This is a genomic window from Bacillus sp. 7894-2 (assembly GCF_002272225.1).
GTDB lineage: Bacteria > Bacillota > Bacilli > Bacillales > Cytobacillaceae > Cytobacillus.
The window spans coordinates 1-47824 of record NZ_NPDG01000158.1; the positions used below are offsets into that span (position 1 = coordinate 1).

Annotated in this window: 44 protein-coding genes; 9 read left to right on the forward strand and 35 right to left on the reverse strand. The window is 43.0% G+C overall.

Features of this window, described 5'->3' with window-relative positions; genetic code table 11:
• The 10 genes from CHI10_RS21480 to CHI10_RS21525 form a co-directional block, all read right to left on the reverse strand.
• Positions 1 to 473: hemerythrin domain-containing protein (locus CHI10_RS21480; RefSeq protein WP_142301791.1), on the reverse strand; the 473-nt coding region annotated here is incomplete at its 3' end.
• Between the two features lie 70 nt (positions 474 to 543).
• Entirely contained in the window at positions 544 to 1254 is a 711-nt protein-coding gene (gene narI, locus CHI10_RS21485; protein ID WP_095246180.1) for a respiratory nitrate reductase subunit gamma, read from the reverse strand.
• Complete coding sequence (narJ, locus tag CHI10_RS21490) at positions 1251 to 1808, reverse strand: nitrate reductase molybdenum cofactor assembly chaperone (RefSeq protein WP_179289100.1); 558 nt, start codon at positions 1806 to 1808, stop codon at positions 1251 to 1253. The genes narI and narJ overlap by 4 nt, the downstream gene beginning before the upstream one ends.
• Positions 1783 to 3330 (reverse strand): nitrate reductase subunit beta, encoded by a 1548-nt coding sequence (gene narH, locus CHI10_RS21495; RefSeq protein WP_095246182.1) that lies wholly within the window; start codon positions 3328 to 3330, stop codon positions 1783 to 1785. The genes narJ and narH overlap by 26 nt, the downstream gene beginning before the upstream one ends.
• On the reverse strand, positions 3320 to 7003 hold the full coding sequence (locus CHI10_RS21500) for a nitrate reductase subunit alpha (RefSeq protein ID WP_095246183.1): 3684 nt from the start codon (positions 7001 to 7003) through the stop codon (positions 3320 to 3322). The genes narH and CHI10_RS21500 overlap by 11 nt, the downstream gene beginning before the upstream one ends.
• A 210-nt stretch (positions 7004 to 7213) precedes the next feature.
• Positions 7214 to 7714 (reverse strand): RNA polymerase sigma factor, encoded by a 501-nt coding sequence (locus CHI10_RS21505; RefSeq protein WP_095246184.1) that lies wholly within the window; start codon positions 7712 to 7714, stop codon positions 7214 to 7216.
• A gap of 15 nt (positions 7715 to 7729) precedes the next feature.
• On the reverse strand, positions 7730 to 9949 hold the full coding sequence (locus CHI10_RS21510) for a sensor histidine kinase (protein ID WP_286137544.1): 2220 nt from the start codon (positions 9947 to 9949) through the stop codon (positions 7730 to 7732).
• Positions 9927 to 10619, reverse strand: a complete 693-nt coding sequence (locus CHI10_RS21515; protein ID WP_095246185.1) for a response regulator transcription factor — start codon at positions 10617 to 10619, stop codon at positions 9927 to 9929. Before CHI10_RS21515 ends, CHI10_RS21510 begins: the two co-directional genes overlap by 23 nt.
• Before the next feature lie 421 nt (positions 10620 to 11040).
• Complete coding sequence (gene dnaN, locus CHI10_RS21520; protein WP_095246186.1) at positions 11041 to 12165, reverse strand: DNA polymerase III subunit beta; 1125 nt, start codon at positions 12163 to 12165, stop codon at positions 11041 to 11043.
• Between the two features lie 68 nt (positions 12166 to 12233).
• The gene (locus CHI10_RS21525) at positions 12234 to 12689 is read right to left on the reverse strand and encodes an NUDIX hydrolase (protein ID WP_095246187.1); all 456 of its coding nucleotides are present in this window, start codon (positions 12687 to 12689) and stop codon (positions 12234 to 12236) included.
• A 106-nt stretch (positions 12690 to 12795) separates the two neighbouring features.
• On the opposite strand from CHI10_RS21525, the gene CHI10_RS21530 reads away from it, so the two are divergent.
• Positions 12796 to 13137, forward strand: coding sequence for a hypothetical protein (locus CHI10_RS21530; protein ID WP_095246188.1), 342 nt, complete (start codon positions 12796 to 12798; stop codon positions 13135 to 13137).
• Positions 13138 to 13174: 37 nt separating this feature from the next.
• Here the strand turns inward: CHI10_RS21530 and CHI10_RS21535 are convergent, their stop codons facing one another.
• Positions 13175 to 13963: an aminoglycoside adenylyltransferase domain-containing protein gene (locus tag CHI10_RS21535; protein ID WP_095246189.1), complete on the reverse strand. Its 789-nt coding sequence runs from the start codon at positions 13961 to 13963 to the stop codon at positions 13175 to 13177.
• A gap of 179 nt (positions 13964 to 14142) precedes the next feature.
• On the opposite strand from CHI10_RS21535, the gene CHI10_RS21540 reads away from it, so the two are divergent.
• Positions 14143 to 15072, forward strand: coding sequence for an ABC transporter ATP-binding protein (locus CHI10_RS21540; protein ID WP_095246190.1), 930 nt, complete (start codon positions 14143 to 14145; stop codon positions 15070 to 15072).
• Positions 15032 to 16192: an ABC transporter permease gene (locus tag CHI10_RS21545; RefSeq protein ID WP_286137546.1), complete on the forward strand. Its 1161-nt coding sequence runs from the start codon at positions 15032 to 15034 to the stop codon at positions 16190 to 16192. The genes CHI10_RS21540 and CHI10_RS21545 overlap by 41 nt, the downstream gene beginning before the upstream one ends.
• Before the next feature lie 56 nt (positions 16193 to 16248).
• On the opposite strand, the gene CHI10_RS21550 is transcribed toward CHI10_RS21545, so the two are convergent.
• A complete protein-coding gene (locus CHI10_RS21550) occupies positions 16249 to 17259 on the reverse strand; it encodes a DUF3231 family protein (protein WP_095246191.1) in 1011 nt (336 codons plus the stop codon).
• 139 nt (positions 17260 to 17398) lie between these two features.
• Positions 17399 to 18565 (reverse strand): TraB/GumN family protein, encoded by a 1167-nt coding sequence (locus tag CHI10_RS21555; RefSeq protein WP_095246192.1) that lies wholly within the window; start codon positions 18563 to 18565, stop codon positions 17399 to 17401.
• A gap of 171 nt (positions 18566 to 18736) precedes the next feature.
• Here CHI10_RS21555 and CHI10_RS21560 point away from each other — a divergent pair, with 171 nt between their 5' ends.
• Positions 18737 to 19363, forward strand: coding sequence for a metal-dependent hydrolase (locus tag CHI10_RS21560; protein ID WP_095246193.1), 627 nt, complete (start codon positions 18737 to 18739; stop codon positions 19361 to 19363).
• Between the two features lie 29 nt (positions 19364 to 19392).
• On the opposite strand, the gene CHI10_RS21565 is transcribed toward CHI10_RS21560, so the two are convergent.
• The 7 genes from CHI10_RS21565 to CHI10_RS21600 form a co-directional block, all read right to left on the reverse strand.
• Positions 19393 to 19836, reverse strand: coding sequence for a GyrI-like domain-containing protein (locus CHI10_RS21565; protein WP_095246194.1), 444 nt, complete (start codon positions 19834 to 19836; stop codon positions 19393 to 19395).
• Between the two features lie 443 nt (positions 19837 to 20279).
• Positions 20280 to 23492: a DEAD/DEAH box helicase gene (locus tag CHI10_RS21575; RefSeq protein WP_095246196.1), complete on the reverse strand. Its 3213-nt coding sequence runs from the start codon at positions 23490 to 23492 to the stop codon at positions 20280 to 20282.
• A gap of 111 nt (positions 23493 to 23603) precedes the next feature.
• Positions 23604 to 24068 (reverse strand): hypothetical protein, encoded by a 465-nt coding sequence (locus CHI10_RS21580; RefSeq protein ID WP_095246197.1) that lies wholly within the window; start codon positions 24066 to 24068, stop codon positions 23604 to 23606.
• Between the two features lie 166 nt (positions 24069 to 24234).
• On the reverse strand, positions 24235 to 24855 hold the full coding sequence (locus CHI10_RS21585) for a LysE family translocator (protein WP_095246198.1): 621 nt from the start codon (positions 24853 to 24855) through the stop codon (positions 24235 to 24237).
• A gap of 119 nt (positions 24856 to 24974) precedes the next feature.
• Positions 24975 to 25925, reverse strand: coding sequence for an oxygen-dependent tRNA uridine(34) hydroxylase TrhO (gene trhO, locus CHI10_RS21590; RefSeq protein ID WP_095246199.1), 951 nt, complete (start codon positions 25923 to 25925; stop codon positions 24975 to 24977).
• Between the two features lie 134 nt (positions 25926 to 26059).
• A complete protein-coding gene (locus CHI10_RS21595; protein WP_095246200.1) occupies positions 26060 to 27085 on the reverse strand; it encodes a DUF2332 domain-containing protein in 1026 nt (341 codons plus the stop codon).
• Positions 27086 to 27100: 15 nt separating this feature from the next.
• Positions 27101 to 27577 (reverse strand): histidine phosphatase family protein, encoded by a 477-nt coding sequence (locus CHI10_RS21600; protein WP_286137549.1) that lies wholly within the window; start codon positions 27575 to 27577, stop codon positions 27101 to 27103.
• A 155-nt stretch (positions 27578 to 27732) separates the two neighbouring features.
• Between CHI10_RS21600 and CHI10_RS22520 the strand changes: the two genes are divergently transcribed.
• Positions 27733 to 27873 (forward strand): hypothetical protein, encoded by a 141-nt coding sequence (locus tag CHI10_RS22520; RefSeq protein ID WP_175609156.1) that lies wholly within the window; start codon positions 27733 to 27735, stop codon positions 27871 to 27873.
• 44 nt (positions 27874 to 27917) lie between these two features.
• Here CHI10_RS22520 and CHI10_RS21605 read toward each other — a convergent pair whose 3' ends face one another.
• The 10 genes from CHI10_RS21605 to CHI10_RS21645 all read right to left on the reverse strand — a co-directional run bounded on the left by CHI10_RS21605 (position 27918) and on the right by CHI10_RS21645 (position 37193).
• Positions 27918 to 28664, reverse strand: coding sequence for a class I SAM-dependent methyltransferase (locus tag CHI10_RS21605; RefSeq protein ID WP_095246202.1), 747 nt, complete (start codon positions 28662 to 28664; stop codon positions 27918 to 27920).
• A complete protein-coding gene (locus tag CHI10_RS21610; RefSeq protein WP_095246203.1) occupies positions 28654 to 29133 on the reverse strand; it encodes a GNAT family N-acetyltransferase in 480 nt (159 codons plus the stop codon). Before CHI10_RS21610 ends, CHI10_RS21605 begins: the two co-directional genes overlap by 11 nt.
• A gap of 13 nt (positions 29134 to 29146) precedes the next feature.
• Positions 29147 to 29806, reverse strand: coding sequence for a hypothetical protein (locus tag CHI10_RS21615; protein WP_095246204.1), 660 nt, complete (start codon positions 29804 to 29806; stop codon positions 29147 to 29149).
• A gap of 14 nt (positions 29807 to 29820) precedes the next feature.
• Entirely contained in the window at positions 29821 to 29976 is a 156-nt protein-coding gene (locus tag CHI10_RS22525) for a glycine zipper domain-containing protein (RefSeq protein WP_179289099.1), read from the reverse strand.
• Positions 29977 to 30063: 87 nt separating this feature from the next.
• Positions 30064 to 30585: a DinB family protein gene (locus CHI10_RS21620; protein WP_095246205.1), complete on the reverse strand. Its 522-nt coding sequence runs from the start codon at positions 30583 to 30585 to the stop codon at positions 30064 to 30066.
• 61 nt (positions 30586 to 30646) lie between these two features.
• A complete protein-coding gene (locus tag CHI10_RS21625) occupies positions 30647 to 31120 on the reverse strand; it encodes a GyrI-like domain-containing protein (RefSeq protein ID WP_095246206.1) in 474 nt (157 codons plus the stop codon).
• Between the two features lie 14 nt (positions 31121 to 31134).
• Entirely contained in the window at positions 31135 to 32295 is a 1161-nt protein-coding gene (locus CHI10_RS21630; RefSeq protein WP_095246207.1) for a pyridoxal-phosphate-dependent aminotransferase family protein, read from the reverse strand.
• A gap of 49 nt (positions 32296 to 32344) precedes the next feature.
• On the reverse strand, positions 32345 to 33247 hold the full coding sequence (locus CHI10_RS21635) for a nuclease-related domain-containing protein (protein WP_286137553.1): 903 nt from the start codon (positions 33245 to 33247) through the stop codon (positions 32345 to 32347).
• A gap of 390 nt (positions 33248 to 33637) precedes the next feature.
• Positions 33638 to 35359, reverse strand: coding sequence for an assimilatory sulfite reductase (NADPH) hemoprotein subunit (cysI, locus tag CHI10_RS21640; RefSeq protein WP_095246209.1), 1722 nt, complete (start codon positions 35357 to 35359; stop codon positions 33638 to 33640).
• A 25-nt stretch (positions 35360 to 35384) separates the two neighbouring features.
• A complete protein-coding gene (locus CHI10_RS21645; protein ID WP_095246210.1) occupies positions 35385 to 37193 on the reverse strand; it encodes an assimilatory sulfite reductase (NADPH) flavoprotein subunit in 1809 nt (602 codons plus the stop codon).
• A gap of 195 nt (positions 37194 to 37388) precedes the next feature.
• On the opposite strand from CHI10_RS21645, the gene CHI10_RS21650 reads away from it, so the two are divergent.
• Both CHI10_RS21650 and CHI10_RS21655 read left to right on the forward strand, forming a co-directional pair.
• Entirely contained in the window at positions 37389 to 38279 is an 891-nt protein-coding gene (locus CHI10_RS21650) for a LysR family transcriptional regulator (RefSeq protein WP_095246211.1), read from the forward strand.
• Between the two features lie 262 nt (positions 38280 to 38541).
• The gene (locus tag CHI10_RS21655) at positions 38542 to 38751 is read left to right on the forward strand and encodes a hypothetical protein (protein ID WP_035329519.1); all 210 of its coding nucleotides are present in this window, start codon (positions 38542 to 38544) and stop codon (positions 38749 to 38751) included.
• A 45-nt stretch (positions 38752 to 38796) separates the two neighbouring features.
• Here the strand turns inward: CHI10_RS21655 and CHI10_RS21660 are convergent, their stop codons facing one another.
• Complete coding sequence (locus CHI10_RS21660) at positions 38797 to 39975, reverse strand: M20 family metallopeptidase (protein WP_095246212.1); 1179 nt, start codon at positions 39973 to 39975, stop codon at positions 38797 to 38799.
• A gap of 85 nt (positions 39976 to 40060) precedes the next feature.
• Positions 40061 to 40576: a YbaK/EbsC family protein gene (locus tag CHI10_RS21665; RefSeq protein ID WP_095246213.1), complete on the reverse strand. Its 516-nt coding sequence runs from the start codon at positions 40574 to 40576 to the stop codon at positions 40061 to 40063.
• 195 nt (positions 40577 to 40771) lie between these two features.
• On the opposite strand from CHI10_RS21665, the gene CHI10_RS21670 reads away from it, so the two are divergent.
• Positions 40772 to 41884 carry an aromatic acid exporter family protein gene (locus CHI10_RS21670; RefSeq protein WP_095246214.1) on the forward strand — a complete coding sequence of 371 codons (1113 nt, stop codon included), beginning with the start codon at positions 40772 to 40774 and terminating at the stop codon, positions 41882 to 41884.
• A 38-nt stretch (positions 41885 to 41922) separates the two neighbouring features.
• Here the strand turns inward: CHI10_RS21670 and CHI10_RS21675 are convergent, their stop codons facing one another.
• From CHI10_RS21675 to CHI10_RS21685, 3 genes are all read right to left on the reverse strand, one after another.
• Entirely contained in the window at positions 41923 to 42984 is a 1062-nt protein-coding gene (locus CHI10_RS21675; protein ID WP_095246220.1) for an SDR family oxidoreductase, read from the reverse strand.
• A gap of 152 nt (positions 42985 to 43136) precedes the next feature.
• Positions 43137 to 44633: an AcpB/EbpR/MafR family transcriptional regulator gene (locus CHI10_RS21680; RefSeq protein WP_095246215.1), complete on the reverse strand. Its 1497-nt coding sequence runs from the start codon at positions 44631 to 44633 to the stop codon at positions 43137 to 43139.
• 139 nt (positions 44634 to 44772) lie between these two features.
• Positions 44773 to 45453, reverse strand: coding sequence for a response regulator transcription factor (locus tag CHI10_RS21685; protein ID WP_095246216.1), 681 nt, complete (start codon positions 45451 to 45453; stop codon positions 44773 to 44775).
• Positions 45454 to 45650: 197 nt separating this feature from the next.
• Between CHI10_RS21685 and CHI10_RS21690 the strand changes: the two genes are divergently transcribed.
• On the forward strand, positions 45651 to 47726 hold the full coding sequence (locus CHI10_RS21690) for a molybdopterin-containing oxidoreductase family protein (protein ID WP_095246217.1): 2076 nt from the start codon (positions 45651 to 45653) through the stop codon (positions 47724 to 47726).
• The last annotated feature ends 98 nt before the right edge of the window (positions 47727 to 47824 follow it).

Consider the following 47824-nt stretch of genomic DNA (forward strand, 5'->3'; position numbering starts at 1 on the left):
AAGCCAGAAGCAGTTCCTTCATCGCTTTCACGCAGCTCTTGCAAATGGTCTTTATGGTTCCTTCCGAATAACACTCTCTCTTCTGCATGATTGTGGATATCCACCAGCAGGAGAATGGTTTTAAAACGGTCAATCACTTCTTCCGTTACTCCATCGCGCGGAATTCTTTCCTTCAGATCAGAAACAAGCATTCTTAAGAGATCATGATCTCTGATCAGCTTAATGACTTCCTCCTTCAGGTCCGGTTTATCCTTCATAACCTCCTGATAAAACCCTTCCTCTTCGGAATCCGCATGGGCAATGGTTCTGGTCTCCCAATGCTCCACCAGAGCCTCTGCAGCAATCCCGCACTCCTTCTCTCTGCCTTCACGATCCAGTTTAACGAGCACTTCAGTGAGATCGCGGCCTTCCGTATAATACCCGTCATGAATGGATTGGTGTGAATAATGGTTTTTTAACGCTGGGCCAGCCAACAATCATTCCTCCTTGTAAAGGAAAAAGAAAGGCTGTATCACGATGAAGCCTTTCTGCTCCTTATTTCTTTTAGCGCTTCGTTACATCCTGATTTTTAGCAGGCGACATTTTCCGATACACAAGATATCTCCTTTTCAGATAAGCCAAAGGGAGGCTCCACACATGAACCAGCCTTGTAAAGGGCCAGATGGCAAATAGGACAAATGCCAGCAATACATGTGCCTGGAAGCCAATCGGCGCTCCAATCATATAGGCAGGATCCGGGTTAAAGGTTAAAAGCCCTCTAAACCACGGCCCAATGGTCACCCTGTAATCGAAATCCCCTCCGGATGCCGTGTATCCGACTGTGTTGGTAAAACCGACGATGACCACAATGCCAAGCATGACGAGTGATAGCCAGTCTTTGAATTGGCTGTTCACTTTAATCCGTTTTACGGAGGCACGTCTTGCAAATAGCAATGCACCGCCGATTACGCAAATGACTCCTGCCGCTCCGCCAAACCAGACGGCGCCAAAATGATACATATGCTCCGTAACCCCCACAGTATCGTAGAATACTTTAGGTATCAATACGCCTGCTACATGGCCGAAGAACACGAAGACAATGCCCCAATGGAATAGAATGCTGCCCCATTTAAGCTTTTTCTTTTCCAGGAATTCACTTGATTTGGCCGACCAGCCAAACTGGTCTGTATTGTAACGGTAAATATGCCCGAGCACGAATATCGTCAGACAAATATAAGGGAAAATTACCCATAAAAACAGATCAAGACTGCTCATATGATTCTCCTTTCATCCGAGCTTCCAATTGTATCAGATGTGCGAAGCTTTTTGATGCAGTCGACACATGCTGCCAGCAGGAAGTGATAAGGACTGTTCAGGGCTTCAAGTTCCAAAGACAGGCGCTCAATTGACCGGAAGTGCAGCTTCAGCAGCTTAGCTGATTTCTCAGGTTCCGTAATAGCCGCAAATTCCAAAATAAGCGGCAGATAGTCGGGAAGTTCGTCGCTCTCGAGCTCTGCCCCCGCCTCCTTGAATTCCTGCCTCAATTTAACCAGCGCCGGCCCTCTCTCCCGATTATCTTTAAACACGGAATATGTCAGGTACAAGGTGCAGCGTTCATTAAAATCAAAGGTCAGGACATAATTTTGGCACAGATTCTCATAAGCAGTACTGTCCAGGTAGTCCAAAAATTTCTTCAGGCTGGCGGCGATTTGCTTATCATCCAGGGAGTCCGCTTCACTATGCAGGTCAGGCAAATAGTCTTTCCATTCACTGGATGGGTACTGAAGCAGGACAGATGCTAAATTATAGACCGCTTGGCTTTGATTCATCCAAATCACTCCAATATTCTTCGCCATAATAGTAAAGCGGATCTCTCTCGGAACCGACACTGCAGGAATTACAGTCTGTGGCCAAATCATCAAAGCCGGCATTTCCTTGCATTTTGTGCATATCACCGGCTCTTTCTTTATGGGAAGCAGGGATCACATATCGGTCGGAATACTTGGCAATAGCTGAGAGTTCATACATCTCGCGAGCTGTCTCTTCTGTCATTCCCGCTGCCTGCAGTACGCTTGTGTCCGGTTCTTTTCCCAGGTTAATCTGGCGCATATAGGTCCGCATCGCAACAAGCTTTTTAAGCACAGATTTAATCACTTCTGTATCACCTGCTGTGAACAAATTGGCTAAATACTCGATTGGGATTCTGAACTGATTAATCGTTGGGAAAATGATATTTGGATCTAAATCATCAATTTGTCCTCCGAACGCATTCACAAATGGGCTTAGAGGCGGAACATACCAAACCATCGGCAGCGTGCGATATTCAGGATGAAGAGGAAGAGCGATCCGCTGTTCCACAGCCATTTTATAAACCGGCGATCTTTGCGCGGCTTCAATCCAATCATCCGGAATGCCTTCTTTTTTCGCTTCCTTAATCACTTCCGGATCATGTGGATCCAGGAACATATCCAGCTGGGCTTCGTATAAATCTTTGTCATCAGGAACGGATGCCGCTTCCTTCACTTTATCGGCATCATATAGAACAATCCCGATATAGCGAAGCCTGCCGACACAGGTTTCCGAACATACAGTTGGCAGCCCCGCTTCAATTCTCGGGTAGCAGAATGTACATTTTTCAGCTTTATGGGTCTTCCAGTTAAAATAAACTTTTTTATACGGGCATCCCGTCATACAGAACCGCCAGCTGCGGCATGCTTCCTGGTCCACAAGCACAATCCCGTCTTCCTCCCGTTTGTACATGGCTCCTGATGGGCAGGAAGACACACAGGAAGGATTCATGCAGTGCTCGCAAATCCGCGGAAGATACATCATAAATGCCTGTTCAAATTCAAATTTAATCTGGTCATCCAGCCCGGCCATGTTCGGATCCTTCTTTCCGGTTACATGAACCCCTGCGAGGTCATCCTCCCAGTTCGGACCCCATTGGATGTCCATATACTCGCCTGTCAGCTGGGATTTTGGCCTTGCTACCGGCTGGTGTTTTTTCTCAGGGCTCTGGATCAGATTTTCATAGTCATATGTCCAGGGCTCATAATAATCATCAATATCGGCAAGGTCAGGGTTATAAAAGATATTAAGCAGTTTATTGACGCGGCCGCCTGCCTTCAGCTCCAGCTTCCCATTTTTCAGTGCCCATCCGCCTTTTCTCAGTTCCTGGTTTTCCCATTCCTTTGGATAGCCGATGCCCGGCTTGGTCTCCACGTTGTTCCACCATTGGTATTCAACACCCGGACGGTTCGTCCAGGTGTTTTTACAGGTGACACTGCAGGTATGGCAGCCGATACATTTATCAAGATTCATGACCATTCCGAACTGCGCTTTAATCTTCAAGCCAATCCACCTCATCCCTGTTCATTTTCCGGATAACCACCTTTTCATCTCTCTGGTTCCCAGTTGGTCCATAGTAATTAAATCCGTAGCTAAACTGGGCATAGCCGCCAATCATTTGAGTCGGCTTCACATGGATTCTTGTCGGGCTGTTAAAGGTGCCTCCGCGCTGTTTGGTGATTGGGGAACCAGGCACATTAATGTGGCGTTCCTGAACGTGATACATGAACACGATTCCCTGTGGCATTCTGTGGCTGACCACAGCTCTGGCCACGACGACACCGTTCCGGTTATACATCTCAATCCAGTCATTATCCTCTATGCCGACAGACGCAGCATCTTCATTATTGAGCCAGACATGCGGCCCGCCGCGGAAAAGGGTCAGCATTGGGAGCGTATCTCCGTATGTGCTGTGATATGACCACTTAAAATGCGGTGTTAAATAGCTAAGGGTGATTTCATTTCCTTTACCTGCAGGCTCATGATCACCTTTGTAGAAAGCAAGCTTATGGAGCGGCGCCTTAAAGTTCGGAAGCTCTTCGCCAAACTCCAGCATTAGATCATGATCCATGTAAATATGCTGTCTGCCCGTCAGGGTCCTCCATGGCACCAGGCGCTCCACATTTGTGGTAAAAGGATTGTAACGCCGGTTTCCGGTTTCTGTTCCGCTGAATACCGGAGATGAAATAACCTTCCTTGGCTGAGCTGTAATTTCTGCAAAGGACACATGCTCTTCTGCCCTTTCCTCCGCCAAATCCTTCAGCTGCAATCCTGTTTTCTTTTCTAATGCCCCCCAGGCTTTCATCGCAAGCGAACCATTGGTTGTGCTGGACAATGTCAGAATCGTCTCAGCTGCATTCCGGTCCGTATACAGGCTTGGCAGGTCTTTGTAATCCTTTGTCTGTGAAGCTGTGCCAATCATGGCCTTCAGCTTTTCATATTCTTTGGCAGCATCCCACCCGATCCCTTTTGATCCGATTGATTCTTTTACATTCGAACCGAGTGCAATGAACTTGTCATACACCTTCGAAAGATCTCTTTCCACCAGATGAAGCCTAGGCATATTAACCCCCGGCTGCGGCTCTGCATCCCCATTTTTCCAGTCCGGTATTTTCCCGTATGCCTGGGAGATTTCGTCCCTGGAATCATGCAAGAGCGGTGTTGCCACAAGATCGGTAACCGGCTCTTTAAAATACTTTCCTGCCATTTCAGAAAAACGCTTCGCCAGATTTTTAAATGCGTCCCAGTCCGACTTGGCTTCCCATGGAGGAGTAATCGCCGGATTGAACGGATGGATAAAGGGGTGCATATCCGTGCTCGAAACATCATATTTTTCATACCAGGTCGCAGACGGCATGATAATATCAGAGTATAAGCCGGTTCCGCACATTCTAAAGTCATAGTCGATCATCAGATCAAGCTTGCCCTCAGGCACCTCCTGCACCCAGCTGATTTCATTGGTCAAATCTTCCTCATTCTGCTCGCTCAAGTTTCCATGATGTGTACCCAGAAGATGCTTCAGGAAATATTCATGTCCCTTGGCAGAGCTTCCGATCAGGTTGGCCCGCCACACAAACAGGACCTTCGGAAAGTTTTTCGGATCCTCCGGATTTTCGATGGCAAACTTCAGCGTTCCTTCCTTCAGCTGCCTGACGACCGATTGAATGATTTCATCTTTGTCTGTCAGTCCTGTCTTTTCGGCAATTTTAATGGAATTTTCATTAAACTGCGGATAGGACGGCAGCCACCCGAGTCTTGCAGAAAGGACATTATAATCACCTGGATGCTTATAAGTCGGCTTGTCGACGAGCGGTGAAATTAATTCATCTGACATTTGATTGTCATAGCGCCATTGCTCAGTTGCAAAATAGAAAAAGGAAGTCCCGTTCTGGAGCCTTGGCGGGCCGCCCCAGTCCCTCGCCATGGCAACGGTCTGCCAGCCTTCAAGCGGCCGGACTTTTTCCTGGCCTACGTAATGCGCCCATCCTCCTCCATTTACACCCTGGCAGCCAGTGAGGAGAACCATGTTCAAAATGGCGCGGTAAATCATATCCGAATGGTACCAATGATTAATTCCCGATCCCATGATGATCATGGACCTTCCTTTTGAATCGATGGCATTTTGAGCGAACTCTCTTGCAATCTGTGCACAATCCTTCCTGTTCACCCCTGTGATGCCTTCTTGCCATGAAGGTGTATAAGGCTTCGGATCATCGTAATCTTTCGGGTAATCTCCAGGCAAATCCCGATTCACACCGCAATTGGCCAGAAGCATATCAAAAACGGTTGTCACCACATAGGTTTCCCCGTCCTTTTTAAACTTTTTAACAGGAATCCCACGCTTTAACACTTCTTTTTTCTCTGTCCCGAAGAACGGAAAGCCGGCCATTACGACTTCATCTTCCATACCCTTAAGGGTAAGAACCGGGTCTATGCCATCCAGTTCATTATCACTGTCTTTTAAATGAAGATTCCAGCTCTGGTTATTTTCCCAGCGGTGTCCTATGCTGCCATTAGGAACGGCAAACTCTTTTGTGTTCTTATCGAGCACAACGGTTTTCCATTCCCCGTTCTCTGTTTTTCTGCCAATATCTGATGCTCTTAAAAACTTATCCCCCTGATAAAAGTCACCATTTTTCTTTAACACAAGAAGATAAGGCAGATCTGTATATTGCTTAACATAGTTATTAAAATAGTCCACCTGCTGGTCAACATAGAACTCTTTCAAAATAACATGAGTCATCGCCATGGCGATGGCTCCGTCCATGCCCGCCTGTACAGGCAGCCATTTATCGGCAAACTTAACGAATTCAGCATAGTCAGGGCTTACAGCCACCACTTTAGTTCCGCGGTAGCGGGCTTCCACCATGAAGTGCGAGTCCGGAGTCCGTGTCTGCGGCAGATTGGAGCCCCAAACCATTAAATAGCTGGAATTATACCAATCCGAGCTCTCCGGCACATCGGTCTGTTCCCCCCAGATCTGCGGAGAAGCAGGAGGCAAATCTGCATACCAATCATAAAAACTTAAGAGAGAGGCCCCAATCAGATTCAAAAATCTAGCACCGCCCGCATAACTGACCATTGACATGGCTGGAATCGGCGAGAAGCCAAAAATCCGATCAGGCCCAAACTCCTCGATTGTATGAATCAGTGAGGCCGAAATCAGCGTGTTCAATTCGTCCCAGCTTGAGCGGACAAAACCGCCTTTTCCCCTCGCTGTTTTATATCTGGCAGACTTATCAGGATCATTTACAATGCTTTTCCAGGCTTCAACCGGATCTTTATGCTCTTTATAAGCCTCTCTCCACAGCTCAATCAACGCGCTCCGCACATATGGATAACGAATCCGAATAGGACTGTATGTATACCATGAAAACGTTGCACCTCTTGGACATCCCCTCGGTTCATACTCCGGCATATCAGGCCCAGTGGTAGGATAATCTGTCTGCTGGGTCTCCCATGTGATAATTCCGTCCTTGACATGAACCTTCCAGCTGCAGGACCCCGTGCAGTTAACACCATGGGTTGTTCTCACTACCTTATCGTGCTGCCATCGCCTCCTGTAAATTTTCTCAGTTTCCCGGTCATAAGGTGAAACGGTGGCATGATCTGTAATGTCCTCCGATTTTCCAAAGTAACGCAATTTCCTCAAAAACGGCGGTATCTTTTTAGTCAATTTGAATCATCCCTTCCTTTCAAAACGTTACTATTGTTTACAAAATTAGGGGAAGTTATCCTCTTTGGTGTAATTCTGGAAAATAATAGACTCTGGTTGGCGAATACCCTGTTATACATAGTTTAAACATTATTTTCCTAATTATTCGAATAGTTAAAATAAAAAAAGAGAGCAGACCCGTAAAATAACTTGGTCAACTCTCTCTTTCAATTAAGCTCCTAATCCCGTTAAAGCTCTCATCTGTTTTCTTGCTCTGAAAATTCTCGTTTTCACAGTTGAAGGATTTAAATTCAGAACGGCGGCAATTTCCTGCTCTTTTAACCCCCCATCAACCTTGAGCAAAAGTACTTCCTGGTAGTTCAATGCAAGCTGTCTGATGGCTGTCTTGATTTCCTTAAGCGCAAAACCTGATTCCACTTCCTGTTCGACATCTTGCTTTGTAATGAGGCAGAAGCTTTCAAGAGTGTCCTGCTCCATCGGCACTGCAGCCTTCCGCTTTTCCCGCCGAATCATATCCAGTGCGGTTCTTCTGGCAATGACAGACAGCCATGCCCCTGCTTTTTCTTCATCTATAATTGTTCCTGCCTTCTTCATAGCTTTAATAAACGTTTCCTGAACGATATCTTCTGCAAGATATGCGTCTCTTGTCATCGAAAAGCATATATGATAAAGCCGTTTATAATGGCAGATATACAGCTCTGCAATATCCATAATTCCCCTCTTCCCTTACTCCTCTAATTTCAGTGAAATGCTCACCTTGAACAAATCACCATCTGTATCTATATCGAGATTCCCTTCATGAAGGTCAATGATCGACTTGGCAATGGCGAGCCCCAGGCCTGAACCATCTGTATGCCTTGATTTATCTCCCCGCTTAAATCGCTCATACAATTCTTCACTCTGGTCATCCAGTTCGTATTTAGAAACATTTTTAAATGTAATGACTGCCTGGCCATTGACTTTCGCAAGGGCAATATAAACCCGTGAATGTTCCAATGAATATTTAAGGATATTGCCTATTAAATTATCAAACACACGCCAGAGCTTTTGGCCATCCACATTCGCGATAGCCGGAGGATCAGGCTTCGTGACGCGGAATTGCAGATTAGATTCCCTGATGGCATTATCATGCTCTGCAAGCGCCTGCTGCAGCAGCTGAACCAGGTCCACTCTTTCTTTTCGAAGCTCAATATTGCCGGTTGCCATCTTTGAGACCTCGAATAAATCATCAATCAAAACTTTTAACCGTTTAGATTTCCGGTCAATGATTTCAAGGTAGGCTGAGCGATCGTCTTCTGATACCTCGCCTGACTTCAGCAGCTCTGTGTACGTAATAATAGACGTTAAAGGTGTCCTTAAATCATGGCTGACATTTGTAATCAGTTCCGTTTTCAGCCTTTCGCTTTTAGCCTGCTCGCTAAGGGACGTTTTTACACCGTGCTTCAATACATTCATGTTTCCTGCGAGTGAAGCCAAAACGCCTTTTCCTTTAACCGGCAAGTCCTGTCCCATGTGGCCGGAAGCCAATTCATCTGCAGTCTTAACAATCCGGTTAAAATAGCCAACGCGTCTGATTAATGCCATAACAAGAGGAATACCCGCAAAAGCTAAAACTAGTATATAAAACAGGACAAACAGCGGGTGGAAGAACATGATAATGGAACCCATGCCCATTCCAAAGATGATTAATAGAACAACAAACAGCTGCGTTCCTGTGCTCCGGTTTAAAAAAGCTTCCTGGAGGCTGGTTTTCAAACCGCTGGCCGCCCTATACATCAGACTCTTTTTCAAAACTGACTTTGCACTTTCCAAGTCCTTAAATTCACCTGCAATATATTTGAGCTGAACAATTGTCAGGCCGCAAACAACTGATGCTCCAAGGAGAACAATGATTAATTCCATCACACGTGAAAGGAAGTTGTAGCTGTCTATAAGAAAATCGTTTACCAGAAAAAGCGCCAAAATGCTTCCTATTGCGGTTAACCCTAAAAAGGTGATCCGTAAATCAATAGGCATCTTATTGTATAATGGCTCCCACCTTTTGATTTCAGCTGACAGGGCCTTTGACTTTCTGGCAGCAATCAATGCAGCGATAACAGCTAAAATCGCTGAGCCGCCATAAATTAATAATACAGTCTGTTTTTGCTTAAAATGATTATTCCGGTCAATGAACATATTTGAATCAGGAAGATTTTTAGCCAGGCCTATCTGTCCCTTAAAGTAGCCTGATTGAGATTCGACCAGTGCCTGATTGAACTCGTCATATCCCCCTATAATAAAATTAAGGAAATAATCTTTATCCATCGTATAATCTATATGATAGAGCATTTCTTTATCCATTACTTCATCCGGAGATTCATTCTTGGCCAGGGTTAAATTAGTGTATACCTCACCTGTCGCAGTGTCTTTGAAATAATAGGTAAATGAATCCTTATAGTAATCGTAATGATCCCTGAGCTGTTCTTTCTCTTTATAAAATTCTTCCAATTTCTCTTCTTTTTCTTTAATTACTTTGGTGCGTACATGTTCGTCACTTTCAAAGTTTTTCGTGACATCTTCAATTTTTTTATACATTTGATCTTTTAAAGATTGTGCTATTTCACTGCTGTTCACCGCTTTTGCTTCTTCAATCCTTGGCTCATATTGGCTCTTAATACTATCAATTTGTTCAGGAAGTGTTCCATAACGATAGCGATGTTCATTAATTTCCTCTTCCGTCAGCTCAATCGCTTCTTTCGCTTTTTCAATAGTCACGTTATTCAGTTCATACAATTCCAGATAGCCGGCATATTGATCCATTTCACTTCTGAACTCTGCTGTGTGAAAGTAATCCGGGTTTGCATATTCCCTCGCATTAATCAGAACTGCCAAAACACCGCTTGCTCCGAAAGCAAATAAAACCATTATCATCACAATGATGAATCTATTTTTCCATCTTGTATCCAATTCCCCATACCACCTTTAAATATCTCGGATTTTTCGGATCGATTTCAATCTTTTCACGGATTTTCCGAATATGCACTGCCACCGTATTTTCCGCGTTATAGCATGGTTCGTTCCATACTCTTTCATAAATTTCATCTATGGAGAAAACACGTCCGGCGTTTGTCATTAAAAGCTCCACAATTTTATACTCGATTGGAGTCAATTTCACCGGCTCTCCATTAACAGTCACTGCTTTTGCTTCCTTATCGAGCATAAGTCCGTTCAGATCAATGACCTTTTTAACTCCTTCAAACGTTCCGAATGTCACATATCTTCTCAGCTGCGATTTCACGCGGGCAACCAATTCCATCGGATTAAAGGGCTTGGTTACATAATCATCAGCCCCAACCTGCAGCCCGAGGATTTTATCGGTATCCTCTGTTTTAGCACTCAGGATGATGATCGGGATGTTTTTCTTCTCGCGAATTTTATATGTAGCCGAAATGCCATCCAGCCTTGGCATCATGACATCTAAAATGATCAGATGCACCTGTTGCTCATTCAAAATCTCCAGAGCTTCGATTCCATCCTTTGCTTTTAAAACGGTAATGCCTTCATTTTTAAGATAAATTTCAATGGCGTCCCTTATCTCTTTTTCATCATCTACTACAAGTACATTATAGTTATCCATAATTCCCCTGCTTTCAAGGTGCTCGTTTTCATATTTTTATACTAAACGTAAAATCTTAACATTAATGTAATAGAAATCTTAAGAATTTCTTAAGATTGGATTTGTGTTTCTTGTATTTTGCCCGTTGATTTCCGCTCCAGGCACTTGCTTTCCGCGGGAAGTGAGGGAAGTGCGAGCCTCCTCGGCTCCGCCTGCGGGGTCTCACACTTCCCTCACTTCCCGCAGGAGTCAAGCGCCCTCCGCTCCAATCAACTCAGAGGTCAAATGTAGTTAGTTGCTTTTACGAGGATTCCATTAATCTTATCTCTTCTATTTTATATAGGGTGGAAATGGAAATATAGACTTGTAATTGCAAGACACAAAAAAGCACCCTCCGCCAGCTGATTTTGCTGATGGAGGGTGCTTAAAGAACAAAATTCAACTATGAGCGGACAGGTGATACAAGCTGAATATAAGACTCGCTGCTGACAGACTTGATTATGACTGGTCTCATGGAACCGCTGAAGCTAAAAAGAACCTGCTCTTCCTGTAAAGCTTTTAGGGCATCCATTAAAAAGTTCCCATCGAGTGAAATGGATAGTTCCCGCTCGCCAGCGATTTCTAAAAGAGGCTGGGTTTCTTCAATTTTTCCGATGGCAGAGGAAACAGAGGATATTTTCAATGCGCCTTCTTTTATCTCCAAAAGGACATTATTGTTTTTCCACTCATGGGCAAACAGGCAGGCGCGGTCAATACCCTGCAATAGTTTCTTTGCATCCATTTTTATGACTGTTTTCGCTTCCTTCGGGATGAGTCCGGATATATCCGGATAATTGCCACTAATAAGCCGCGAACAAAGCATGGTTGATTTTGTTTTGAAAACTAAATAACTCTCTGATGAAAAGATTTGCACTTTACTTTCCTCCTGATGAGCCAATAGCTTTGAAAGTTCCTTAAGGCTGGAGCCCGGAACAATGAAAGAGCCGTTAGATGGATAATGGATCCTAGTTTCCAGAAAAGCTAATCGATGTGAGTCAGTTGCAGCACAAGAAAAGCTGTTTCCGTTAAAATTCATATGCACACCAGTGAGAGCCGGCCTCGTATCATTCTTTGAAACAGCAAACACGGTCTTCTTTATCATTTCTATTAGTTTTACAGAAGAAAATTCAATTCCATGAGAATCTTCAATTTCTGGAAGTGCTGGATACTCTTCAGCAGGAAACCCGTTTAATGAAGTAAGGGTTTCGTCTGACTGTACTGTCATGCTATTCTTTTCATCCACTTTGATATGTATGTCACCAGGCAGCTTTTTAATGAGTTCTGTCAGGTATCTGGATGTCACTACAACACTTCCAGTCTCTGCGATTTCAAGTCTGGCACCTTCATCAGATGCATGAATAACCTTTTCAATTATAATATCAGAGCTGCTTCCCGTGAGTATTATATGATCATCACATGCAGTCAGCTTTATCCCGGTTAAAATAGGAAAAGGAGTATTAGCTGATACTACACTGTTTACTTCCCCAATTGCTTTATAAAAATATTCATTCTTAATTATAAACTCCATTCATACCCCGCCTATTCTTTCGATTGGGTATTCTTTCGACAAAATTCCTGAAAATTCCTTTCAGCCTGTCAGCTTAATTTTGTTTGAAACAGTTCAAGGGGATAAAGCTGATTAGCTTTTACGGCATCAAAGATTTGCCTAATGACTTTGGCATCACGGAGTTCCTCGTCCTTAAAGTTTTCTAAGTTTGATAGATTCACCCACCTGCAATCGGCTATTTCTTCTTCCTGAAGGCTCAAAAAGCCCCCTGTTATTTGACCAATAAAATGAAACAAGATGACCTGATGGTCCGTACTGCTGATAAAGTTATAGATCCCGGTTGTATGAGTCAGATTGACATCCAGGGCTGTTTCTTCTTTAACTTCCCTGCAGGCAGCCTCAAGGATATCTTCTCCTTTCTCAACATGGCCGGACGGGAAATTCCATTTATTCTTTACTGTGGCTTTATTCTCTTTGATCATCAGCACTTTGCCTTCTTGTATAATGGATGTACTGGCAACAAGCACGATTTCGTTCTGTGTCATTTTTTCACTACTTTCTTATTTGTCATATTGACTTTCCTTACTGGAATGTTTATTCTTTCTGCAAATGGAAATTATTCTTAATATCCCATTATGAAGGAGTGACTTCATGTCAAGAAATAAATATAAAGAAAAGGCAATGAGTGCTGTAAACAAGCTAAAATCAAACCTTAAAGGGAAGCTTTATGAAATGGCAGACATTCCTTCCGTGTCTGTTAAGCAGCTGTCAGAATTCATCCAGCAGCATCCCGATACGCAAATAACAAAGAAAGAGCTCCTTGGAAACACCTACACTTTCTACCGTCTAAATGCGAATGATGACTTTCTGTATATGGAGACAATTAATGAACGAATTCTTCAATTGGATGGATCCTCACACGGAAAAAGATTTGTCTCTTACCGGTCCTACCGGGATTCCCAAAATTTGAATACTCCAATGAGGTTAACATAATCTCCTTCAGCCAAGTGAGCTTCACATCACGGGAAGCTCACCTATTTTTGATTGCTGTTGATTGGTTTATAATGTATTTTGACAGTTTAATAGCCTCTTCCATTCGTTCAAGCTTTCCTGCATAATGTCTATCTTCTTTACCGCTGCGAATATTGGTGGCATCCAGTATGATTGGGTGCCATTCTTCCGGCAAATGCTTTAAGGAGTACTCCCCGGCCCCTAGTTTAGAAATAATATCCTTTTCCCTCAATGTGTAAAACTGCCGCAATAAACCGAGCACCGTCCATTCAATTTCCTTATCAACCTCCGATTCAGCTATTCGTGTAAGTTCATCAATCGATTTCTCGATTGTCCGGATTCGATTTGCCCAATATGTATTCATGTTTTCATAAGTGTATGAAACCAAATCATTGTCATTTATCTCTATTGCCGGAAGAGAACCATAAATGGCAATTCCCTTCCTTTTTAAAAGCCACCACGTGACTGGGTTCAGGAAATGCCCATAATTCATTTTGCCGTTAATATAAAAGTAACTTTCACCGAGTTTTCCGAGATCATTCTGAGTTATATAAACCCCATCCATCTCAGGAAACTGATAATTGTCAGCTATTATTTTATGAATCTCCTCAGCCTTTTCCAATTCTGATTGGGTTAACCCTCTATGTGTAACCGCAATAAAATCAATATCGCTTGATCCTTCTATATAAGCATCCAGTGCAAGCGATCCATGCAAATAAAGACCTGCAAGCTGATTAGGCATATATTCATTAAATAGTTTCATGTACTTATTCAGCAGATCATTAACTGCTATTGGAAGTTCTCTCATCTGCACTGCTCCCCTGATTTTTAATCATATTTTAATTGCCCCATATTATGGAACCTTCTTCGATAATGTTAAGTTTACTAAAAAAGTGAATTTTTTCAATATTAACAACGTATTAAATAGAAGGTTAGGAATTTTGCAGGATACCAACATCCAACTTGTCATGAAAGCGGGGAAAATGAATGACTGTTTTAGAGGTAAGGAATCTACAAAAATCCTTTGGTTCCATTCAGGCTGTCCAGGATATCAGTTTCTCGGTTCATGCCGGTGAAGTCTTCACGATAATAGGACCTAACGGAGCTGGTAAGACGACGACACTGGAAATGATTGAAGGCCTTGTGTCACCTGACAATGGCGTTATTTATTTTGGTGATCTCGCATGGAATAAGCATGCCATTTCGATAAAAAAGAAGATTGGTGTTCAGCCTCAGTCAAGCGCTATGTTTGATTTGCTGACACCAGAAGAAAACCTTAACCTTTTTGCTTCCTTTTACGACCATGCCCGGCCAGCAGAAGAGATTCTTGAGATTGTTAACCTGACGGAGCACCGCAAAAATCACGTAAAAAAACTTTCAGGCGGCCAGAGACAAAGGCTAGCCATTGGGCTGGCCCTGATTAGCGACCCGGAAATTATTTTTCTCGATGAACCGACTACAGGACTCGATCCTCAGGCGCGAAGAAATATTTGGGATATTATTCTCCACCTAAAAGAATTAGGCAAAACAACCATTTTAACGACACATTACATGGAAGAAGCGGAAAAGCTGAGTGACCGGGTATGCATTGTGGACCAGGGGAATGTGATTACACTTGACACCCCTTCCGCACTCATTGAAAAGCTGACAGATGAGAGGGAAATAAGACTGAGCTTTCTTGATGGAGAAAAGGCGGCTGAGGACGCTGACGGTTTTTCAAAGGAGCTCGCATCCGTTTCCAAGACAGAACGGGAAGGTGCCGCTCTGAAAATATGGGCATCAAAGCCGGAAGAAACCCTTTTGGACTTATTTAAATTTACTAAAGAAAACTCATACGGAGTGGAACAGGTCTCCATACGGGAAATGAGCCTGGAAGATGTGTTTATTGCATTTACCGGCAAAGAATGGAGGGATTAACATTAAATTTAATCAATTTAAAATGATGTTTCTGGCGCAGCTGAAATTAACTCTTCGTGAAAAGCAGGCATGGTTCTGGGGCATCTTTTTCCCTGTTATTTTAATGGTCATCTTTATGGTCATTTTCAGCGAAAATTCAGATGAAGAGTTTAAAACAGAGGTTGCTTTAGTCGATCCAAGCCCGAATCCGGCTTCCGAGATGATGATATCTCAGATCAGTGAGCTTCCTGTTTTTGAGGTGAAATCAGGTAACCCTGTTACGAGGGATAAAGCGGAGGAATGGGTAAAAGATCAGGAAGTGGATGCCGCCATTATCCTGCCCGAGTCAGCGGAAGCATCCTCTGTGTTTCTTGTTGTCAATAAAGAAAATGAACAGGGTGCAGCAGCCCAGGCTGTTTCCGGCATTCTGGATAAGTTTGTGCAGCAGGCTAATTTACTGGCTGCAGGTGCCTCTCCTAAATATGATCTGCAATATGAATCGATTACATCAGGCACCAATGAACTGGATTATACAGATTTCCTTTTAACCGGAATGATTGCTTTATCCATTGCCCAGGGCGGCATGTTTGGCATGGTGGACCTGGTGGAAATGCGCAGAAAGGGATTAATCAAGAGACTGCGCATGACGCCGGCCAATATGGGCATATTCGGGTTAAGCGATATGGTTATGAGACTTTTGTTCAGCATTGTGCAGATTATCCTGCTCTCATTAATAGGAGTGCTTGTGTTCGGTGCCAATCTTTATATAAACCCTTTTACACTGATTATAGTCTTTTTGATCGGCGCTCTATCCTTTAATGCTCTTGGCTACTTCTTCTCCTCCTTCAGCAAAACGACCGAGGCTTATATGGGCGTAGCCAATATCTGCAGCTTTCTCATGATGTTTTTAAGCGGAGTGTTTTTCCCTATTGAAACGATGCCTGAATGGATTCAACCGATTTCGGCTGTTCTGCCGCTCACCTATTTTGCTGATGGATTAAGGGAAAGCATGGTGTATGAAACGGGCATAGCTACGGCGTCACTTTGGGCAGGAATTGCCGTGATGGTGATTTGGGGTGCGGTTACATTTCTATTGGGGTCGGTGCTTTATAAAAGGAAGGCAATTGCTGCAGACAGATAAAAAAGGCCCGGCTGCCTGGAACAGGTGGCTGGACCTCAATTTAGTACTACTTATCCTCACTTTTTCTTTGACAGATCTTCATGGTCAGTAGCCATAGGCGGCTTTTCAAACCAGCCGTGGTCTATCATAATATTCATTCCGTCTTCTGCCAGAATTCCAACTTCGGCAATCATTTTTGCATATAGTGCTGCAATATCCCTTCGCTGCGTCATTGACATCGCTTCCCCATAAAATCCAATAGAGGCTGATAGAAGTGTTGAAATATGATACATCATAAGTTTATCAGAAAATGGAGGAATGGTTGAATCCGTTACTTCTGCTTCAAATGTCCTGGGTATATTCAAATTCGACTGTTTTAAAAGATCAGACAAAATTTCAAGATGTTTGCGGCAAATCAGCCTGCTTCTTTCCATATATTTTTGAACTTCCCTGGATTGAGCAACTTGTCCAAAACCAAGTTCTAGAACAACCTTCATCATCATTTTCTGCATATTTACGTAAATTCCGCTTATTTCAATCGAATTTATTGGTCTCCGCTTTCCGAACCAGCCTGTTAAGTAACTCTGTTTCTCTATAAAGTCAATTTCATGCTGGTTATTCAATATTGGCGGTTTGACGATCACGCCTTTTTCAATTAACACATCTGAAGTGCGATCAAATAATTCAAGTGATTCACCAATCACCTGCTTCATATACTTTCTGATGTCTTGCCGGGTGGAATTGCCTATTGCACCTGCATATCGGGTACCCCCATGTATAGACATAATATGGATATATACCCCCATAAAAATATCAGTAAATAATAACGGAGCATCCACATGAACATCTTTGTCAGTAAACCCAACAGGGATTGGCTGATTCTCTCTGGATAAAAACCCTTCAATCTTTTCTATGTGGCTTTCAGATAATTTAAGGGCAAATTCAAGTACTTTGCGGATTTTTTTGTCATTTACATGGTTTAAAAAATACCGCGAAATACAAACAGAAAGACTATCATTTACATATTGCGACCAAAGGGTTGCGTGTTCAGCTGCAGTAAGCTTGTCTTGTTTATTTCCGCCAGGCATATCTTTCCCTCCTGCATTTTGTCTAGTATATGGTTCCCTGCAATTCGCAAATTTATTAAAAAATTTCCAGCATTATATTAAGTACGGTATAAATATCAAAAAAGGTGAAACCACCTGGGCTTCACCTTAAACTAGTCAATTATAAATTTTCAAAAAACACTCTGATTACATCGGCTCCCCCAATAAAGGTTCCCAGTGAGCTGCCCAGATTGGATAGAACAACAATCAGTAATATTCTGCTCACTTTGTTTCTCCAAAATCCCTTAACACTGAATACATCTTCAGTTAAGGTCTCAAAATCTCTGACGTTGGGGCGTCTCATATATGCTTGTGTCAGTCCGGCAAACCAGCCTGCTGCAAGAAGGGGATTCAGCGAAGTGATCGGTGCTGCAACAAATGCAGTCAGAATCGTTAGCGGATGCCCCATTGCAATAGCAGCTCCAAGTGCTGACAAGGACCCATTCCAGATTATCCAGCTGATCGTCTGCGCAAGACCCGCAGATGGATTTGCGAAGAAGGTATAGGCGATGATGGCTAAAATGAATACCGGAATACTCCAGCCAATGATTTTTGGAACATTGGATTTCGGCGGGCGCTCATTCAATTTGGCCATATTCTGCTCTTTTTTGATTTCTTCTTTGATTCCCGGTACATGGGCCGCCCCCAGCACCGCAACAATTTTTTCTCCTGGCGCATCTTTAATTTTCTGTGCCAGGTATTGATCCCGCTCGTCAATGAGTGGTTTCTTCAGTCGCGGAAAACTATCAGTAAATTCATTTAGAATCGCATTTATTGTATCCTGATTCTTCATTTTCTCAAGTTCTTCTTCAGTTATGGTATCTTTGCTGAAAATGCTTGCTATTACCTGACTGAGAAGCAGTGATTTTCCTTTTAATCCAAGGTTGCCCCATATCCTTGCAAAGGTAATCTGGATATTGCGGTCAGCGAGAACGAGATTTGCCCCTGTTTCCTTGGCTGACTCAATACCCTGGATCATTTCCTGGCCAGCCTTTATGCCAAACTGATCGGCCATACGATTTTGAAAGGATGAAATCGCCAGGTTCATTAAAAGCAATGACGCCTTCTTTTCCTTAATCACCTGAATGATATCCATTTCCTTCCACTTACTACCTTCTGTAATCGACTGATACCTCTGTTCATCCAATTCCACACAAACAGAGTCAGGCTGTTCAGCCTCAATGACTTCCTTCACCTGTTCTGCACTGTGCTTTGACACATGTGCTGTTCCAATCAGTATGTATTCCTTGCCGTCTAAATGAATCCTCGTTATGTTTTCCTCTGACATAAATACCTTCCTTAGATACAAATTCGATTATGTATGCTTTAGCTTTGTCCACATTATACCATGAACTGCCGGGAGATTTTAATTTATTAACCGCCAAACAGAACAGATGTTTTGATATAATAAAAGAATGCATGAAAAAAATGCAAATATCACATAAAGGTGGAAATAATTTTGAATGGTACCGCCCATGCAGCAATTGGAGCAGCAGCAGGATATGTGGTTGCGAACACTGTTCATGCCAGCCCCTCTGCAACCCTTTTATTAGTCGGCCTCGGGAGTGTTTCAGGATTAATCCCTGATCTCGACATTGATGGAAAACTCCGCGACCGTCTTACTCTATCACATGAAGTCGTTCAGACGGTGGCCCAAATCATAGGAATCCTAATGATTATTTATAGTTTTTATGAGGGCTCCGCGAAAGAGAAATGGCTTGGAATGGCTATCGGAATCGGAATGACCGCCATCTCATCAAAAATCAGGCAAAAGCATATGCTCACCATTACAGGAGTTGGCGTCCTGGCAGGAGGATTTTCCCTCCAGGAACTTTGGCTCATATTATTTGGGATTTATATATTGATAGCTTCCTTTGTTTCCCACCGCAGTTATACTCATTCCGTGCTGGGGGTTATTTTCTTCGCATTCATTTCTTCCAGATTTGAAATGTCCCTTGGCATAGAAGGAGTCTATTATACCTGTCTTGCCGGTTACATAAGCCACTTGATTGCCGATTTAAAAATCCTGCCCTTTAATAAGAGAGGGGTAAAGCTATTTCTTCCCCTTTCATCGAAAGAGATTTAAGACAGTTGCCGCTCATATTTTTGAGCGGTTTAATCTTTGATTGGAATAAAAACTTCTGCCTCTTCCTCTTCATTTGCAGCTGAATAATAAACTTCAATAATATATTGGTTAATAGACTGCTGGCGATCGTTCTCACTTAGCCAACCGTTAAGCCGACTATGCAAATCCCCCATCTCAGCAGTCTTTCCTCTAATCGATGCATAAGTGTGCACGGCATCTATATACTCCATCCCATTTGGCAGCATTTCTGCTTTTTCATGAACTAAATACCCCGTAAAAAAGGTACCCTCTAAGTGGTCTTCTCCTCTCTTAGGTTCATAAAGGGCCACTTCTAAACCGCTGCTGTTTTGAACAAGATGGCCCTGCTTTAAAAAAGCCTGAGCTGCTTCAGGCACCAAATGGGCATAATCCTTAAATAAACCACGGTTTCTTATGACAACTGCTTTGAATTCTTTTGATACCACATTGCACATTAGATATCCCCCTAAACTTTTATTCCTATGAAATTCTCTAAGAGATGGGAAAATCCTCCTTTATTCTTTTGTATGAGAAAAGACGCGCCTTGCGGGACGCGTCTCTTTAACTTTAGTCTGAGGCAAGGGGTATCTTCGGACTCTGCAACCAGTTTTTTCTGGTTTGAGTCAGAACCTGGAGCAACTTCTGACTCTGAGACCTGGTTTTTCTGGTTTTGAGTCGGAACCTGGAGCAACTTTTGACACTCAGACCTGGTTTTTCTAATTTTGAGTCAGAACCGAGAGCAACTTCTGACACTCAGACCTGGTTTTTCTAATTTTGAGTCAGAACCTAAGCAAACTTCCGACTCCAAAACCATGATCTCCCTTTTTTGAGTCCAAACCCAAGCCGCCTCCTACTCAGCAGCCACCCATAACCTTTTAAAAATCCGATGCTGCACCTTTTAAATCATCAAGATCTCCCGAATATCCTCTTCCGTCAGGCTTCCTGCTGCACTTTCATTTGAATCGATGATTTCCTCGATCAAGTTTTTCTTTTTATCCTGCAGTTCATTCATCTTCTCTTCGATGGTGCCTCTCGACAACAATTTTATTACCTGAACAGTATTCTTCTGTCCGATGCGGTGGGCCCGGTCGGCTGCCTGTTCCTCAACGGCAGGGTTCCACCACAAATCATATAAGATGACCGTATCAGCACCAGTCAGATTGAGGCCTGTGCCGCCTGCCTTCAATGAAATCAGGAAAAAATCGCGCTCCCCCTCATTAAATTGGCGGCAGATTTCCACCCGGTCCCCAGACGGTGTCTGTCCATCCAGGTAAAAAAACGGCAAATCCATAAGGGCCAGTTCTCTGCCAATAAGGTCCAGCATTTTAGTGAACTGTGAAAAGATCAGCACTCGTCTGCCAGATAATCTGGATTCCTCTATAATTCCCTTGAGCTGTTCAAACTTTGCTGAACTCCCTTTATATCCATCCACAAACAAAGCAGGGTGGCAGCAAATCTGTCGAAGCCGCGTCAAACCAGCGAGGATTCTTATGCGGTTCTTTCTGATGGTGCCTTTATTTAAATGCTTTAAGGTATCTTCTCTCAGTTTTGCCAGGTATGCAGCATAGAGCTTCTTTTGATCAGGCAGCAATTCAGACGAATCAATCATCTCCATCTTTTCTGGCAGCTCTAAAAGAACATTTTCTTTCAGCCTCCTGAGCATGAAGGGGCGAACTCTTCTCGCAATCGTCTTCCTTGTTAAATTACCGTAATCCTTTAACCCGCCAAACAATTCAGGGAAGACAACATGAAAAATAGACCACAGCTCTTCTGCTGAATTTTCAACGGGTGTGCCTGTTAATGCAAACCGATATTTCGCTTTGATTTTCTTTACTGCTCTCGCTGTTTGGGTAACCGGATTTTTAAATACCTGTGCTTCGTCGAAAAAGGCTGTGTGAAATTCCTGCATTTCATACCACTTTATATCTTTCAGCACCAGCGGATAGGAAGTAATCACCACATCAACGCCGGATAAATCCATCTGAAGCTCAGCCCGTTCTTTTTGATTTCCATCAATGACAATTGCCTGGATGTCCGGAGTGAACTTCGTCAGTTCGCTTAACCAGTTGTACGTTAAGGATGATGGGCACACAATAAGGGCAGGGCGGGTACTTTCCCGAATATCCTTAAGCTCAGACTGAATAAAAGCGATGCTTTGCAGTGTCTTCCCAAGTCCCATATCATCAGCCAAAACGCCGCCAAATCCATAATGCGCCATTGTCTTTAACCATTTATATCCACTTTTCTGGTATTCCCTTAAAATAGAATCCAGTTTTTCTGGCACAGGAATCTGCAGGCATGATGGATCCTCAAGCTCCGCCAAAAACGTCCTAAAAGATTCCTCATGACAGAACACTTCCTGATCACCAGCTGCGTCCAGCATTTTAAGACCAGATACAATCGGCATGTTCAAACCGCTTTCCAGATCCTCTGCCTGCTCGGGCACAGCTTTCAGAAAACGCTGGATTTCCTCAAATTCCCGTGTTTCCAAAGAAAGGAGCGCGCCATTTTTCAGGCGATAGAATTTTCGTTTCTCCTCAAGTGCAGCTAATACATCCCGTATCTCCTGGTCAGCTATGCCGGTCAATTCAAACTTGAATTGCAGCCAATTGGTCCGCTCTTTTTTCATTTTTATCCGTATCTGCGGTTTGGCATTCTCCCTGAAAATCCGGTTTCTGACAGCCGTAGTCGCATATATTTGCACCAGTTTCTGCAGTTTAGGGACAACATGATAAAGGAATTCATATTCCAGCTCTTCATTCTGCAGAAAATAGCCGCCATCGGTCTTCGCAAAAGAGCTTTCCTCCATAAGCTGAAGGATCTCATCCTCTAGTGCCACATCTCTAATAATCCGGGTGCCGCCCTTTGGCTCTCTTCTCTCCAGCGGATTGATCACGATACTTTCATAATGAAATTCAATACCTGCCAGCAGCCGGTTACGCAGACGGTCCAGGTACAGCTTAGCAGTCAAAGGAGTTTTCATAAACCTGTGTGACATGTCTTCAGAAATATGGAAATCCCCCAGTTTTCTCAATCCAGGAACCACTTTTTCCAAAAACATCTCCATTTGTTCAGCAGCAATCGGAATCGTGTTTTTTCCGGCAGCCTCAAGCATCTGTGTTAAATCATACAGACGCTTACAGTCATCTTTCTTGAGCGTGGTGAATTTTCCGCCGGATAGAACCGAACTATACGAATCCAGGATCAGCAGCCGATCCAGTCCTTTAACATGTAAATAACAATGATCTTTTTTTTCGGCCAGTTCAAATCGCAATGGCAGCCGATCCTCTGAAAAAGTCATTCGATCAAATGTTTTTCCCGTTATTTCAAGCTTTACTTTTTCAGCAAACGCCAAAACAGTCTTCAGTCGTTCCCATGATGATGGAGGAATTAAAAGCATATGCTTTGATGCTGTATAATCAAAATCATCCATTAACGCGTTGATATAGATGGATTCATCGTGTATTACCTGTATCAGCTGCTGAAGGACGGCATCCGCTTCCGGCGGGAAACAATGCAGGGCGGGATCATAGGAAAAAGAAAGTGATAACAGGCTTGGTTTTCCCTCTTTAACTGAATGGAGAAATTGACGGATATCCAGGACAGCCATTGAGCCGATGGAAACTTTAATGGCAAATAAATAATGCCCTTTTCCCAAATGAACAGGCAGGCAGGTAAACTCGGGCTGGAGCACTTGCCTGTTTTCAAAATGAAGCTGGTGCCCGCTTGACCTTCCCGGCTGTTCACTGAAAAGTGTCATGAGGCTATCAGTTAAGGCGTGTTCCGGAGAAGCTTCAAGGCTTCCAGCTGATAGGGCTGGCGATTGATATTGCTGCATATCATGAATTGCAAGCAGCACAGCCGCGGCATGCTGGCACTCTTTATCAAATGATGCTAGCTTGGGACAGCTGCATGTAGTTTTGAACCCATTACCTGAAGTTTTCTCTACTTCAACATAAAAATCTTCACCAGCAGATACCGTTGCCTCACATATACCGTCATTGTATTTACTTATCGTTACTTTATCATTCCTGAAAAAGGCGTCCCCTCTTTTGAAGGAGACGGTACCGCACATTTCTTTTATCATTTTGTGAGTCAATTTAATATCCACAAATGTTCTCCTTCCGGGAAAATCTATACCGGAATTGTATCATAGTCAGCAGCCTGAATTCATTTTTATGTAACACAAAAAGGGGGAGCATATCCCCCTTTTGAACATCAATTATTTAAGTTCACCTTCCAGCCGGATAATCCATTTATAAAATACCACCACTACTAGAAGGAGAATTGGGTCAAGGATCGCCGCATGCCACAATCTCCACCAGCCATAATGAAAATACCCCCAGGGCTCCGGCAATAAGGTGATTACTTCATATAGCAAAATGGCCACTACCCAAAAAAAGATATAAGAAAAACGTTTAATAAGATCTCCTTTAAAAGGATACCAGTTCAGAAACATCATATTCACCGGGGGCAACAGCGCAATGTGCGCCAAGAGCCCTCCCCAATTGGGCTCCTTGTCAAAATACCAATATCCCCAATATTTAAACTCGACCATAACATCAAAGGCCATCTGAAGGAATATGGTAAATGTCCATATATGTAAAATTTGGTTTTTCGTCAAACGCTTATTTGTTTTAAAGGCAATAAAATTAAAAAGAATGATGGCAACCAGCAGTCCAATCATAGCAAAATCCTTTTTATTTGTTAATGTCTCTTAAATGGCTTTTTTTATGCTTGATTTGATAACATTAATCATACTAACTGTGATTAAAAGCAGATATCCTTGCTGTTCCTATCTTAAACCATAAAAAAACTGCTTAAACCTTTTTAGAGGTTAAGCAGCCGCTTCCTTAAGGCTGTTTCTCAAGTGCCAATTTAATGCCAAAGCCCATTAAAACCGCACCAGAAACTCCTTGGATCGCATTATTAACAGCAGGTTTTTTCAGCCAGGCCCTGAAAAAGTCAATCAAATATACATAGAAAAAGAACCAAATGATTGTTATAAGACTATATATTAAGCCCATGGAAAGAAATTGCACAAAGTGATTCCCTTCCGTGCTTAAAAATTGAGGAAAAAAAGTTAAAAAGAATACAGCCACTTTTGGGTTGGACACACAAGTGAAAAAGCCTTGAAGAAAATGCGATTTGTTCTTCTTATGCTTTCTCTCCATGTCAGCCGGTTCTTGTTTATTCGATAGAGACTTTAACGAAACGATGCCCAAATAAATAAGATATATCGCACCAGCATACTTAATAAAAGAAAAAATGTATGCAGACTTTACAATTAATGCAGATAAGCCAAAAACGACAGCCATTGTATGGACCATCAGCCCGGCGACAGATCCGGACATCGTTTTAATGCCGCTTTTTTTCCCGCTTGAAATCGTGTTTTGAATTAGGATTCCTGTATCGGGTCCCGGCAAAATGACGAGCAGAAACGACATAAACAGAAATAATAGCAAATTCTCCATATCACACCCACCTCATAAAAATTTTAAGAATATTATATCAGTTTTCATGAAATTTCCAATAAAAAAGAGCAGTTTCCATAAAGGAAAATCTGCTCTAATCATCTTATGCTTTTATGCTTTTATGCTTTTACTTCTTCTAATCTTGCTTCTACTTCTGCCTCTGAAAGGCCATGCTCAGCAATATAACGGTTGCGTGGATGCGTGCGGCATTCATCAGAACAGCTGCGCATATATTTATGCTCATTTTCTTCAGAGCAAAGGATTTTTTTATTGCAGGCAGGATTTGCACAGTTGACGTAGCGTTCACAAGGCTCGCCTGTGAAGTAGTCCTTACCTACGATGACATGCTCCTTTTGGTTAACCGGAACGCCAATGCGATCATCGAACACATAAAGCTGGCCATCCCAAAGCTGACCCTGTACCTCAGGGTCTTTTCCATAAGTGACAATTCCTCCGTGAAGCTGGGCTACATCTTCAAAGCCTTCTTTTACAAGCCAGCCTGAGAACTTTTCACAGCGGATGCCGCCTGTGCAATACGTAATGATCTTTTTATCGCCAAGCAATTCTTTATTTTCACGGACCCAGTTTGGCAGGTCGCGGAAATTTTCAATATCCGGCCTGATCGCTCCTCTGAAGTGTCCAAGATCATACTCATAGTCATTTCGTGCATCCAATACAATCGTGTCTTCATCCTGAAGTCTTTCGAAGAACTCTCTTGGCTCCAGGTATTTGCCTGTAATCTCGTTCGGGTTCACATCGTCTTCAAGGCGAAGTGTTACAATCTCGGGGCGTGCACGAACCTTCATCTTTGGAAATGCATGTCCATCTGCTTCATCTATTTTGAAAACCATCTCCGCAAAGCGCGGATCCTGCTTCATTACTTCCATATAGCGGTCTGTCTGTTCCACTGGTCCAGAAACAGTCCCATTTATGCCTTCATTCGCAACAAGAATACGCCCCTTCAGGCCAAGCTCATTGCAAAATTCTTTATGCTCCCTTGCGAACTCCTCAGGGTCCTCAATAGGAACATACATGTAGTAAAGTAATACTCTGTACGGTTTTTGACTCATTTGTATTTCCACCTATCACTTAATATTTGCAAGATATATCTGTTAATAGGTTAAAACAATATATACTTACCTAGATAAGTATAACAGATGATGTCAAGTTTCAAAATTTTCGGAGAGCGAAAGATTAATGAATTCTAATTCATTTCCCAAGTAAACCACTTTCCATGCCCTTCTGTTTGGCCGACCAGTTTTTTATATTCTGTGGCATGCAAATAATAATCCAGATGCAGATTCCGGTCCTGGATATTGTTATAAATATGAAAGATATCCCTCATGCGTCCGCTTGCTTTTATCTTTGCAAGCAGATTCTCTTTTACTTCTGGCGGCATTTGATTGGCCACATGGGTGTGGAATACACAGATTGAATGATCTTCCGGTATACCTTCAATTAAACCTGGCAAAAGCTCAACACCGTCTCCTTCTATAAGGGTGATTGGATTTCCCCTTACACATTGGGCAGCTTTTTCGAATAGAGTTCTTCTCTCCTTATGTTCTGGCCAGATAAGTGATTTCAGCCACAAAAAATCTTCCCGGATATTCAAATCATTTATATGAAGATCGACCCCAATTCTGGAAGCAACCGGAGGCATTTCTTCAGGAAAAATCGGGACATGCCCCCCCTTGATTTCAGAGGATAAATGAACGTTCGCGTTTGGATTCCCGTATGTTTCTCCTGTGCCATAAGAGTAGCTGTACTGATCCCAAAGAAGCTGCAGACCTGCGCTGGTTCCAATTTCAATCAGGGCCAGCGGCTTTTTGGATTGCTTGTAAATATAAGCAAATACCGGGTATAAGTAAGCACAGCGCCTTACTTCATTCGTCTGAACTAATCTTGTCTGTACTATCTCTTTAATTTCCTGTGAATACAGGCTGCAGAAATCTTTAAAGCTTTGGAAGGAATCCCGCGGGTTTCCTGGATCCTCCACTATACTTGGATAGAATTCCTTAAGTTCATGCTCTTTCCCTTGTAACAGCAGATAATGAATGGCACCAAAAAATAAATTCGGCACCGGCTGGCCGTCTCTCGTATTCGATGCCAAATCCAGCAATTCCTCATCCTCTGCAATCTTGTAAGACAAGAACTCATATAGATCGCTTGATCTGTGGCATTCATATTGTCCAAATGTCTTGAACTTCGATGCTAGGTTCGGTTTTACCATTCTCCAACGCCCCCGTTATATTATGTAAGTGACTGCATTCCAATGCTTTGAACCTGTTCTTCTCATTCCGGTCCATCCGGCTTTTTGAAGTTCTTTTGCAATATAAAGGTTGAAAAATCCGTGCCCTATGAGAACAGCATGCTGATGTTCTCTCGCAAAAGAAGTTAACTTTAAAGATGCCTGCTTTGCCCGTTTCTTTGCATCAAAGTATGATTCACAGCCCTGTGAATAGCCGCAGATCCAAAGTAATCTTAATATTACAGCCCATGTATTTGGCCTTAATCTCACTCCTGGAAAATTCATGTCAGGCACCGGCAAATCCATTTCCCTGAATAACGGATCTGATTGTATCTTTGCTGAAGGGTTAAGGGTTCTTGCTGATTCGATTGCCCTTCTTAAATCACTCGTGAGTAAAATTGATGTTGTGGCCCCTTTTTCGATTGCATCCGCAGGGCAGATCTCACCCTCAAGTATCCCTAAAAGATCATACATTTCAACCCATTTTTTGTATTCCCGGCTGCTCATGCGGTGATTTTCTATATGCGCGGACCTGCCATGTCTGATAAGTGTTATTTCCATATTAAAACCCCAAAATTTATATATTTTTATCCTTTATGGATAATTTAATTAACATGGAGGTGAAGACCATGCGGGAACAAGAATATCCAAATGTGAAGCTCGGCGGCAAAAAAGTGCATGAAAAAGGAAATGGCGGAGACCAGGTGCGCGGACATGAAAAGGAAAATAAAAACGGCACATTTAATACAAATCCAAAATCTGATCTATAGCCAAAATAACAGGACACCCCCATGATGAATGCGGGTGTCTTTTGCTATAGCTTTCTGCATTTAATAATAAAAGCAGCGGGTATAGCTTTCGTTTTTTCATAGGAATACCACCGGTTGGAATGCCGCTGAACATCTTCTTCAGTAAGGCTGACATCTTCAATTACCCTTTCAATCGCAAACCCGTTTTCTATTAATATATTGATATATGTACTTAGTTTATACTGCTGCATAATGGCAGGCTGGTTCCAGGCTATATGCTGATAGGAGCCTTCCTCATGATAGGACTTATCCATAATTAATGCTCCATTTTCAGCCTTAATCCGGTTATACATCGGATGTTCCCAGCTGAAAATAAACATCCCGCCTGATTTAAGGTAGGAATGAACGTTTTTCAGCGTCTCTTCTAAATTCGTGGTCCAGCCAATCGCATAAATGGAAAAAACGGCATCGAAATAACCAGAAGGGATTCCGGGATTCTGTTCCATCGGGGATTCAAACAGCTTTACTCTTGAGGAGGAATTTTTCAAAAGTTCCTTGGCAGCATCTATTTGCCGGGTTGATAAATCCAAGCCCCATAATTCACCCGCTCCCCGCTGGTCCAAATACTTTAGGGAATGCCCGCTTCCGCAGCCAATCTCCAGCATCTTTAAGCTGTGTACATCTCCGAACAAGTGAAGGTCATCTTCAGTTGGCGCCAGCGGTCCATATTCTGGAAGCGGATTGCGCCCATAGAACCTTTTAGCCGCTTCATCCCAGCTTTTCTTATTAATTTCCAGTGTTTCATGAATCATAAATAACTCCCTTTACCGAAAAATTGTATACCTCTTCCTCTCCCCATATCTCTCCAGTGGGGGAAAATCCAAAGTTTTTATAAAGTTTCTTTGCGTGATGATTATCTTTATGAACCGTTAAGCGGATCTCCCCGCATTTTGGAAATTGCGTTTTGATCCAGCTGATCATCTGAGCCAATGCTGCACGGCCATAGCCCCTCCCCTGATACATCTGATCAATAAAAAAACCGTTAATCCAATACATATTAATTGTATCCGGCTCGTAGGCATGCATGATAAAACCAACCATTTTATCATTGTCATAGATTGAGAATGGAATATACTCTACTGCATCCCCATCCGGTTTAATATGAACCTTGGCAAGTGAAACAGCCGCTGAAGGAACGAATTCACGCTGCGATTCTTTCACCTTCAGCTTTATGGCTTCTTCCCAGTTGTTTCTTGTGACGGGTTTTAACTCTATGGTCATTACCTCAGCCCCTCTAAAATTTCCTGTTTTTCTCACCAGACTGAATTATGATGCTTACATAAGCTGATTCTCCATTTTCAACATGGTTTTTGATTTGTGACACATCGATCTCTTTCTCAATCCGGACGACCTTTACCTCGTTAGGGAGCAATTTAACATTAGCAGGTTCTCCGCTGTTCATTAGTGAAAGCATCTTAACATCCTCTTCAAATAAATATCTGTCATAAAAGCCGATAGTAAAAGACACTTCTTCATTGCTGTAATTTTCAAATGGCAGTTCACACTTTCCTTTCAAAGTATCTTCACCAATCATTACAAACTTACATTGACTTTCATCTTTTATATAGGAAACTGCATTGATGCCTTTTGCCAGCGTTTTTTGATAAGTCTCTGCCAGAGAAGGAGGCAGAAGGGAAACGATGATGATAACTGCAAAAAATGATCGCAAATGATATTTTTCGAGTGAACGATGAAGCAAGACCATACCCAGCGCAAGTAAAAGGAGAATAAATACTCCTGCATAATAAAAGCCATCTGCTGATTTGATTGGAATATTTAAAATCGTTGTTGATGTATCACCTAGTGGATTTTCATGCGGAAAAGGAAAGTTTAAAGCCATGGAAATAATGATTAAGACAATTGATACAACAAATAGCTTTATATTTTTTATCAAAACAGCCCCCTCCCTTACTCTTTCTTCCCGGACCCAAGAGATAATCCAAAAGCCACTCCAAGGGCAATGCCCAAAGCCCAATTGTCAAAAAGCATACCAAACACAATCCCAAGAGATAATCCAAAAGCAATTACGTTTCCTGAAATATCCCAATTGATTTTTTTCATCATTAAAACCGCCTTTAACTGTTTTCCTTATATACGAACAAAAGGAACTTTTGTTTCATATTTTTGGAAAAAAGGCAGACGGGTATCTTGTCACCTCTGAGCTGACAGCTGTCTTTTTATCACCCGGATTTGGCCGCGATGGCTGATTTCATCCTCCATAACGTGATACCAGAACCAATAGTTGTTGAAAGTGATTCCATTGCTCCACTTTCCTTCTTCATATAGCCAGCTATCCTGTTTGTATGCTAAAAGTTTTAACGTTTTCTCTCTAATTGCTGACAATTCCTCCAAGTAAAATTCAAGAGGATTGTTATTAATTTCATTCCTTGCCTTCTCACCAAGTTCATACGCAGCGGCCCATTTTGAATATTCTTCATCGTTAAGATCTCTATTTTCAAAAGTAATGATTTGGTGAACATACTCCACAAAAGCGATATGCTTCAGAAGGGATCCTATTGAATTACTGTTTTCATCGGGAAGAAAATCCATCTCCTTCTGTGTCAAGCCAGCAACATCTTTAAGCGTCACAGACCTTGCATGCTCAAGCATTGACACAAGTTCTCCTATTTTTTCATCATAGCCCTTTACATGTTTAATCCGATAATCTATCATTTGTAAATTCTCCATTCTTCTTTTTTCAGGGAAAAGACTGCCGGGTAGGCAGTCTTTAACATTATGAGATCGTATCCAGCAGCTCTATATCTAAATCCTCAATACTTTCCCAGCTATGATGGATTTCTATGTGCCACTTATTTTTCAGCCGTTTGTATCCCTTTTTTTCAATCCAGCTGTGCAATTCACTATAGGAATTTCCAATCTTATCATTAGGACCTTTGTGCCGGATAGAAGCATATTTTTGCGGTGGAATTTCTAATGAGAACATTCCATCAGGAACACTGATAAATTCCTTCACCTCAATGCCAATCCAATAGCCGTCTTCTTCAGGAGAGTCTTCCTCCACTTTAAAAGCACCAACAAGCCGATCTGGATTTACAGCTCCCTTAATTTCTGTAAGGCGTCCAGATAATAGCTTAATAGCTTGCGGGATTTCAGACAGATACTGATCCGGCTGGCATAGGACTCGGATCCCTATCAGTTTTAATTCTCCCAGCTCTGTCTCAGCCGCCCGCAAAGTTAAATCAGACATCCTTTCCCTCCTTATTAAGCAACAGGCATTGAAAGCTCTCTAAACTTAGCAACCGCTTTTTGAATATTTGCTTCAATGCCCAGTTCTTTCATGGTTTCACCGATCAGTATAACTGCTTGTTCAAGCATATCTTCAGTCGTATTCCCCATATGGCCGATTCGGAATGCTTTTCCGGCAAGGTGGGCCAGTGCTCCGGCAACGATAACACCTTTCTTCGCAAGAGATGCCCGGAACTCCGCATCGTCCAGTCCCTCTGGATATAAAATGCAGCTGAGAGTGGCTGCAGCGGCATTTTCGGCTGCAATTGCCTTCATTCCATATTCAGCAAGTGCAGCCCGGACAGCTTTACCGTATGATTCATGGCGCTTATAGCGATGTTCCATTCCTTCCGCTAACACGAGCCTCATTCCCTCATCATAGGCATAAATCAAATTCACAGGCGGTGTGGCAAAGTATTTTTGAGGATCATGCATAATGGGAATCCAATTATAAATATCGCAATAGTAGGCAGGAACCCGTTCCATTTGTTCGCGGGCAGCAAGCGCTGTCTGGTTAAATGCTACAATTGCCAGTCCTGGCGGCACACCGATCGCTTTCTGTGAGCCTGTTAAAACGACATCAATTTTTCCCCCGCCATATGACTTGCTCATATCCTCCTCCATCGCCGCCGTCGCACAGACTCCATCCAGTATGACCAGTGCCCCATGCTTTTTAATGATAGGCAACAGGGAATCCAGGTCTGCTGCAACACCGGTTGATGTATCAGCATGGGTTATCGTCACAGCTTTATAGGAATGAGATGCAAGTTTTTCCTCAACAGCTGCGGGGTCCACCTGCTTACCCCATTCGGATTGAATAATATCTGCCTGGATTCCGAACGCCCTGGCTAAATGCAGAAAACGATCACCGAAAAAGCCCTGGCTAATAATCAATAGCCGTTCTCCTGCTGCCACCGTGTTCACCAGAGCCATTTCCATCGCAATCGTACCGGAGCCGGAGATCACGAACACCTCTCCATCTGTCTTCAGCATCTCCCGCGTTTTCTCAATCGCACTCTTATAAACAGCGGCAAACCTCGGATCCGTATGCCCCCTTGTCTCTTGTGACATCGCCTCATAAATCGAATCCACAACAGGCGTTGGGCCTGGAATCAAAAGCATTTCCTCGTTTGGCATGAAAAAGCCTCCTTTGGTTGGTTTTAGATATCTAAATGTTTCGACATTTTCAATTAAAAACCTCTTTTATTCCATTTTGATTAGTGGATTCATCTGGGAACATGAGTGTATATGTTCTATTTTTCTGAGCTCCGGTTTGGGGGAGATTGAGGGATTGAAGGATCCTGGTTGCGGCATGGGATGAAGAAACATGCAGAAAGTTTCTGAGTTCTTTGTTTGTGATGGCAGGTCCCAACAGAAGACTATAGTCATGTAATGCTTTCATATGTGCTGCTTTGCTGGTAATCTTGCATTTTGGACAGCACCATGTGCGACTTACTCTTTCAAGAGGCAGAAAGCTGCATGCAGGGCAGAACACGCCCGTAAGAATTTCAGATTGATTGATCTGGAATCTTGATAGAATTGAGCTTTCCTGCTCAGTGCTCTGCTTCTTTAATAAGCGAATGATCTTTTTAAGAAGTTTTTCACTGATTTCTTTCTTAATTGAACTCTCTATCTGCTCAATTTTTATAGGAAGAGTATTTCGGTGAATAACTTTACGGCTGAGGTCAATATGATGGGGAATGACTTTAATTCCTGTATGCGGATTACTAATGACTACAAAAGAATAGGCCGGTAATTCCTCATTACTGACATTGGCTTTAAACCACCTTCTAAGTTGTGATGCCTGCCTATTTACCTGAATTAAAGGGCAAGGAAAAACTTGCTCTTTTCCATTCTTAATACGAATTAATTGATTATATACTGTATCAAAATGCAGGATTCCTGTTATATTTTTCACTTCAAGTATTAGTGCAAACTTTTTCGTAAGTATAAGAGTATCGATTTGGAAAAAGCGATCATTATCCGGCAAGCGGAGATCATGAAGAATAAAATATTCCTTACTATCCAGAAAATCAAGTTGAAAATCCAATGAAGTTTCTCCTTTATAACCAGCAAGTCTTTTATTCATTTCTTCGTTAATGAGTGTGATTTTTGGGTGATGGGATGGAAGCCTGCGGAGGAGAGCTTCTGTTTTGCGAATCAAAAGAGGGATTTTTCGTTCTTTTAGGATCATTTTTTCACTCCATTCTTGTTATGTACTAAAAAATTCAACAATATTCCTGCAAATCCTCTATGAAAAGCTGCGAAGAGAGTGTTTATGTGCGGATAGCCGATATTTGTGTGCGGATAGCCGAAATTTGTGTGCGGATATGCGTTTTTGTGTGCGGATATGCGTTTTTGTGTGCGTATAGGCGGAAAAAACGTGCGGATAAAAATATTTCTGTGCGCTCACGCCCACAGCTCAGCTCCAGCACACCAAGAAAAAAAGACAGGGCACCAGCCCCATCTTTTCTCCACCTCAATCATGAAAATTAGTCCCGTCCGTTGTCGCTTCAATAATTCCTGCACGGATTACGAAGTCACCAAAATGCTCGCCGTCCTGACGTTCGCGCGCATAGCGCGGCAGGATGACGCGCAGCTCGTTCAGGATTTCTTCTTCCCCGATATTTTCGCGGTACATTTTGCTGAGGCGGCTTCCGTCAAAGGCTGCCCCGAGATACATATTGTACTTGCCGACCGCCTTGCCGATAAAGCCGATTTCACCGAGTGCGTGCCGCGCGCAGCCGTTCGGGCAGCCGGTCATGCGGATCGTGATTTCTTCATTCCGCAAGCCCGCCTCATCAGCGATTTCATCAATTTTATCGATCAATCCTGGCAGATAGCGTTCAGCCTCAGCCATCGCCAATCCGCAGGTCGGCAGAGCCACACAGGCCATGGATCCGCGGCGCATCGCACTGTAGCGGCTGCCGTCTGTTAAGCCATATTTTTCAATCAGCGATTCGATCGCAGCTTTATCTCCGTCAGCCACACTGCCGATAATCAGGTTCTGATTGGCCGTCAGCCTGAAATCGCCTTTATGAACCTTGGCAATCTCCCGCAATGCGGTTTTCAAATTATACCCGTCGAAGTCAGCCACACGGCCTCCTTCTATGAACATCGTAAAATGCCATTTACCGCGGACACCCTTTACCCATCCATAGCGGTCACCGTTGGAATCAAACTTGAATCCGCGTGCTTCCTCCAGTTTCCAGCCTAAGCGGTTTTCCAGCTCTTCTATAACAGTCTCCAGCCCGAGACGGTCAACCGTATATTTAAAACGGGCATTTTTTCGGACGGAGCGGTTTCCGTAATCACGCTGAATCGTAATGGTCTTTTCAGCCACTTCATAGATTTTATCTGGCGTCACAAAGCCGATGACCTTCGAAAGCTGCGGATAGGTGGCTTTATCTCCATGCGAGAAGCCCATTCCGCCGCCAATAGCCACATTAAAGCCCGTCAGCTTGCCATCCTCGACTATCGCTATAAAGCCGAGATCCTGTGAAAAGACATCAATATCATTGGAAGGCGGCACAGCGATCCCTATCTTAAATTTCCGCGGCAAATAAAGCGGGCCATACATCGGCTCAGTCTCTTCATCCACCTCTGGAGAGCCGGCTACCTTTTCTTCATCCAGCCAAATTTCATGATAGGCACGTGTGCGGGGCAGGAGATCATTACTTAGCATCTTCGCCAGCTCATACACTTCCTCATGAATTTCAGATTGATCGGGATTGGAGATGCACATGACATTCCGGTTTACATCTCCGCATGCCGCGATCGTATCAAGCATCGTCGAATGAATGGCCTGGATTGTCTTTTTCATATTCCATTTCAGGATTCCATGCATCTGGAAGGTCTGGCGTGTTGTTAATTTGAGAGTGCCATTGCCATACTTCTCAGCCAGGTCATCCACGACCAGCCATTGCTCCGGTGTGGCGACTCCTCCGGGAAGACGCAGGCGGAGCATAAACTGATAAGCCGGCTCAAGCTTCTGCTTCTGGCGTTCATTCCTGAGATCCCGGTCATCCTGCAGATAACTGCCGTGGTGCTTCATTAATCTGTTATCATCATCCGGAATCCCGGCGCTGATCCGGTCCTGCATGACTTCCGCCAGCGTTCCGCGCAAAAAGTTGCTTCGATCCTTAATTCCCTCAACATCACTCGGAGGTCCGTCCGGTGCTTTTAATTTTGGGTTTACCATGCTGAAAAACTCCTTTCCTTCCAAATCAATATACGTCGCGCTGGTAGCGTTTATTTTTCTGCATATCGGCCAGATATTCCGCAGCCTGTTCGCGGCTCATTCCGCCTTCTTTTTCAATAATATCTATGAGCGTGTTATGGACATCATGCGCCATGTTTTTCTCATCGCCGCAGATGTATACAGACGCACCTTCCTCAAGCCACTCGAATAACTCCCTGCTGTTTTCCTGCATTCTATGCTGAACATAAACCTTTTCATCATCATCACGGGAAAAAGCGACATCCAGCTTCGACAAGACTCCATCCTTGAGCCACTTTTGCCATTCAGTCTGATAAAGAAAATCTGTTACAAAATGCTGGTCGCCGAAGAATAGCCAGGACTTTCCTTCCGCCCCGTTTTCTTCACGCTCCTGCATAAAGGATCGGAACGGTGCAATTCCTGTTCCGGGTCCAACCATAATAATTGGTGTCTCCGGATTTTCAGGCAGTTTAAAGTTTTCATTGTGCTGAATAAATACCGGCAGAATATCGCCAGGCTGGAGACGCTCCGAACATAAAATGGAACAGACCCCTTTGCGTTCACGGCCATGGGCATCATAGCGGACTGCACCGATAGTTAAATGTACTTCATCAGGATTCGCCTCAAAGCTGCTGGAAATAGAATATAGACGCGCAGGCATCTTGCGCAGTATAGAGACAAACTCCTGTGCCGAACTGTTCCATGGCTTAAAGTCTCGGACTAAATCAACTAAATCGCGGCCATCGATATAGGATTTCAACCGGCTGCTGTCTGAAGCAAGCTGGTGCAGCTCTTCATTATTGGAAAGCTTTGCAGCCTTTTCTACAAGCGGTTTGGTCAGGACAGTAATCTCAAAGTGAGACGAAAGTGCTTCTTTTAATGTTACTGTTTCCTCCTTCACTCTGACTGCTTCCTCAGGATCCCAGTTCATTTCAGCTAAGAGCAGGTCAACCAATTCAGGTTCATTTTCCGGGTATACCCCAAGGCTGTCACCTGGCTGATACGTCAGGCCTGAGCCTTCTAACGAAATCTCCAGATGGCGTGTTTCTTTATTGGAGCCGCGGCCATTGAGATTAATATTCTCAAGCACTTCTGCCCTGAATGGGTTGGAACGGGAATAAACTGACACGGCAGGTGCTGAAGCTGAAACTGAAGCTGCTGAAAGAGAAGGACTGCTGTTTTCCCCTTCACTCAAGCCGGCTATTACAGCTTCTGCCCACACTGCTGCAGGCTCTTCGAAATCCAGATCACAATCTACCCTTGGAGTTATTCTCGTTCCGCCAAGCTCCTCAAGACGTTTATCAAAATCCTTCCCCGTCTGGCAGAAGAATTCATATGAACTGTCGCCAAGAGCTAAAACTGAGTAACGGAAGTCTTCAAGTTTTGGAGCTCTTTTTCCGTGAATAAATTCATGGAATGTTAATGCGTTATCCGGTGGGTCACCCTCACCATGAGTACTGACGACAATTAACAGGTTTTTGACCTTTTTTAGGTTATTGGGCTTGAAATCGCTCATGGCAGATACGGTTACTTGAAAACCTCTCTCCTCAAGCGTTTTCCCGGCTTTTTTTGCCAGACTCTGCGCATTCCCGGTTTGTGATCCAAATAAAATGGTCACTTCTTTTGGAATAGCCGGGGCCGCTGCCTGTGCTGGACGCTCTTCCACTGCAGGAGCAGCCTGCAATGATGAGGACTGTATCGCGGCAAGATAACCGCTCAGCCATAGGGATTGTGTCTCTGTCAAAGTCGGAAGAAGACGATTCAGGAGCTCTGTCTGCTCCTGATTAAACGGACTGTTCATTACCTGAAGTTGCAACATGTTCCACCTCGCAAACCAGCAGAATTTGCCGGTTTATTCTTATTTCTTTAAAATTCTTCTTTTCCTATAAAAAAAGTCGGGTTTATAATTAAAAAAATATATATCTAATACTTTACCGAATGATTTAGCATTAGTAAAATAAATATTAATTATCATAACTATTAATATTATTAATTACAAAAGGGTGATTTTTTGCATTATGACGCGTTAAAAACTTTCGTCACCTTGGCTGAGGTGAAAAATTTCACCAAGACGGCAGAGCTCCTTCTCATGTCTCAGCCCAGTGTCAGCCTCCATATCAAAAATCTGGAGAAGGAATTTCAAACAATACTCTTTCAGCGTTCTCCAAAATACTTGAAGATTACGCCCAGCGGTGAAATATTATATGACAGGGCCAAGCAGATGATTACCATTTATGAGCAAACCAGGCAGGAAATTTTAGATCAGCAGCATATCATTAAAGGAGATCTTAAAATTGCGGCCAGTTTCACAATAGGGGAATACATCCTTCCTCCCCTTCTGCTTGATTTGCAGAAGGAATATCCTGAACTGAATCTCCAGATTACGATTGCCAACACGGAGGAAGTTGTCCAGTCCACACGCTCCCATCATGTCGATATCGGCTTAATTGAGGGCCAGACAAATGAAAAAGAGCTTATCGTGACTCCCTTTTTAGAGGATGAATTATTTATTGTGACCTCCAATCAGCATCCCCTGGCACAAAAAGAAGAAGCAACCATTGCCGACCTCCAGGATCAGGCCTGGATCATGAGGGAAAACGGCTCAGGAACGAGGGAATATTTTAACCATGTGGTCAGATCAAATGGTCTTAAGGTGAAATCACTCCTGACAATCTCAAGCAACCAGGGAATAAAAGAAACACTCATCAATGGGCTGGGAATGAGCATTCTTTCCGGAAGTGTAGTCGCAAGAGACATAAAACAAAACAACCTGTCTATCATCAAGGTGAAAAGTCAGCAATTCAAACGCACTCTGTCCTATGTACTTTCTCCCATTATGCAGGAAAAAAGGAATGTCAGCATTTTTATCGAAGCTCTCAGCGAAAAATGGCATCGTAAATAATGGCGCTGAGTCGGAAGTTGCCTCGGGTTCGGACTCTAAAAGGGAAAAACCTGGTTCTTGTGTCCGAAGTTGCTTCAGGTTCTGACTCAACATTGCAAAAACCTGGTCGCTGTGCCCGAAGTTGCACCAGGTTCACAATCAAAGAAAAAAAGACAAGCTTTTTTTCACACTAGTCCCATTTTATTCATATATTATAGTGTCGGCGTGTATAAAATCTGTCCATTTTATTCAAAATAAGGAAAAAATGGCTGAGGTGAAAAAAATGGGATTATTGAATGCCTTTAATGAATGGCGCGAAATGAGATATCAGAATCATGTGAATCGCATGAAGGAAGAAAACAAGTGTCCGGACTGTTACGGCAGGGGTTTTTCACTTTATCCGGGGAACGAATTCGCTTATCATGCTAACCAGTTTGACTGCCAGGGCTGCAATGGAACCGGACTGTATTCAGAGTGGAATAGTTTATCATAATTGAAAGGCCATGATCCATTTTGGGGTCATGGCCTTATTTTAAACTTATGCTAATGCCTTTTTCGACTCAAATTCTTCTTTGACCCTTTTTAAAAGTTCCTTATTTGTTAACACTTCATACCCTGTAAGTGCCATTGCCTTTGCTCCAAGGATCATGGCTTCTCTGGCCTGCTCACTCATCGCAGCTTCCCGGAATTCATGTGTATGGCAGGCATATGCCTCGTTGCAAATTTTAATATAAGGATGAATGGAAGGTGCCGCCTGGCTGACATTCCCCATGTCAAGTGAACCTGAGCCATCCTTCTGCTCCATTATTTCCTCCTCATTCACACCAAGGGAAATCAGTTCCTTATTAAATGCTTCTGATAAAGGGCTGTTCGTAACCATATCATCATAAGAAAATTCATAAAAGGACCACTTCATTTCAGCACCCGTCTGCAGTGCCGCCCCTTCAGCACATTTCTTAACCTTTTCGACTAATTCATTTACATATTCACGTTTCGCAGCACGAACATAAAATTGGGCGACTGCATAATCGGGAACAACATTTGCCGCTTTGCCCCCTTCCGTGATAATCCCATGAATCCTGGCATCAGGCTTGATATGCTGGCGCAAAGCATTTATGCTGTTAAACGTTTGCAGAACAGCATCCAGCGCATTAATTCCTAGATGCGGGCTGGCAGCTGCATGAGCTGACTTTCCAAAAAACTCAAACTGAATCGCATCCATCGCCAGTGATGTACCGCTCTTCACATAATTGTCGAGGGGATGAACCATAATCGCTGCATCCAAAGCGTCAAAAATACCCGCCTCGGCCATGGTCACTTTGCCGCCCTTTGTCTCCTCTGCCGGCGTGCCAAAGACAATGACTTTTCCTCCGGTATCATGAATCACTTTGCTCAGTCCGATTCCGGCAGCAATCCCCATTGTCCCAATAAGATTATGGCCGCATGCATGCCCAACTTCAGGCAACGCATCATATTCAGACATATATCCGATTACAGGCCCTTCTTTCCCGCTGTCATAAGTAGCCGTGAAAGCAGTCGGGAGACCGCATGTGCCAATTTCCACTGAGAAACCATGCTTCCTGAGCTCCTCTGTCAAAGCTTTGCATGCCTTGTACTCTTCATGCCCCAGTTCGGGATTCTCGCCTATGTAAGTGCTTATTCTATTAAAATCATCTTGAAGTTCATCGATTTGGTTAATAATAAGATTTTTGCCCATATATCTGCTCTCCTAATCCGCTAGTCTATATATTTATTCATATATAATTATAATAATACATTTCCATGTTATTTTACAGCACGAATTATTTCGTTAGTTTCTCCAAAGGCCGTTCAACGATCAGTGCATCTTCCCAATCCTTGCAGACATCCACCCAGGCTTTGGCATCTGAATATGTATTAATTTCATCAGGAGTCAGTTCAATGGCGGAATTGCTGCTTCCGCATGCAGGAAAAAGGGTTTCGAATCTGTTCATGGATTCATCCAGATAGACTTCCAGGTCATTCTTCAGTCCAAATGGACACACTCCGCCGACAGCATGACCGGTCTGTTCCAGAACTCCCTCTGCTGAAAGCATACGGGCTTTGTATCCGAACGTTTTCCGGAACTTTTTGTTGTCAATTTTCGCGTCGCCTGCTGCCACCACTAGAATTGCTTCATCTCCATCACCTGAAAAGGAAAGCGTTTTGGCAATTTGTGCAGGGCAGACACCGATTGTTTCAGCAGCCTGTTCCACAGTTGCACTTGAAGAATCAAACTCCATTACATCCTGTTCCCGGTCCCATTTCTTAAAATGGGCTTTCACGCTTTCAATTGACACTCGAACTCACCCTTCCCCTTTGTTAAAATCTTATATATATTCATTATCTATACTTTATAGGTGTTTATTTTAACATACTATCTGATTATGTCACCGGGGTAATTTCTTTTTGTCAGAAGATTTACATTTGCTCTTATTAGTTCCTTGCACTAATATGAATTATATTAAAAACACAGATTTAAAGAAGGATTTTTTATGAAACAGACTATCCCATATACATTTATTGGAGGAAGAATTGCCAAAACCGGTCTGGCTGTTTTTATAACAGCTTTTATTTGCCATATCCTGAATTGGCCAGCAATGTTCGCTGTAATTACGGCCATCGTTACCATTGAGCCCACTGTTGCGGACTCCATCCGGAAAGCATATGTCAGGTTTCCGGCGGCTGCCATTGGTGCGGGATTTGCTGTATTATTTACGTTCATTTTCGGGGACAGCCCTTACAGTTATGCTTCCGTATCGCTTGCGACAATCATCGTCTGCCATAAGCTGAAGCTTCATGACGGGATGCTGGTGGCTACGTTGACTGGTGTTGCTATGATTTCTACCGTTCATGATCATTATTTGTCGTCTTTTTTCATTCGATTGGGGACTACCACAACCGGTATTGTCGTTTCCACGGCAGTTAACTTTTTTGTCATGCCCCCCAATTACTCAAAATCAATCATAAAAAACATCCATGCCTTATACAGACGTTCCGGTGACATTTTACTTAAAAGAGGCATTGAGATCTTTAATTCACAGGAACCTGATAGGAATGTCCGCTCTGATTTCCAAAGACTTATAAAAGATATCGATAAGACCGAAACATTATGCCACTATCAAAAAGCTGAATACAGATATCACCGATTCAGCCGGGAGGATATGCGCGACTTTCATTATGAATATAAAAAACTGACCATCTTAAGGCAAATCACCTATCACGCGGGAAACTTGATCTTTCTGGCGCCTGGCCGGCTGGACATTGAGAAGAGCAGGAAGAAGTTCGCCTTGTCAGTCCTTGAGGATTTAAAAAATAGTCTGTATGATCCGGGCTTTCTTATTTCAGAAAATCATCGGGAAAAAATCAGTCAGGTAACACAATGGTTTATTGAGCAAAGACAGCTGGACCCTGCAGGCGGTTTGAGACCTCGCACACACCACCATGTCCAGCCTGAGACAGCCATACTCTATGAAATTCTCTCCATCCATGACTTAATTGAGGAACTGAATCAGATTCAAATTATGGAAGTTAAACACCGGAAGCTTTTAAAAGTACCCCTTGAAGCAGGTGCCCAAAAAGGCAAGGGACAGACAATGAAAGAATAAAATAAAGACCGGGGAATTTAATTCTCCGGTCTTTTCCATTAAGAAGATACACTCGTTTTATTAAGCAAATATCCTGCTATTATTCTTTTTAATACATCACGGTCCATCTGCAGCATGGGAAGCCCTGCAGCTGCAAGCAGCTTCTCCGTATTGTCTGATGGGAAATCAATAGTTCTCTGGAAATAGCTGTGGAAAATGCTCATTGAATCATGAAAAGCCTTTTCCTCATTTGTCATTTCTGCAGATTCTCCAGGAACACACATCTCCAATTGCGGAAAATCCAGTACCTCTTTTACTATTTCATATATGTCTGATTGCAGAGGCGGGTTAGGGTTTGTAATATTGTAAATCCCGCCATTCTCTGCATGTATCAAGGCAGCATCCAGTGTATCAATAACATAATTCACCGGCACAAAGTTCTGGGCCACTTCAGGATCCAGATAGATTCTGCAGGTTTGGCCATTTGGTTTTCGCAGTGACCGTTTTTTTAAGATTTTAATGCCTTTTAAAAATCCGTATAAACCGAAGTTAGTATCAGCTTCACCTGTTCTGGAATCTCCGATGATAATCCCGGGCCGGAGAATAACAACATCCAATTTATCCCGGAAAGTATATACGAGGTGTTCAGCCTCGCATTTGGAAGCTTCATAGGGATTTACAAAATGCCTGTCAAGAGAGTAAAGAGCCTCCGCCCCATCAGTCTCTGTCCCAACCGTATAAGCTGTACTGATATATAAAACCTTAGGACAATTTATTTCCAAAGCAAGCTTCAGGACATTTTCTGTTCCGCCCACATTCACTTCAAAAGTCATATCCCGATCTCTTTCATCAAATGACAGAAGTGCTGCACTATGGTATATAGCATCTATCTTTCCTTTTAATGAGCCCGCAAGTTCTCTATTTAATCCGAGATGCTCTTCTGTCACATCGCCTTCCAATATATGAATCTGCTTGGAAAAGCCGCTTCCTTCGCCATGCATGAAGGCATCAAGCCGCTTTCTGCTTCGGACTAATAAATATAGTTCATGCCCCTGTTCCAAAAGCTTTAATGAAAGCTTTTTCCCTAAAAAACCGTTTGCACCTGTAATCAGTATTTTCAAAAAAGAATCACAGCCTTTCTTTATGACATCCCTTTTAAAAACTTTAGCGGGAAATCCAATTAAAAGCAATGGAAAAACATTTACTAAACAGCAGAAGCGCCTGGTTTCCCCAGGCGCCTTTTTCATGCTTTAATACTGTCATCTTAACCTGCTTATTTTTCAAAAGGATAAATCAATTCTTTGTCCACCCCAATTTGTTCAAAGAAGTGATCATGTATGAATTGCCTGATTTCCATAAGTTCTGATCCTGTCGGATAAGCAGACACATTAATCGCAGGCAGGTGTCCTATCAGCTTGGATGGCTGAATAAGCTCAGTAGAAATGACTAAATCAAACTCCTCATATTCAGAAATTAAATCCACGCTTGATGAATCAAGGGTTGATATAGCAAGCTGGTTGCCAAAATGATATTTTAGCACCTCCCTGATATAATCTTTTTCATAATATGTCCTGCATACCAGTGCAGCCTGTATGATATGCTTATTCTTCCTTCGCAGGACAGCAGCCTGGAAAAGAGTAAAAATCTCAAGTACATCCAATTTATTAAAAACAAGGGGGATTTTCGAAAATGTTTCCACTCCCAGGTTCTCTAATGTTTTTAAAAGCGGGTTCGTCTCATAATACGGAAGATACTGAAGCATTGAGCTATGCAGTGTTTCCGTATTAAATTCTTTCCCCAGATAGATCCTTTTAAAGGACTGGTAAATGTGAAATAAGAAGATATCATCATCTGTCAGATTGAAGCCGGCTATGTTTGAAAGGCGTTCTAAGAAGACAGAAAAAGGATGTTCCCTCTCACCTATCCTCCTCCTGCGAAGATAACGCAGATGCTGCGCCCGATTCGTCGGCCTTTCCTCGCTCATTAAATAAACGGCAAAGAACAGTATCTCCTGAAGCTGGTTTTCCCTGGACGGAATTTTGGATTTAGCTATAAAATGCACTAAGTCTTTGGCAGCGAGGAAATATTTACTTTCTATATATGCGTCCAGGAAACCTTTTGGAAACGATACATAATATCCCATGGACATACGGAGGTTTGAAATATAGATAACCATTTTGAGGCGCTGGATGGCTCCAGTCCGGAGAGTCATCGACTGGCCTGATGTTACCTCCAGCAATGCCTGCTGAAAACCCCCGGAATGCAGCCAACCCTTCTCAGCTTCAGATCTAAAGCTAAGCAAATCTAAGTATTGCATGAGAAAGCGCCTGATATTTCTTTCATCACCAACTACTTTGAAAGGACTTGGAGTTAGAGTAAGCCGTGACTCTTTCAGCACATCCTGCAGCTTCTCGATGTGGCGGTATGCGGTCGAACGGCTTATATGCACCTTGCTTGATATTTGGGAAATGTCAATTCCATCGCTCATTAGAATCAGCTTTAACGTATGGAAATACGTATTTTTTTCGCGAATCTCTCTTAAGATGCTCTCCAGAGTGCCGCTTTCAGGCTTTTTCAGCATAACGCCTAGGGTTTCATGCTTTTCGAGCTTCCAATCCTCCGGCAGAATCGTCTCCAGGAATTCGAGATCACGCCATATAGTGCTTTTGGAAAAGCCTGTTCGTTCTGCCAGCTGTGCTAAGCTGATCCATTTATTTTCACTGAGCAAATGAAAGATTAAATCTGAGTAACGCTTATAAAACCGATTCATGTTATCACCTATCTTTTCACTCTTCCAATTTATCTTTTCTATTAACGTCAATGTTTACTCATTCTTAATTGGAGCTCAACCATAAAAAGACATGCTCAGGAGAACATGCCTTTTATTAAATACAGCGCATTTTTAATTTCTAACCGATTCTAACCCAGCCTCTTTTAATCGCCAGTAATACTGCCTGAGTCCGATCATGTACCCTTATCTTTCTCAAAATGCTGCTGACATGATTTTTAACTGTCTTATCGCTTATAAAAAGAAGCTTACTGATATCAGTATTGCTATTTCCATCTGCCAGCAGCTGCAGCACCTCACATTCGCGCCGCGTCAAAATATGCAGCGGGCGCTGATAGCCTTGGCTGGAGACATAATTGCTGACTGATTTTAATTCTGTAAGTCTCCTATATTCCTTAATAATATTTTTCGTCACCTTCGGATCCAGATAACTGCCGCCGCCGGCAACCACCCTGATTGCTTCTGTCAGCCCTTTTGCACCAATATCTTTAAGCAGGTATCCGGAAGCGCCATTCTGCAGCACCCGAGTTACATAGTTCTCATCATCATAAAAAGATAAAATAAGAACCTTGCTTTTCGATTTATTTTCACTCAGCTTATCGGTTGCTTTGATGCCATTCATATTTGGCATATCGATATCCATAATCATTACGTCCGGTTTAAAAGCTTTATCAATTTTGAGAGCGTCCCGGCCATCTTCCCCTTCAGCGACTACCTCAATGCCCTCTTCCATTTCCAGGATCCGTTTGATTCCTTCTCTGTAAAGCTTATGATCATCTATTATCGCAATTTTCAATACCATTTTCTGTTCACCTGCTCAGCTTTATTCTGAACTAAAAATTCTATAAAACTTATTTTACAAAAGTTTTTTCAAAGAAAAGTTTCAAATATGAGGTTTGATGTTTCAAAATAGAAATTCTTCTGCGGATCCCGGACTTCCGGCAAATAATCTGAATTTTGTGGTATGATCGACTTATTATGAGGAAGGAGTATTCTGATATGAACTCTTACAGCCGTACCTTAAATGGTGTTTTTCCATCTGTCTGCTCCTTGGATTGCCCGGATCAATGCGGCCTTCTCGTTCATAAAAAAGAAGGAAAAATCGTTAAGATTGAAGGAGATCCAAATCATCCTGTCACACAGGGGAATATATGCAACAAGGTCCGCAGCATGCCTTCAAGGATTTATGATCAGAATCGGCTCAAGTATCCAATGAAGCGTGCCGGAGCCAAAGGTGAAGGGCATTTTGTACAGATTGGATGGAAAGAAGCTATAGACACGATCACTTCCAGATGGAAGGACCTAATTGCCAAAAACGGCCCTGAGAGCATCCTGCCATACAGTTTTTATGGAAATATGGGCAGATTAAGCGCAGAAGGAATGGACCGCCGTTTCTTCCATAAACTCGGAGCATCCCGTTTAGACAGGACGATTTGCCAATCTGCCGGTACAGCTGGATATATGTACACAATGGGCGGGAGCTTTGGAATAGATCCGGAGGATACCATCCATTCAAAGCTCATTATTTTATGGGGCATTAATGCAGTCAGCACGAACATGCATCAAATGATTCTCGCACAAAAAGCAAGAAAAAGCGGGGCAAAAATCGTTGTGATTGACGTTCATAAAAACCAGACTGGAAAAATGGCCGACTGGTTTATACCGATTACTCCCGGCACTGATGCTGCTCTGGCCCTTGGCATGATGCATGTCTTGTTTGCCGAAAATTTGACGGACGAGAACTTTCTGAAAAAGTATACAGTAGGCCACCAGGAACTTCGTGAACATGTGAAGGAATATGATCCTGAAACAGTAGCCGGCATAACAGGTATACCGAAAGATGATATTTTGAAATTAGCCCGTATGTATGGAAAGACTTCTCCTGCTTTTATCCGAATCGGCAACGGGCCACAGCATCACGACAATGGCGGAATGTGCATCCGCACCATTTCATGTCTTCCTGCCATTACAGGACAATGGCTCTTAACGGGCGGCGGCGCCATCAAAGGGAACTCCGGCTATCTTGCTTTTAATACTGGAGCTCTTCAAAGGCCTGACCTCCTGCACAAAAGGGATACACGCATCATTAATATGAACGAAATCGGTTCTGCGTTGCTTGAACTGGAAAAACCGATTAAATCTATGTATGTGTATGGAACCAACCCTGCTGTTGTTGCACCCGAAGGGAATAAAGTCCGGCAGGGCCTGCAGAGGGAGGACTTGTTCCTTGTCGTCCATGATCTGTTCTTAACCGAAACGGCCAAATATGCTGATATTGTGCTGCCTGCGGCTTCTTCTTTTGAGAATACGGATATCTATTCATCCTATTGGCATCACTACATGCAAATTCAGGAGCCGGTCATTGAACCATATGGCGAGTCAAAATCTAATGTAGAAGTGTTTCGGCTTCTTGCAGAAGGCATGGGCTATCATGATGCCGTATTTAATGAGACGGAAGAAGAAATGATTGATGCCGCATTAAATTTTCCGGCTAACCCCTTTATTGAGGAAATCAATGCTGAATCCCTGAAGAAAAACAAGTTTATGAAAGCGAGGGTAAAACCGCTTTTTCCCGGCAGGCTGCCCACGCCAAGCGGAAAAATTGAATTATACTCGAAGAGAATGAAAGAGGATGGATATCCTCCTCTGCCGACATACATACCGCTGAAGGAAGAAAATAAATTCCCTTTTTTGTTTGTGCCCGCACCGAACCATAACTTTTTGAATTCAACTTTTTCAAATAATATAAAACATGCAGCAATGGAGAAGGAACCGCGTCTTCACATAAATAAAAGGGATGCTGTAAATGCTGAAATTAAAGATGGTGACTTGGTTCGTATTTGGAATGAACGAGGAGAATGCGAACTCAAAGCGGCTGTCGGAGAACTTGTCCTTCCTGGTACAGTTGTTTCACAGGGATTATGGGCTGACGCCCCAGGAACAAAACATCTGGTCAATTCGCTGACTCCGGACCGGCTTTCCGATATGGGCGGCGGTGCCGTTTTCTTTTCTGGCCGGGTAAATGTTTCGATAATCAGTAAACCCCTGCAAAATGGTCTTGCCCCTGTCAAGTAGACAACATAAAAAGCTAAGCAGTGAGCGCGTTTAGATATTCAATCGGCGCGCGTTTCTTTAGTTTCTTTTGTCTTCGTTTGTAATTGTAATGGTAGATA

Coding starts and splice junctions, on each gene's coding strand:
- CHI10_RS21505 (WP_095246184.1), bottom strand. CDS start 7,714: ATGGATATTGCAGAGCTGTATATCTGCCATTATAAACGGCTTTATCAT.
- CHI10_RS21605 (WP_095246202.1), bottom strand. CDS start 28,664: ATGATTCATGAAACACTGGAAATTAATAAGAAAAGCTGGGATGAAGCG.
- CHI10_RS21515 (WP_095246185.1), bottom strand. CDS start 10,619: ATGGATAACTATAATGTACTTGTAGTAGATGATGAAAAAGAGATAAGG.
- CHI10_RS21660 (WP_095246212.1), bottom strand. CDS start 39,975: ATGGGCAAAAATCTTATTATTAACCAAATCGATGAACTTCAAGATGAT.
- CHI10_RS21625 (WP_095246206.1), bottom strand. CDS start 31,120: ATGTCTGATTTAACTTTGCGGGCGGCTGAGACAGAGCTGGGAGAATTA.
- CHI10_RS21630 (WP_095246207.1), bottom strand. CDS start 32,295: ATGCCAAACGAGGAAATGCTTTTGATTCCAGGCCCAACGCCTGTTGTG.
- CHI10_RS21620 (WP_095246205.1), bottom strand. CDS start 30,585: ATGATAGATTATCGGATTAAACATGTAAAGGGCTATGATGAAAAAATA.
- CHI10_RS21545 (WP_286137546.1), top strand. CDS start 15,032: ATGTGTTTATTGCATTTACCGGCAAAGAATGGAGGGATTAACATTAAA.
- CHI10_RS21670 (WP_095246214.1), top strand. CDS start 40,772: ATGAAACAGACTATCCCATATACATTTATTGGAGGAAGAATTGCCAAA.
- CHI10_RS21685 (WP_095246216.1), bottom strand. CDS start 45,453: ATGGTATTGAAAATTGCGATAATAGATGATCATAAGCTTTACAGAGAA.
- CHI10_RS22520 (WP_175609156.1), top strand. CDS start 27,733: ATGCGGGAACAAGAATATCCAAATGTGAAGCTCGGCGGCAAAAAAGTG.
- CHI10_RS21525 (WP_095246187.1), bottom strand. CDS start 12,689: ATGACACAGAACGAAATCGTGCTTGTTGCCAGTACATCCATTATACAA.
- narI (WP_095246180.1), bottom strand. CDS start 1,254: ATGAGCAGTCTTGATCTGTTTTTATGGGTAATTTTCCCTTATATTTGT.
- CHI10_RS21580 (WP_095246197.1), bottom strand. CDS start 24,068: ATGATTGGACTGCTGGTTGCCATCATTCTTTTTAATTTTATTGCCTTT.
- CHI10_RS21550 (WP_095246191.1), bottom strand. CDS start 17,259: ATGCCTGGCGGAAATAAACAAGACAAGCTTACTGCAGCTGAACACGCA.
- CHI10_RS21585 (WP_095246198.1), bottom strand. CDS start 24,855: ATGGAGAATTTGCTATTATTTCTGTTTATGTCGTTTCTGCTCGTCATT.
- CHI10_RS21555 (WP_095246192.1), bottom strand. CDS start 18,565: ATGTCAGAGGAAAACATAACGAGGATTCATTTAGACGGCAAGGAATAC.
- CHI10_RS21540 (WP_095246190.1), top strand. CDS start 14,143: ATGACTGTTTTAGAGGTAAGGAATCTACAAAAATCCTTTGGTTCCATT.
- CHI10_RS21680 (WP_095246215.1), bottom strand. CDS start 44,633: ATGAATCGGTTTTATAAGCGTTACTCAGATTTAATCTTTCATTTGCTC.
- CHI10_RS21535 (WP_095246189.1), bottom strand. CDS start 13,963: ATGAGAGAACTTCCAATAGCAGTTAATGATCTGCTGAATAAGTACATG.
- CHI10_RS21595 (WP_095246200.1), bottom strand. CDS start 27,085: ATGGTAAAACCGAACCTAGCATCGAAGTTCAAGACATTTGGACAATAT.
- CHI10_RS21610 (WP_095246203.1), bottom strand. CDS start 29,133: ATGACCATAGAGTTAAAACCCGTCACAAGAAACAACTGGGAAGAAGCC.
- CHI10_RS21530 (WP_095246188.1), top strand. CDS start 12,796: ATGTCAAGAAATAAATATAAAGAAAAGGCAATGAGTGCTGTAAACAAG.
- narJ (WP_179289100.1), bottom strand. CDS start 1,808: ATGAATCAAAGCCAAGCGGTCTATAATTTAGCATCTGTCCTGCTTCAG.
- CHI10_RS21635 (WP_286137553.1), bottom strand. CDS start 33,247: ATGAATAAAAGACTTGCTGGTTATAAAGGAGAAACTTCATTGGATTTT.
- CHI10_RS21565 (WP_095246194.1), bottom strand. CDS start 19,836: ATGTGCAATGTGGTATCAAAAGAATTCAAAGCAGTTGTCATAAGAAAC.
- CHI10_RS21655 (WP_035329519.1), top strand. CDS start 38,542: ATGGGATTATTGAATGCCTTTAATGAATGGCGCGAAATGAGATATCAG.
- cysI (WP_095246209.1), bottom strand. CDS start 35,359: ATGGTAAACCCAAAATTAAAAGCACCGGACGGACCTCCGAGTGATGTT.
- CHI10_RS21690 (WP_095246217.1), top strand. CDS start 45,651: ATGAACTCTTACAGCCGTACCTTAAATGGTGTTTTTCCATCTGTCTGC.
- trhO (WP_095246199.1), bottom strand. CDS start 25,925: ATGAGTCAAAAACCGTACAGAGTATTACTTTACTACATGTATGTTCCT.
- dnaN (WP_095246186.1), bottom strand. CDS start 12,165: ATGGAGTTTATAATTAAGAATGAATATTTTTATAAAGCAATTGGGGAA.
- CHI10_RS22525 (WP_179289099.1), bottom strand. CDS start 29,976: ATGATGAAAAAAATCAATTGGGATATTTCAGGAAACGTAATTGCTTTT.
- CHI10_RS21600 (WP_286137549.1), bottom strand. CDS start 27,577: ATGTATGATCTTTTAGGGATACTTGAGGGTGAGATCTGCCCTGCGGAT.